This window comes from Pseudomonas sp. AD21 (assembly GCF_002878485.1).
Lineage (GTDB): Bacteria > Pseudomonadota > Gammaproteobacteria > Pseudomonadales > Pseudomonadaceae > Aquipseudomonas.
Map to the genome: position 1 here is coordinate 78776 of NZ_NQYG01000005.1, position 57671 is coordinate 136446.

At 60.1% G+C, this 57671-nt stretch carries 51 protein-coding genes (1 of these 51 cut by a window edge); 25 read left to right on the forward strand and 26 right to left on the reverse strand.

The window, feature by feature from the left end; translation table 11 throughout:
• The first annotated feature begins 327 nt into the window (after positions 1-327).
• The 6 genes from tauA (at position 328) to PseAD21_RS04695 (ending at position 5934) form a co-directional block, all read left to right on the forward strand.
• Complete coding sequence (gene tauA, locus PseAD21_RS04670) at positions 328-1305, forward strand: taurine ABC transporter substrate-binding protein (RefSeq protein WP_102354681.1); 978 nt, start codon at positions 328-330, stop codon at positions 1303-1305.
• Positions 1306-1321: 16 nt separating this feature from the next.
• The gene (gene tauB, locus PseAD21_RS04675; RefSeq protein ID WP_102354682.1) at positions 1322-2116 is read left to right on the forward strand and encodes a taurine ABC transporter ATP-binding subunit; all 795 of its coding nucleotides are present in this window, start codon (positions 1322-1324) and stop codon (positions 2114-2116) included.
• Positions 2113-2952, forward strand: coding sequence for a taurine ABC transporter permease TauC (gene tauC / locus PseAD21_RS04680; RefSeq protein WP_102354683.1), 840 nt, complete (start codon positions 2113-2115; stop codon positions 2950-2952). Before tauB ends, tauC begins: the two co-directional genes overlap by 4 nt.
• A 142-nt stretch (positions 2953-3094) precedes the next feature.
• Positions 3095-3967, forward strand: a complete 873-nt coding sequence (gene tauD, locus PseAD21_RS04685) for a taurine dioxygenase (RefSeq protein ID WP_102354684.1) — start codon at positions 3095-3097, stop codon at positions 3965-3967.
• A gap of 83 nt (positions 3968-4050) precedes the next feature.
• Positions 4051-4728, forward strand: coding sequence for a hypothetical protein (locus PseAD21_RS04690; protein WP_102354685.1), 678 nt, complete (start codon positions 4051-4053; stop codon positions 4726-4728).
• A gap of 3 nt (positions 4729-4731) precedes the next feature.
• Positions 4732-5934 (forward strand): ImmA/IrrE family metallo-endopeptidase, encoded by a 1203-nt coding sequence (locus PseAD21_RS04695; RefSeq protein ID WP_102354686.1) that lies wholly within the window; start codon positions 4732-4734, stop codon positions 5932-5934.
• A 73-nt stretch (positions 5935-6007) separates the two neighbouring features.
• Here the strand turns inward: PseAD21_RS04695 and mgrA are convergent, their stop codons facing one another.
• The 3 genes from mgrA to PseAD21_RS04710 form a co-directional block, all read right to left on the reverse strand.
• Positions 6008-7045, reverse strand: a complete 1038-nt coding sequence (mgrA, locus tag PseAD21_RS04700; RefSeq protein WP_102354687.1) for an L-glyceraldehyde 3-phosphate reductase — start codon at positions 7043-7045, stop codon at positions 6008-6010.
• 195 nt (positions 7046-7240) lie between these two features.
• Positions 7241-8560 (reverse strand): LLM class flavin-dependent oxidoreductase, encoded by a 1320-nt coding sequence (locus PseAD21_RS04705; protein ID WP_102354688.1) that lies wholly within the window; start codon positions 8558-8560, stop codon positions 7241-7243.
• A 1-nt stretch (position 8561) separates the two neighbouring features.
• The gene (locus PseAD21_RS04710) at positions 8562-10787 is read right to left on the reverse strand and encodes a TonB-dependent receptor (protein ID WP_102354689.1); all 2226 of its coding nucleotides are present in this window, start codon (positions 10785-10787) and stop codon (positions 8562-8564) included.
• A gap of 206 nt (positions 10788-10993) precedes the next feature.
• Here PseAD21_RS04710 and PseAD21_RS04715 point away from each other — a divergent pair, with 206 nt between their 5' ends.
• Entirely contained in the window at positions 10994-12034 is a 1041-nt protein-coding gene (locus PseAD21_RS04715) for a LacI family DNA-binding transcriptional regulator (RefSeq protein WP_102354690.1), read from the forward strand.
• Between the two features lie 99 nt (positions 12035-12133).
• Here the strand turns inward: PseAD21_RS04715 and PseAD21_RS04720 are convergent, their stop codons facing one another.
• Positions 12134-12535: a type II toxin-antitoxin system HicB family antitoxin gene (locus PseAD21_RS04720; protein ID WP_102354691.1), complete on the reverse strand. Its 402-nt coding sequence runs from the start codon at positions 12533-12535 to the stop codon at positions 12134-12136.
• Positions 12536-12855: 320 nt separating this feature from the next.
• On the opposite strand from PseAD21_RS04720, the gene PseAD21_RS04725 reads away from it, so the two are divergent.
• Entirely contained in the window at positions 12856-13116 is a 261-nt protein-coding gene (locus PseAD21_RS04725; RefSeq protein ID WP_025110994.1) for a hypothetical protein, read from the forward strand.
• A gap of 24 nt (positions 13117-13140) precedes the next feature.
• On the opposite strand, the gene betT is transcribed toward PseAD21_RS04725, so the two are convergent.
• Both betT and epsC read right to left on the reverse strand, forming a co-directional pair.
• Positions 13141-15102 carry a choline transporter BetT gene (gene betT, locus PseAD21_RS04730; protein WP_178082089.1) on the reverse strand — a complete coding sequence of 654 codons (1962 nt, stop codon included), beginning with the start codon at positions 15100-15102 and terminating at the stop codon, positions 13141-13143.
• 409 nt (positions 15103-15511) lie between these two features.
• Positions 15512-16438 (reverse strand): serine O-acetyltransferase EpsC, encoded by a 927-nt coding sequence (epsC, locus tag PseAD21_RS04735; protein WP_102354693.1) that lies wholly within the window; start codon positions 16436-16438, stop codon positions 15512-15514.
• Between the two features lie 190 nt (positions 16439-16628).
• On the opposite strand from epsC, the gene PseAD21_RS04740 reads away from it, so the two are divergent.
• The 12 genes from PseAD21_RS04740 (at position 16629) to PseAD21_RS04795 (ending at position 28995) form a co-directional block, all read left to right on the forward strand.
• Positions 16629-17627, forward strand: a complete 999-nt coding sequence (locus tag PseAD21_RS04740; RefSeq protein ID WP_102354694.1) for a D-cysteine desulfhydrase — start codon at positions 16629-16631, stop codon at positions 17625-17627.
• 317 nt (positions 17628-17944) lie between these two features.
• Entirely contained in the window at positions 17945-18745 is an 801-nt protein-coding gene (tcyJ, locus tag PseAD21_RS04745) for a cystine ABC transporter substrate-binding protein (RefSeq protein ID WP_102354695.1), read from the forward strand.
• 56 nt (positions 18746-18801) lie between these two features.
• Positions 18802-19467, forward strand: coding sequence for a cystine ABC transporter permease (gene tcyL, locus PseAD21_RS04750; protein WP_102354768.1), 666 nt, complete (start codon positions 18802-18804; stop codon positions 19465-19467).
• A 4-nt stretch (positions 19468-19471) separates the two neighbouring features.
• Complete coding sequence (tcyN, locus tag PseAD21_RS04755; RefSeq protein WP_102354696.1) at positions 19472-20221, forward strand: L-cystine ABC transporter ATP-binding protein TcyN; 750 nt, start codon at positions 19472-19474, stop codon at positions 20219-20221.
• A gap of 470 nt (positions 20222-20691) precedes the next feature.
• Positions 20692-21471, forward strand: coding sequence for a hypothetical protein (locus tag PseAD21_RS04760; protein ID WP_102354697.1), 780 nt, complete (start codon positions 20692-20694; stop codon positions 21469-21471).
• Between the two features lie 218 nt (positions 21472-21689).
• Positions 21690-22931, forward strand: a complete 1242-nt coding sequence (locus PseAD21_RS04765; protein ID WP_102354698.1) for an SfnB family sulfur acquisition oxidoreductase — start codon at positions 21690-21692, stop codon at positions 22929-22931.
• A 36-nt stretch (positions 22932-22967) separates the two neighbouring features.
• On the forward strand, positions 22968-24161 hold the full coding sequence (locus PseAD21_RS04770) for an SfnB family sulfur acquisition oxidoreductase (RefSeq protein ID WP_102354699.1): 1194 nt from the start codon (positions 22968-22970) through the stop codon (positions 24159-24161).
• The gene (locus tag PseAD21_RS04775) at positions 24161-25513 is read left to right on the forward strand and encodes an LLM class flavin-dependent oxidoreductase (RefSeq protein ID WP_102354700.1); all 1353 of its coding nucleotides are present in this window, start codon (positions 24161-24163) and stop codon (positions 25511-25513) included. Before PseAD21_RS04770 ends, PseAD21_RS04775 begins: the two co-directional genes overlap by 1 nt.
• A 119-nt stretch (positions 25514-25632) precedes the next feature.
• Positions 25633-26442, forward strand: a complete 810-nt coding sequence (locus PseAD21_RS04780; protein WP_102354701.1) for a MetQ/NlpA family ABC transporter substrate-binding protein — start codon at positions 25633-25635, stop codon at positions 26440-26442.
• A 2-nt stretch (positions 26443-26444) separates the two neighbouring features.
• Positions 26445-27566, forward strand: coding sequence for a methionine ABC transporter ATP-binding protein (locus PseAD21_RS04785; protein ID WP_102354702.1), 1122 nt, complete (start codon positions 26445-26447; stop codon positions 27564-27566).
• Positions 27556-28200, forward strand: a complete 645-nt coding sequence (locus PseAD21_RS04790; protein ID WP_102354703.1) for a methionine ABC transporter permease — start codon at positions 27556-27558, stop codon at positions 28198-28200. The genes PseAD21_RS04785 and PseAD21_RS04790 overlap by 11 nt, the downstream gene beginning before the upstream one ends.
• Before the next feature lie 165 nt (positions 28201-28365).
• Positions 28366-28995, forward strand: coding sequence for a bifunctional 2-polyprenyl-6-hydroxyphenol methylase/3-demethylubiquinol 3-O-methyltransferase UbiG (locus PseAD21_RS04795; protein WP_102354769.1), 630 nt, complete (start codon positions 28366-28368; stop codon positions 28993-28995).
• A 100-nt stretch (positions 28996-29095) separates the two neighbouring features.
• On the opposite strand, the gene PseAD21_RS04800 is transcribed toward PseAD21_RS04795, so the two are convergent.
• Genes PseAD21_RS04800 through PseAD21_RS04810 form a run of 3 tightly spaced genes read right to left on the reverse strand, consistent with a single transcriptional unit; the run spans position 29096 to position 34310 of the window.
• The gene (locus PseAD21_RS04800; RefSeq protein WP_102354704.1) at positions 29096-32149 is read right to left on the reverse strand and encodes an efflux RND transporter permease subunit; all 3054 of its coding nucleotides are present in this window, start codon (positions 32147-32149) and stop codon (positions 29096-29098) included.
• Positions 32146-33210 (reverse strand): efflux RND transporter periplasmic adaptor subunit, encoded by a 1065-nt coding sequence (locus PseAD21_RS04805; protein WP_102354705.1) that lies wholly within the window; start codon positions 33208-33210, stop codon positions 32146-32148. The genes PseAD21_RS04800 and PseAD21_RS04805 overlap by 4 nt, the downstream gene beginning before the upstream one ends.
• A complete protein-coding gene (locus PseAD21_RS04810) occupies positions 33207-34310 on the reverse strand; it encodes an efflux RND transporter periplasmic adaptor subunit (RefSeq protein ID WP_102354706.1) in 1104 nt (367 codons plus the stop codon). Before PseAD21_RS04810 ends, PseAD21_RS04805 begins: the two co-directional genes overlap by 4 nt.
• A gap of 157 nt (positions 34311-34467) precedes the next feature.
• Here PseAD21_RS04810 and PseAD21_RS04815 point away from each other — a divergent pair, with 157 nt between their 5' ends.
• The gene (locus tag PseAD21_RS04815) at positions 34468-35664 is read left to right on the forward strand and encodes an AAA family ATPase (RefSeq protein ID WP_102354707.1); all 1197 of its coding nucleotides are present in this window, start codon (positions 34468-34470) and stop codon (positions 35662-35664) included.
• Positions 35665-35796: 132 nt separating this feature from the next.
• Here the strand turns inward: PseAD21_RS04815 and PseAD21_RS04820 are convergent, their stop codons facing one another.
• The 15 genes from PseAD21_RS04820 to PseAD21_RS04890 all read right to left on the reverse strand — a co-directional run bounded on the left by PseAD21_RS04820 (position 35797) and on the right by PseAD21_RS04890 (position 49658).
• Positions 35797-36678 (reverse strand): transporter substrate-binding domain-containing protein, encoded by an 882-nt coding sequence (locus PseAD21_RS04820; protein ID WP_102354708.1) that lies wholly within the window; start codon positions 36676-36678, stop codon positions 35797-35799.
• Positions 36675-37457, reverse strand: coding sequence for an amino acid ABC transporter ATP-binding protein (locus PseAD21_RS04825; protein ID WP_102354709.1), 783 nt, complete (start codon positions 37455-37457; stop codon positions 36675-36677). The genes PseAD21_RS04820 and PseAD21_RS04825 overlap by 4 nt, the downstream gene beginning before the upstream one ends.
• Positions 37454-38113: an amino acid ABC transporter permease gene (locus tag PseAD21_RS04830; RefSeq protein WP_047290785.1), complete on the reverse strand. Its 660-nt coding sequence runs from the start codon at positions 38111-38113 to the stop codon at positions 37454-37456. Before PseAD21_RS04830 ends, PseAD21_RS04825 begins: the two co-directional genes overlap by 4 nt.
• On the reverse strand, positions 38094-38759 hold the full coding sequence (locus PseAD21_RS04835; protein ID WP_102354710.1) for an amino acid ABC transporter permease: 666 nt from the start codon (positions 38757-38759) through the stop codon (positions 38094-38096). Before PseAD21_RS04835 ends, PseAD21_RS04830 begins: the two co-directional genes overlap by 20 nt.
• 685 nt (positions 38760-39444) lie before the next feature.
• Positions 39445-40242 (reverse strand): MetQ/NlpA family ABC transporter substrate-binding protein, encoded by a 798-nt coding sequence (locus PseAD21_RS04840; protein WP_102354711.1) that lies wholly within the window; start codon positions 40240-40242, stop codon positions 39445-39447.
• 167 nt (positions 40243-40409) lie between these two features.
• Positions 40410-41342: a sigma 54-interacting transcriptional regulator gene (locus tag PseAD21_RS04845; protein ID WP_102354712.1), complete on the reverse strand. Its 933-nt coding sequence runs from the start codon at positions 41340-41342 to the stop codon at positions 40410-40412.
• Positions 41343-41401: 59 nt separating this feature from the next.
• Positions 41402-41983 (reverse strand): alpha/beta hydrolase, encoded by a 582-nt coding sequence (locus PseAD21_RS04850; RefSeq protein WP_102354713.1) that lies wholly within the window; start codon positions 41981-41983, stop codon positions 41402-41404.
• A gap of 291 nt (positions 41984-42274) precedes the next feature.
• Positions 42275-42676 carry a biopolymer transporter ExbD gene (locus PseAD21_RS04855; RefSeq protein ID WP_085631869.1) on the reverse strand — a complete coding sequence of 134 codons (402 nt, stop codon included), beginning with the start codon at positions 42674-42676 and terminating at the stop codon, positions 42275-42277.
• Position 42677: 1 nt separating this feature from the next.
• Complete coding sequence (locus PseAD21_RS04860; protein WP_102354714.1) at positions 42678-43403, reverse strand: MotA/TolQ/ExbB proton channel family protein; 726 nt, start codon at positions 43401-43403, stop codon at positions 42678-42680.
• A 45-nt stretch (positions 43404-43448) separates the two neighbouring features.
• On the reverse strand, positions 43449-44264 hold the full coding sequence (locus PseAD21_RS04865; RefSeq protein WP_102354715.1) for an energy transducer TonB: 816 nt from the start codon (positions 44262-44264) through the stop codon (positions 43449-43451).
• Between the two features lie 275 nt (positions 44265-44539).
• Positions 44540-44875 carry a hypothetical protein gene (locus PseAD21_RS04870; RefSeq protein WP_102354716.1) on the reverse strand — a complete coding sequence of 112 codons (336 nt, stop codon included), beginning with the start codon at positions 44873-44875 and terminating at the stop codon, positions 44540-44542.
• Positions 44876-44928: 53 nt separating this feature from the next.
• The gene (locus tag PseAD21_RS04875; protein WP_102354717.1) at positions 44929-45252 is read right to left on the reverse strand and encodes a hypothetical protein; all 324 of its coding nucleotides are present in this window, start codon (positions 45250-45252) and stop codon (positions 44929-44931) included.
• A 161-nt stretch (positions 45253-45413) separates the two neighbouring features.
• On the reverse strand, positions 45414-45740 hold the full coding sequence (locus PseAD21_RS04880; protein ID WP_025111024.1) for a hypothetical protein: 327 nt from the start codon (positions 45738-45740) through the stop codon (positions 45414-45416).
• A 189-nt stretch (positions 45741-45929) separates the two neighbouring features.
• Entirely contained in the window at positions 45930-47273 is a 1344-nt protein-coding gene (locus tag PseAD21_RS04885) for an aryl-sulfate sulfotransferase (RefSeq protein ID WP_102354718.1), read from the reverse strand.
• 24 nt (positions 47274-47297) lie between these two features.
• Complete coding sequence (locus PseAD21_RS04890) at positions 47298-49658, reverse strand: TonB-dependent receptor (protein ID WP_102354719.1); 2361 nt, start codon at positions 49656-49658, stop codon at positions 47298-47300.
• Positions 49659-49823: 165 nt separating this feature from the next.
• Here PseAD21_RS04890 and PseAD21_RS04895 point away from each other — a divergent pair, with 165 nt between their 5' ends.
• A complete protein-coding gene (locus PseAD21_RS04895; protein ID WP_102354720.1) occupies positions 49824-50768 on the forward strand; it encodes a LysR family transcriptional regulator in 945 nt (314 codons plus the stop codon).
• A gap of 190 nt (positions 50769-50958) precedes the next feature.
• Positions 50959-52575 carry an alkaline phosphatase family protein gene (locus PseAD21_RS04900; RefSeq protein ID WP_102354721.1) on the forward strand — a complete coding sequence of 539 codons (1617 nt, stop codon included), beginning with the start codon at positions 50959-50961 and terminating at the stop codon, positions 52573-52575.
• Between the two features lie 108 nt (positions 52576-52683).
• Here PseAD21_RS04900 and PseAD21_RS04905 read toward each other — a convergent pair whose 3' ends face one another.
• Complete coding sequence (locus PseAD21_RS04905; RefSeq protein WP_102354722.1) at positions 52684-53604, reverse strand: TauD/TfdA family dioxygenase; 921 nt, start codon at positions 53602-53604, stop codon at positions 52684-52686.
• A gap of 181 nt (positions 53605-53785) precedes the next feature.
• On the opposite strand from PseAD21_RS04905, the gene PseAD21_RS04910 reads away from it, so the two are divergent.
• Positions 53786-54706 (forward strand): LysR family transcriptional regulator, encoded by a 921-nt coding sequence (locus PseAD21_RS04910; protein ID WP_102354723.1) that lies wholly within the window; start codon positions 53786-53788, stop codon positions 54704-54706.
• Positions 54707-54829: 123 nt separating this feature from the next.
• Here the strand turns inward: PseAD21_RS04910 and PseAD21_RS04915 are convergent, their stop codons facing one another.
• Positions 54830-55843 (reverse strand): ABC transporter substrate-binding protein, encoded by a 1014-nt coding sequence (locus PseAD21_RS04915; protein WP_102354724.1) that lies wholly within the window; start codon positions 55841-55843, stop codon positions 54830-54832.
• Positions 55844-56251: 408 nt separating this feature from the next.
• On the opposite strand from PseAD21_RS04915, the gene PseAD21_RS04920 reads away from it, so the two are divergent.
• A protein-coding gene (locus PseAD21_RS04920; protein WP_102354725.1) for an ABC transporter permease crosses the window boundary here: on the forward strand, positions 56252-57671 show its 5' portion. 179 nt of this gene lie beyond the right edge of the window; 1420 of the gene's 1599 nt are visible here — the first part of the coding sequence; the start codon lies at positions 56252-56254; its stop codon lies beyond the right edge, outside the window.

Consider the following 57671-nt stretch of genomic DNA (forward strand, 5'->3'; position numbering starts at 1 on the left):
CCCTCACCCTAACCCTCTCCCAGAGGGAGAGGGGACTGAACGCGGTGTTGATGCGAAGTACGCCGACCTGAAATACCGCGTCGAACTCAGGCCTTGAAAAGCACAAAGATTGGCTCCCTTTCCCCTCGCCCCCCTGGGGGAGAGGGCTGGGGTGAGGGGGCAAAGATCTAATGACGAACGATTAAGTCCGAAACGCCCACCATCTCCCCCCCGCTCTTAGATTTTTCCGCTCATAAGCTAAGTCTAAAAAGTTATTTATTTTTAGTTTCTTAGATCATTTAGTCTCCTATCACGCCGATCGTCGGTCGCCTGATATGGAGCTGTTCAATGAAACTGAATTTCCCGCTTCGCCTGCTGGCCGTGGCCTCTCTGGCTGCTGCGAGCTTTCTGGCGCAGGCCGCCGACCTCACCGTTGCTTACCAGACCACCGTTGACCCGGCGAAAGTCGCCCAGGCCGACGGCGCTTACGAAAAAGCCACCAAAGCCAATATCGCCTGGCGCAAGTTCGACAACGGCGCCGACATCATCGCCGCCATCGCCTCCGGTGACGTGCAGATCGGTTACCTCGGTTCCAGCCCGCTGACCGCTGCGATCACCCGCAAGGTGCCGGTGGAAACCTTCCTCATCGCCACCCAGATCGGCGCCGCCGAAGCGCTGGTCGCTCGCGACGGTTCCGGGATCAACACTCCGCAGGATCTGGTCGGCAAGAAAATCGCCGTGCCGTTCGTGTCCACCGGTCACTACAGCCTGCTCGCGGCGTTGAAGCACTGGAACATCGACCCGTCGAAAGTCACCGTTCTCAACCTCGCCCCGCCAGCAATCATTGCCGCTTGGAAACGCGGTGACATCGACGCCACTTACGTGTGGGATCCGGCGCTGGGCGTGGCCAAGGAGAACGGCAAGGTGCTGATCACCTCCGGCGAGCTGGCCAAGTTCGGTGCACCGACTTTCGATGCGTGGATCGTGCGCAAGGACTTCGCCGAGAAGCACCCGGACATCGTCACCGCGTTCGCCAAGGTCACCCTCGACGCCTACGCCGACTACCGCAAGGATCCGAAAACCTGGCTCGCCGATCAGTCCCACGTCGACAAACTGGTGAAACTCTCCGGCGCCAAGGCCAGCGACATTCCGCTGCTGCTGCAAGGCAACGTCTACCCGCTGGCGGCTGATCAGGTGATCACCCTCGGTGCGCCGACCACCAAGGCCATTACCGACACCGCCGCGTTCCTCAAGGAGCAAGGCAAAGTCGAAGCCGTGCTGCCGGATTACGCGCCGTACGTCAGCGCCAAATACATCACCAACTGATCGGGAGTTAACTGCGATGGCCTTGCTACAGCTGGAGCGCATCAGCGCACAGTATCCCGGCAGCCCTGCACCGGTGCTGGCGGACATTTCCCTGACCCTCGGGCCTCAGCAATTGCTGGTCGCCCTCGGCCCGTCCGGCAGTGGCAAGACTTCGCTGTTGAACCTGATTGCCGGTTTCGTAGAACCCAGCGTCGGGCGCATCACCCTCGACGGCGTGCCAGTCAAAGGCCCGAGCGCCGAACGTGGCGTGGTGTTCCAGGACGATGCTTTGTTGCCATGGCAGGACGTGTTGGCCAACGTGGCGTTTGGTCTGGAGCTGGCCGGTGTCGCCAAGGAGAAACGCGAAAGGATCGCCCGCGAAATGCTTGCGCTGGTCGATCTTTCCGGTTTCGAAAGCCGCCGCATCTGGCAGCTTTCCGGTGGCCAGAAACAACGCGTCGGCCTCGCCCGCGCCCTCGCTGCCGACCCGCGCGTGCTGCTGATGGACGAACCCTTCGGGGCCCTCGACGCATTCACCCGCGAACAGATGCAGGAGCTGTTGCTGCAAGTCTGGCAGCGCACCGCCAAGCCGGTTTTCCTGATTACCCATGACATTGAAGAAGCGGTGTTCCTCGCCACTGACCTGATTCTGCTCGCGCCGAATCCTGGGCAGATCGTTGAGCGTCTGCACCTGGATTTCGGTCAGCGTTACGCCGCCGGCGAGTCCGCCCGCGCGATCAAATCCGATCCGCGTTTTATCGAAACCCGCGAGCACGTGCTGAGCAAAGTGTTCTCGCAACGCAGCGCCGTTCAGCGGCAGGAGCGCGCATGAGCAGTTACGACGTTTCCTCGGCTGCGGTAAAACCCGTCAGCGCTTCGGCGGTGATTCCCGTACGCCGCAGCCTCAGCACGCGCTGGATCAGCCTGCTGACGCTGTTCGCTTTGTTGGCCATCTGGTGGGCGGTGACGGCCACTGGATTGATCGAACCGCTGTTCCTGCCACCACCGTCCGCCGTGCTGCAAAAAGGCTGGTTGCTGGCGACTACCGGTTACATGGATTCAACGTTGTGGCAGCACCTCGGCGCAAGCCTGAGCCGCATCGGTCTGGGCCTCGGTTTTGCGATCCTGACCGCCGTGCCGGTGGGCATCGCCATCGGCGCCAACCGCGTCGCCCGTGGCGTGCTTGATCCGCTGATCGAGTTCTACCGCCCGATCCCGCCACTGGCTTATCTGCCGTTGATCGTGATCTGGTGCGGCATCGGCGAGTTGTCGAAAGTGCTGCTGATCTACCTGGCGATTTTCGCGCCGATTGCCATCGCCACCGCAACCGGCGTGCGCACCGTAGACCCGGCCAAACTGCGCGCCGCGCAGTCGCTGGGCGCCACCCGCGCGCAACTGATCCGCCATGTGATCTTGCCCAGCGCCCTGCCGGACATTCTCACTGGGGTGCGCATTGGTCTGGGTGTCGGCTGGTCGACACTGGTTGCCGCCGAACTGATTGCCGCCACCAGCGGTTTGGGCTTCATGGTGCAGTCGGCCGCGCAGTTCCTGGTCACCGATGTGGTGGTGCTGGGGATTCTGGTGATCGCCCTGATCGCCTTCGCCATGGAAATGGGCCTGCGCGCCCTGCAGCGCAAGCTAGTGCCGTGGCACGGCCAGGCCCACTGACAACGTTCATGTGAATCCCCTGCAGGAGTGAGCCTGCTCGCGATTGCGGTGTGTCATTCACCACAGCATTGACTGCCAGTCTGCAATCGCGAGCAGGCTCACTCCTACGAAAGCTTGAACCCCGAATTCGAAGAGAAAGACCATGAGCAGCCTGACCATCACCCCCTTAAGTTCGGCCCTCGGCGCACAGATCAGCGGCGTCGATGTCAGTCAGCCGTTGAACCTGGAACAGCGCGACGCCATCGAGCAGGCGCTGCTCAAACATCAAGTGCTGTTCTTCCGCAACCAGCCGATTGAGCCGCCGCAACAGGCGCGTTTCGCTGCATATTTTGGCGACCTGCACATTCACCCGATCTACCCGAATGTGCCGGAGCAGCCCGAAGTGCTGATCCTCGACACCGCCGTCACCGATGTGCGCGACAACGCGATCTGGCACACCGACGTGACCTTCCTGCCGACCCCGGCGATGGGCGCGGTACTCAGCGCCAAGCTGCTGCCGGAGTTTGGTGGCGACACCTTGTGGGCCAGCGGGATTGCCGCGTATGAGGCACTGTCGGCGCCGATGAAAACCTTGCTCGAAGGGCTGACCGCGACTCACGATTTCACCCGCTCATTCCCACTGGAGCGCTATGGCAATACGCCCGAAGCCCTGGCGCAGTGGGAAGAAGCACGGCGCAAGAATCCGCCGCTGTCGCACCCGGTGATCCGCACCCATCCGGTGAGCGGGCGCCGTTCTTTGTTCGTCAACGAAGGCTTCACCTCGAAGATCAACGGGCTGTCGGAAACCGAGAGCGAGGCGATTCTGAAACATCTGTTCGCCCACGCAACACGGCCGGAATTCACCATTCGCTGGCGCTGGCAGAAGGACGACATTGCATTCTGGGACAACCGCGTGACCCAGCATTACGCGGTGGATGACTACCGCCCGGCGCGGCGGGTGATGCAGCGGGCGACAGTGTTGGGGGATGTGCCGTTTTTCGCTGACATTAACCTACACGACCGCCCATCAGCTTAGCTGTATAAAAAAACAGTCTTCACTTCCATAACGAATAAAAATGCCGTAAAAATCCGCTTACCGATTAGTGAGTGGTGAATAGCATGGTCACAAAAGAAGAAATTCAAGACTTCATTCGTGCGCAGGTTGACCGGGAATTCTTCGACGAGCTTGGAGTGTTGATTCCGCAAACATTTCAAAAAGCCGCAAAGGAAGTCGAAGACCTCTTGATTCACACGCCTCCGGAAGACTTACGTGGCCATTTGCGCCACTCACTTGTTCAAGAAGCTTTGGCAGGGATGAAACGTTGGAATCCAATCATCAAGGCTACAGATCCTAAAGGACATAACTATGTCCTCTTGGAATTGGGAAAAATGCGCGTCACAGCGGTCGTATTGCCTTGGCAGAAAGAAATTCGGATCGCCAAACACCGCAACGAACTCAAGACGTTGAATGAATCGCTATCATCCATCCAAATGGATTGGATTGACGGCCTGAAGCACACCGTGACCGAACAACTGATCCATGCTCTTGTCGTAGTCCATGCGCCACCTCCACGTTTCGCGGATCAATCAGAGCCTGTCGCGATCATGATGGCGGTTCCGTATTTCAACGGGAACGGGTTTCACATGGATTGCACCTTTGAAGAATTGCTCCAGAGCTATTCTGATAATCAGGCAACTGATCCGAAACCGATTGAATTGGTGAAATTGCGAGATAAGATGCGCCGCGCCGAAATAGTCGAAGATCAAATTGATGATGAGCAGAAAACCAAGGGGTGAACCATGAGAACTGGAGTCGCGGGCTTTCAGTCCGAACGCCTCAAACAGTTACGGCTCACGTTTGGCATTACCCAGACAGCACTCGCCGAGATGGTGGGGCGCGCCTCTGGAAACATCTCTAAATGGGAGAACGGGGTTCAGGTTCCTGAGGCCGATGCTTTTCAACGACTATGTGAGGTTTTCGGCGTCAGTGAAAACTGGCTGCTCGAAGAGCAAATCGTAACGAATGAAGATACCCCATTCTTCTTTCGTTCTCAGGTCAGCGCTACGGCTAATGCTAGGGAAATAGCGGAAGTACGTTTGGAATGGCTTCAAGACATCTCATACAAGCTTCAGGAGAGTCTTGAGTTCGTCGCGGTCAACGTTCCTCATTTGGAGGAAAGCAACTGCTTGGTGATTTCGGATGAGGACATCGAACGGATGGCCTCCGAATGTCGGCAGGCCTGGGGGCTTGGGACGGCACCCATTCCCAATGTTGTTCAAACACTCGAAAACGCAGGTATCGTCTGCACACGAACCACTCTGGGCCATCTGAAAATGGATGGTGTTTCAAACTGGCATGAACTGGATCAGCGTCCTTACGTGCTCCTTGTAGCAGATAAGGCAAACGGCATACGAAACCGATTCGATGCGGCTCATGAACTGGGACATATCGTTCTTCATCGACATATTTCCAAAGAGCAATACGAATCGAACTACGATCTGCTTGAGTCGCAAGCACATCGATTCGCCAGCGCATTTCTGATGCCAGCAGAAAGTTTCCTGAGGGAAATTCGATGGCCGACTCTGGATACTTTGCTCGCGCTGAAACCGCGCTGGAAAGTCTCAGTAGCTGCGATGGTTCGTAGATGCAAGGATCTGGAAATAATCAACGAAACCACAACAACAAGATTGTGGAAGGCTAGGTCTGCAAGAGGTTGGGTCAAAGGTGAGCCGATGGACGCCGACTTTGATTTTGAAAGGCCACAGCTCATTGCGCGAGGCGTGAAAATGCTTGTGGAACATAAAGTTCTTTCTCGATCTCAACTCAGGCAGTTACTGGGACTGCCACTGCCGACGCTTGAAAGCCTGTGCAGCTTGGATAAAGGTTACTTTGCCCTGCCAGATCAGTCACAGGTGATCGACATGCAACTGCGAAAAAGGACTGCAAGGGATACTTCTTTCAGCGAGGCCGCAGAGGTGCTCGGTTTCCCCAGCAAAAAATAAACTACAAATGAATCACGGTGAAACCTCACTCCCAGAGGTTTCGCCGTAATGAAGTTGTGTGTCTCCGAGAGGCTCACTCCGCCGTCGAAGGTTTCTCCCAAAGATTGATCCCGCCCTCCTGGGCAAACCGGTCGATTTCCGCCAATTCCTCGGCACTGAAACTCAGATTCTTCAACGCCCCGACGTTCTCGATAATCTGCTCCGGTCGGCTCGCGCCGATCAGCGCCGAGGTCACCCGTGGATCACGCAAGGTCCAGGCCAATGCCAGTTGCGCCAGGCTCTGGCCGCGACGCTTGGCAATTTCATTCAACGCGCGCACGTGCGCAATGTTGGCCTCCGACAAGTGCGAAGCCTGCAGCGAACCACCGCCCGGACGATTGATCCGCGCATCCGCCGGCACACCGTTGAGGTATTTGTCGGTCAGCAGACCTTGGGCCAGCGGAGTGAAGGCGATCACGCCAGTGCCGAGCTCTTCGGTGGTGTCGAGCAGGTCTTTTTCCACCCAGCGATTGAGCAGGTTGTACGCCGGCTGATGAATCAGCAGCGGTACTTTCCACTCTTTGAGCAGCGCAGCGATCTCGCGGGTTTTCACCCCGGAGTACGACGAAATGCCGATGTACAACGCCTTGCCCTGTTGCACGGCGGTGGCGAGGGCGCTGGCGGTTTCTTCCAGCGGGGTGTCCGGGTCGAAGCGGTGCGAATAGAAGACATCCACATAGTCCAGACCCAGGCGTTGCAGGCTCTGGTCGAGGCTGGCCAGCACGTATTTACGCGAACCGCCACCCTGGCCATAGGGGCCGGGCCACATGTCCCAACCGGCCTTGCTCGAGATGATCAGCTCATCGCGGTACTGCTTGAAGTCTTCACGCAGCAGGCGACCGAAATTGATCTCGGCGCTGCCGTACGGAGGGCCGTAGTTGTTGGCCAGATCGAAGTGGTTGATGCCCAGGTCGAACGCCGTGCGCAGCAGGGCGCGCTGGGTGTCGATCGGCGTGGTGTCGCCAAAGTTGTGCCACAGGCCCAGCGACAGCGCGGGTAACACCAGACCACTGCGGCCGACGCGGCGGTAAGGGATGGAGTCGTAGCGGTTTTCGGCAGCGGTGTAAGTCATCAAATCCTCTCTTGTCTGTCTTTTCGTCATCTGAAGTCGAACACTCTTCTGTGGCGAGGGGATTTATCCCCGAGGAGTGGCGAAGCCGCCCCAAAACCTGAAACTTCGGTGAATCAGGTGTACCGAGTTCGCTGGTTTTACGACTGCTTCGCAGCCGGTCGGGGATAAATCCCCTCACCACAAAAGCTCTACCAATCATGCGAAGCGATTTACAGGCCGGGCGAGGCCCAGGTTCTCGCGCAAAGTCCGGCCTTCATACTCGGTTCTGAACAGCCCACGCCGCTGCAGCTCCGGGACAACGCCATTGGCGAAGTCTTCGAGCCCGCCCGGCAGGTGCGGCACCAACACGTTGAAGCCATCCGCCGCGCCCTGCTCGAACCACTCCTGCAAGCGGTCGGCAATCTGCGCAGGCGTGCCCACTACGCTGTAATGACCGCGGCCGCCGGCGATCTTGCGGCCCAACCCTGCAAGCGTCAGGTTCTCCTGCCCCGCCAGTTCGGTCAGCAATTTCTGCCGACTTTGCTGGCCACTGTCGGTCAACGGCAACTCCGGTAGCGGCCCGTCCAATGGGTACTTCGACAAATCGAAGTTGCCCAGCATACGCCCAAGCAACGCGACGCCAACCTCGGGTTCGACTAATTGCTGAAACGTTTCATATTTGTCCTGTGCTTCTTCCTCTGTCCGCCCGACGACGACAAAAACACCGGGCATGATTTTCAGCGACTCAGCGCTGCGTCCGTATTTGGGCAAGCGTTCCTTGAGGTCAGCGTAAAACGCCTGCGCACCTGCCAATGAGGTCTGCGCAGTGAACACCACTTCCGCGGTCTGCGCTGCCAGTTCACGACCGGTCTCGGACGAGCCGGCCTGCACGACCACCGGCTGACCTTGCGGCGACCTCGCAATGTTCAACGGCCCCTTTACCCGAAAATGTTCACCGACATGATCCAGAACGTGAAGCTTCGAAGGGTCGTAATACGCACCGCTGGCCTTGTCGCGCAGGAAAGCATCGTCGCCCCAACTGTCCCAGAGCCCGGTCACTACCTGATGAAACTCGCGAGCTCGGCTGTAACGTTCGGCGTGGCCGATGTGTTCATCACGACCGAAATTCAGCGCTTCGGCGGCGTTATCCGAAGTCACCAGATTCCAACCGGCACGGCCGCCGGACAGGTGATCGAGAGAGGCGAATTTTCGGGCGACGTGATAGGGCTCGTTGTAACTGGTGGTTGCCGTGGCGATCAGGCCGATGTGCTCGGTGACCGCGCTTAGCGCCGAGAGCAACGTCAGCGGTTCAAAGTGATCGGAGCGCGCCATACGACTGGCGATGTCCTGGGTCGGCGCGGCCACGCTGTCGGCGACGAACAGCGCATCGAACTTCGCCGCTTCGGCAATCTGCGCCAGCCGTTTGTAGTGGGCGAAATCCAGCCCGGCATTGGCCGGCACATCAGGATGACGCCACGCCGCAACATGGTGCCCGGTGGCCATTAGGAACGCGCCGAGTTTCAACTGTCTGCTCATCTCAGAAATCCTTGCGCAGTTGCACGCCGAAGTAACGCTCGTCATCCCGTGGCACGGCGCGATAGATGTAGTTGCCGCCGCTCGCGAGCAGGGGTGAGTAAGACTTGTCGGCGAGATTCTTGCCGAGCAATGCGACGCGCCAGCCGTTGCTGTAATCGGCGAGCGCCACGCTGGCATTCCAGATCCCGTAGGCGCCCTGCTTGGTGTCGGCGTTCTGGCTGATGTCGTACTGCACTTCGCTTTGCCAGCTGTAGTCGGTGCCAAGTTCGATATCCAGGCCGTTATCCAGCGGGATCGTATAGTCGGCACGCACGTAGCTTTTCCAGTCCGGACTGAACGGCAGCGGTTTGCCGTTGACGTTGCACGACGCCGCCGCGCCCGCCGGGCAAGCGAACTCATCGATGCGTGCGCGGGTGTAGGCCAGCGCTCCGGAGAACTTCAATTGCTGGGTGGCCTGCAAGGCATAGTCGAGTTCGACGCCTTCAGTGCTGACGCTGCCGGCGTTGATCAGACGCGTCACCACCTGCCCGGCGACAGTGTCGAAGAAGTTGGCCTGATAGTTGTCGTAGTCGCTGTGGAAAATCGCCAGGTTGGTGGTCAGGCGATTATTCCAGCTCGTCGCTTTGATACCGGCCTCCCAAGTGTTTGACGTCTCGGGTTTCAGCGCCTCGGTGTCGCGCGGCTGCATATTGAAAAACACGTTGTAGGCCGGACCTTTGTAGCCGCGTGAGTAGGTCAGATAAGTGGTGACCGCATCGCTCAGGTCGTATTGCACACCGAGGCGGCCGGACCAGCCATCCTCGTCCACTGAACCGGAACTGCTGGTAGCCGGCTGAATGCCGCTGACCGTGGTCGCCGAAGTGGAGACGCGGCGGTGATCGTATTCCAGATCATCGTGGGTGTAGCGCAGGCCGGCGATGCCGCGAAAGTTCGAAGTGAAGTTCAGCGTGCTCTCGCCAAACGCTGCGTAGCTGTCGCTGGTGGTGCTGTAATCGGCGATACCGCGGTCGGTGCGCGCGGTGGTCGTCAGCGTGCGCTGATAAGTCTCGTCGTCCTTGCCATGCATGTAGAACAGGCCGCCGACGTATTCGAGGAACTCGCCTTTCGGTGAGGCCAGACGCAGCTCTTGCGAGTATTGATCGAAGGCCAGATCGCCCTTGTCCGCCGTGCCGGGAAACGCCGCTGTTACTGTGCCGAGACGGTCGCCGTCCTGGTATTGGGTGTTGTCCCAGCCGCGCCATGCGGTAATCGAAGTCAGGGTGTAATCGCCGAGTTGCCAGTCGAGCTGGCCGGACAAGCCCTTGTTGGTGTCTTCGACGTGGGTACGAGTATCGGTGTTGATATCGCGATTGTGGCTGGTCGCATTGACCGGGCTCAGCGCGTTGGCGAAGGCCGGGGTCAGGGATTTACTGACCACGCCGTTGGGGGCGTCGTCGTGGGACTGCATGTAGTCGGCGATCAGGGTGAAGGTGACGTCGTCGTTCGGCGTGAATTCCAGTTTGCCGCGCACGCCGCGATGGTTGTAACCGTTGACCTCTTGGCCATTGTGTTGGTTATCGACGTTACCGTCGTAGCTGCCGAACAGCGTGCTGATCGAGCCCTTCAAGGTGTCCGGAATCAGACTGCCGCCAATGCCGAAACGGGTGCGGCTTTCGTTGCCGCTGTAGTACGACTGATCGATGTAGCCGTGGGTCTCGGCAGTCGGCGCCTTGCTGGTGATATTTAGCACGCCGGCCGAGGCGTTCTTGCCGAACAACGTGCCCTGCGGGCCGCGCAAGACTTCGACGCGCTCCAGATCGAGCAGATCAAGCGTGGACTGGCCGGGCCGCGCATACACCACGCCGTCGATCACCGTGGCCACGGTCGGTTCGACGCCGGGCGAGGTGGAAATAGTACCGACGCCACGCACGAATAACGAGGTGTCCTTGTTCGATGCCCCGGTACGAAAGTTCAGCGACGGTACCTGCTGGACGATGCTCGCCACGCCGTTGCGATTATCTCTTTCCAGCTGTTCGCCATCGATCACCGAGACCGCCACCGGGACCTTTTGCAGCGACTCTTCGCGGCGGGGGGCGGTCACCGTGACGGATTTGAGGGTCGGCTCTTGATCCGTGCTGTCAGCCGCAAAAGCATCGGCCAGCGGCAACGCTGCCAGCCCGGTAAACAGCCAGCCCACAGCGCGAATCGATTGCGCCAGTTTGTGTGTCGCCCCAGGAATGTTGTGCATGGTGTGCCCGCTCGAAAATGCCCCTGAACCGCTGCCGTTCTGCGACGACAGCGCCTGTATCGATGTCTTGGGCATTCGCTCGAGCGAGTAGCAGACAGCGCGCTTTGTTAGCGCTACCATCGACAGTATTGGCAAGCTCTGCATAGAGCGTCCAATACTGAAAAATTACTTTTATATGCGATTTGGTTTTTACAAAGGATTGAGCCTTGAACGATCAAAAGCCGCGCAAACGCCGTGGAGCCGGACGCGTGACGCTGAATGCGGTGGCGCGCCAAGCCGGTGTGTCAGCGATCACTGTCTCGCGTTATTTCAATCAGCCGGAACAGGTTTCACCTGAACGGCGCGAGCGAATTGCTGCCGTGGTGGCCGAGTTGGGTTACGTGCCGAATCTGGTGGCCGGCGGCCTGGCTTCGGCGCGTGGGAAAATCGTCGGCATGGTGATCCCGAACATCTCCGGGCCGATCTTTGCCAACACCATTCAAGGCTTCAGTGACACCCTCAGCCGTCACGGTTATCAGCTGTTGCTGGCATCGAGTTACTTCAGCACCGAACAGGAAGAAAACGCCGTGCGGGCGTTTCTCGGCTGGTCGCCGGCAGCGCTGGTGCTGACCAGTCACTTCCACAGCGCGGGAACCGAAAAGATGATCGCCGAGGCGGACATTCCGGTGATCGAGACCTGGGATTACCAGCCGGAACGCGAGCCGATGCAGATCGGTTTTTCCCACGTCGAAGTCGGCGTCAGCGCTGCGCGGTATCTGCACGGCAAAGGTTATCGACACATCGCGTTCGTGCAGAACAGCGCGCCGGGCGACTTCAGTGCGCTGGAGCGGCGCGATGGTTATGCCGCGGCGATGCTTGAGTCGGGATTGACGCCTTGGGTGTTTGCCCCGGATGCCGACCGTGCGCCGTTCGAGGCGGGTAAACAGGCCATGGAGGCGTTGATGAATACCTCACCACGCCCCGACGCGATCATCTTCGCCAACGACAACCTCGCCGCCGGGGGCCTGCTCGCGGGGCAGCGTGCCGGCCTGAAAATCCCCGAAGACTGCGCCGTCCTCGGCTTCGGCGATTACCCTTTCGCCGAGATGCTTCTGCCGAGCCTGAGCACGATCAAACCACCGGCGCTGGAGATTGGCGTACTGGCGGCAACGCGAGTGCTGGAAAGCCTCGGGGTGTTGCCCGTCGAAGATGATGTGCAACGCCTGAGTCTGTTGCAATGCACAGTCATCGAACGTGAAAGCACCTGATCCACAAATCTCTGTAGGAGCTGTCGCAGGCTGCGAGCTTTTGATCTGGTTTCTGAAAAACAAAGCCAAAATTCGCAGCCTGCTTCTACACAAGCTTCTTTATGCTGACAATTCACGCAACGCAGCAGCCGCCAGAAACCCGGAGCGGGAACGGTAGCGCTGATCACGTCGGACAGTCTGATCAATACGCTCCAGCAGTTGCTCTGGCAGTGTGGCATTGAAGCGCACCGACTTGCCGAAATAGGGAGTGATATCAAAGTCCACCACACCCCAGATTCCGCCCGCGTAATCCGGGTTGTCGAGATGGGCATCGATGTCCTGAACTCGAGGCAACGGTGCGCCATCTGCAACCAGCCCTTCATAGTGCAAGGCCAGCGCTTCCTGAGTGTTTTCAAAAGCTTCGGCTACCGTTGCGCCTGCGGAGAAGCAGCCCGGTACATCCGGGACGATCACTCCGTAGTCTGAGTCGGCATCCTTGTGCAGAACGACCGGGAATTTCATGTAAGTGAATCCTTCCTCTGACATGTCCATTAAAGGACTTTCGTTTCCAATATCGGGCTTAAGCATGCATCGTGATACACACCATACACACTTGGATAAATATTAGTCGATCAAAGAAAACACGCCTGCGCTGAGGACCAACGGCGGGATGAATTGACTATGCTCAAGGAGACACCGAGGTGGCCCCATCGCGGGCAAGCCCGCTCCCACAGGGATTGGCGTCGTTCACAGTTCTTGTATTCACACAAAAACCTGTGGGAGCGGGCTTGCCCGCGAAGGCGTCAGACCCGTCGACAGATATCCAGCAGGCAGAATCCTCCATGCACACCGCAATCATCATCTTCTTCGGCCTGGTCCTGCTCGCCCTGATGCTCTACATCGGCGAGCGAATCGGCTTCAGTCGGCAGACTTTGGCCTACAGCTTCGCCGCGCTGTGGCTGGCGTTGACGGTGATCAATGGCGCGGTGGGCGTGGTGCATGCCGGGCAGCCGCTGGGGTCGGAAATTGCGGTGGGCAGTGCGGTGTTCGGGGTGCCGATGGCGGCGATGGTGTTGTTCATGGTACTGAGCGCCGAGTCGTAGAACGTCCCGACGCTCAGTTCACGATCAACGCACCAGATGCAGAAACTGCATGTGGCGTTCGTACTGGTCGAGGATGTCGTTGATGATCTGTTCCTTGGTGTAACCCACCAGATCGTAGTCCTGACTGCCCTCGCTCAAGTGCACTTCGGCACGGTAGTAGCGGCGGTTGTTGAGTTGCTTGGAACCCATGCCACCGCGCGCAAACGACGGCGTGAAGTAGCCGCGCATCTGCACCTGATAGATGAACGGATGCAACTCGCCATGGCCGATTTCCAGACTGACGCTGTCATGCGCCGGGTCTGGCTGGGTGACCACGTTCAGGCCCTTTTCGACGAATACCGCCGTCACTTCTTCGATCGCCGGACGCACCGTGGTGTCCATGAAGCGGTACACCTCGTCGCGTGACGGGAAGTGCACGGCCTGGCTCAGGCGCTGACGCCAGCCACCCTTGCCACGACGTGAACCGGACACCGGGGCCAGCGAATGCAGTTGCGCGATCTGTTTCTGCGACTCCAGATAGAACGCCTTGTGCAGGCCCCACATCATCAGCAACAGGATCATCGAGAACGGCAACGAGGTCAGCACCACCGCCGACTTCAGCGCATCGATACTGCCGGAGAACAGCAACGCGCTGGTCACCAGCGCAGTCATCGCACCCCAGAACACCCGCAGCCATTTCGGCCCGTCTTCGTCCGGATTGCCGCCCTTGGCTGAGAGGGTCGAGAGCACCACGGTGCCGGAGTCGGCCGAGGTGACGAAGAACACGAAGCTGATGAACACCGTCACGGCGATGACGGTCTTGCTCCATGGGTAGGTTTCCAGCAGCAGGTAAAGGCTCATCGACGGATTGTCGAGGGCCGACATGCCCAGCGCCGACATGCCGTGGTTGAGCACCTGATCGATGGCGCTGTTACCGAAGATCGACATCCACGCCAGGGTGAAACCGAGCGGAATCAGCAACACGCCGAAGACGAATTCACGGATGGTGCGGCCACGGGAAATCCGCGCGATGAACAGACCCACGAACGGCGACCATGCGATCCACCAGGCCCAGTAGAACACCGTCCAACCGCCGAGCCAGTCGCTTGGCTTATCATAGGCGTAGAGGTCGAAACTCTTCATCGGCAAGGCGCCGAGGTAGTCGCCGAGGTTCTGGATCAAGGTGTTGAGCAGGTGCTGGGTGGGGCCGGCGAACAACACGAACAGCAGCAGCGCACAGGCCAGCAGCATGTTGATGTCGGACATCACCCGCACGCCTTTGTCGACGCCGGAGACGGCGACAATAATCGCCGCGCCCATCATCAGCGTGATCAGACCGACCTGAATCCACTGGGTGTGGGCGATGCCGAACAGGTAATCCAGGCCGGAGTTGAGGTGCAGCACACCGAAGCCCATGTCGGCGCCCAGACCGAACACCGTGGCGATGATGCCGAAGCCATCCACCGCATAGCCGATGGGGCCGTTGATGCGTTTGCCGATCAGCGGATACAGCGCCGAACGCAGGGCCAGCGGCAGGTTATGCCGGTAGGCGAAGTACGCCAGGGCCATGCCGACGAAGGCGAACACGCCCCAGCCGTGCAGGCCCCAGTGCAGAAACAGGATCTGCATCGCCTGGCGCGCCGCATCGGCGGTGCCGGCTTCGCCCTGTGGCGGTTGGGCCAGATGCGTCAGCGGCTCGGACACGCAGAAGAAAAACAGGGTGATGCTGATCCCGGCGGCGAACAGCATGCCGGCCCAGGACAGGTAACTGAATTCGGGTTCGTCGTGGTCGGCACCGAGTTTTATCTTGCCGTAGCCCGATAACGCGGTGACCACCACGAAGACCAGATACAGCGTCATCGCGAGCATGTAGTACCAGCCGACCGTGTTGGCCGCCCAGTTTTGCGCAGCCAGCAACCAGGCTCCAGCCTGCTCCGGCATGGCGATGACAACGAGACCAAACAGCAGAATGACCGTCGCGGCGAAATAGAACACCGGCGGATTCATGCGTACCAGACCGCTGGCGGGGGTGGACGATGCACTCATGAACGGTGCACCTCGAGGGGTTGAAACGTGGCTGAAATGATCGGACTCAGCAAAGGCAAGCCTCCTGTTGTGAGCGGGCAGCGAACCACCGGTTTAACTTGAATGAACGTTCAAGTTAAACATGGATAGGGTGGTAAGGACTAATCGCAGGGCTAGGCGGTAGTTTTCCTACAGTAGCCCAAGGAGGGGTATGACGCGGATCAGAGGCGATTCGTTCACTGGAGAATTGGCTGAATGCCATTATCTCGATTCGACCTGAAACCATTCGCGAGCAGGCTCGCTCCCACAGGGGGTTGGTGTCGATCACACATCCCGTGTGGGAGCGAGCCTGCTCGCGAAGAGGCCAGAAAGAGTTGCGCAAATGCAGAGTTTACTTCTGCGTCCCGTCATCATGCTGCAGATTGGCCTGGGTCAGGTTGCTCCCCGCCGGCACGCTGCGCGTCAGCCACACGTTGCCGCCGATGGTCGAACCCTGGCCAATGGTGATCCGCCCGAGAATCGTCGCTCCGGCATAGATCACCACGTCGTCCTCGACGATCGGATGGCGTGGATGGCCCTTCTGCAACTGCCCGTCCTCGTCTGCCGGGAAGCGCTTGGCGCCCAGGGTCACGGTCTGATAGATCCGCACGCGCTCGCCGATGATCGTGGTCTCGCCGATCACCACACCAGTGCCGTGGTCGATGAAGAAACTGCGGCCGATCTGCGCGCCCGGGTGAATATCGATACCCGTCGCCGAATGCGCGATTTCCGCGCTGATCCGCGCCAGCAACGGCAGCCCGGCGCGATACAGATGGTGCGCCAGACGATGGTGAATCACCGCCAGAATCCCCGGATAGCACAGCAGCACTTCATCGACGCTGCGTGCCGCCGGGTCGCCGTGATAGGCGGCCAGCACGTCGGTGTCGAGCAGGCTGCGCAGGCCGGGCAATGCCAGCGCGAAGTCCTGGATGATGCGGATCGCTTGCTTCTCGACGTCGCTATCGTCCTGGGCGCTATGGCGGGCGACGTAGCGCAGTTCAAGTCGGGCCTGGGCCAGCAAGGCATTCAGCGCCGTATCAAGGGTGTGACCGACATAGAAGTCTTCACTCTCCTCACGCAGATCCACCGGCCCCAGACGCATCGGGAACAACGCGCCACACAAGGCCTCGAGAATCTCCGCCATCGCCGCGCGGGACGGCAACTCGCGGCCACCCTGCTCGCCGGTGGCCCGGCCATTCTGGGCACGCCACTGATCCCGCGCACTGCGCAGTTGGCTGACGATGGTCTGCAGTTGCCAATGGCTGGAACGCTCGCTCACGGTAAAGACTCCTCACGGGCGGCCGGACGGTCTGGCCGCGTTAACGGCGACTACTTTACGGCATGCCCACGAAGGCGAATTAAGAACCGATAGTGCTGGCCTAAGCACATTTGGCTATAAGCGATTGACGGTTGCTCCGGTAAAACCGCGTGCCTATAGTCCTTTCATCTTTCTCCGCCAGTACGGACTCATGATCAAACAACAGCTGGAACGCTTTAACCGTCTCGACCTGCTCGGACAACCCACGCCTCTGGAAAAACTCGAACGCCTGTCCGCCTGGCTCGGTCGTGAGGTGTACATCAAGCGTGATGACCTGACGCCGCTGGCCATGGGCGGCAACAAGCTGCGCAAACTCGAATACCTCGCCGCCGATGCCCTCGCTCAAGGCGCCGACACCCTGATCACCGCTGGCGCCTTGCAATCGAACCACGTACGCCAGACCGCCGCGCTGGCAGCCAAACTGGGTCTGGGTTGTGTCGCCCTGCTGGAAAATCCGCTCGGTACCGACGACAACAATTACACCGGCAACGGTAATCGCCTGCTGCTGGATCTGTTCGACACCAAGGTCGAACTGGTCGACAACCTCGATAACGCCGACGAACAACTCGCCGCTCTCGCCGTGCGCCTGCGCAGCAACGGCAAGAAACCGTATCTGGTGCCGATCGGTGGCTCCAATGCCCTCGGGGCGTTGGGCTACGTGCGTGCCGGCCTGGAATTGGCCGAGCAGATCAAGGACACCGGTCTCGATTTCGCCGCCGTTGTATTGGCTTCCGGTAGCGCCGGGACCCACAGCGGGCTGGCGCTGGCATTGAGCGAAGCCTTGCCGCAACTGTCGGTGATCGGCGTGACCGTTTCGCGCAGCGAAGAAGATCAGCGACCGAAAGTACAGGGTCTCGCCGAGCGTACGGCAGACTTGCTGGGCGTGAAATTGCCGGAGCACTTCAAGGTCGAGTTGTGGGACGAATATTTCGGTCCACGTTATGGCGAGCCGAATGCCGGGACCCTGGCGGCGGTGAAGCTGTTGGCGAGTCAGGATGCGGTGCTGCTTGATCCGGTGTACACCGGCAAGGCCATGGCCGGATTGCTCGACGGCATCGGCCGCCAGCGCTTCAACGATGGCCCGATCATTTTCCTGCACACCGGTGGGGCGCCGGCGTTGTTTGCCTATAAAGACTCACTGTCGCGCTGAGTTCGAGGCGATGAAGCTCTGTGATGAGGGGATTTATCCCCGATGGGCCACGAAGCGCCCCCCAGAAGAGGGACTGCTGCGCAGTCCATCGGAGATAAATCCCCTCACCACAAAGGATCACCCTCATATTCTATTTTAGAATATAAAATTTTATATTAAGTATTTTCAAGTCTAACGCAGACATCTTATAGTCTCGCCGCAGGCGAATTTCGCGCAAGACGCATAAGCTGCTTTAGGGCACGATAACGCAGTCGTTCAAATCCCGAATTCGCCAACTTTCCTTAAGCGTCTTCCATAAGAAAACACAGGGGCTTGTCATGAATTTTTCCGCACTACGTCGCAATCTGCTGGTAGGTTCGCTGGGCCTGGCACTGAGCGCCGGCCTGATCAGCCAGGCGACTGCCGGTGAGCAGTTGCAGCAGATCAAGGACAAAGGCGTTATCAACGTCGGCCTGGAAGGCACTTACCCACCGTTCAGCTTCGTCGACGAGAACGGCAAACTGTCCGGTTTCGAAGTAGAACTCTCCGAAGCATTGGCGCAGAAGCTGGGCGTCAAAGCCAAGATTCAGCCAACCAAGTGGGACGGCATTCTTGCCGCGCTGGAATCCAAGCGCCTGGACGTCGTGGTCAACCAGGTGACAATCTCCGACGAGCGCAAGAAGAAGTACGACTTCTCCGAGCCGTACACCGTTTCCGGGATTCAGGCGCTGGTGCTGAAGAGCAAAGAAGCCGCGTTGAACATCAAGACTGCCGCTGACCTGTCCGGCAAGAAAGTCGGTGTGGGTCTGGGCACCAACTACGAACAATGGGTCCGCGCCAACGTGCCGGGCGCTGACGTGCGCACCTACGACGATGATCCGACCAAGTTCGCCGACCTGAACAATGGCCGCACCGACGCCATCCTGATCGACCGTCTGGCCGCGCTGGAATACGCCAAGAAAGCCCCGAAAACCGTGGCTGCCGGTCAAGCCTTCTCCCGTCAGGAATCCGGTATTGCCCTGCGCAAAGGCGAGCCTGAGTTGCTGGCTGCTTTGAACAAGGCCCTCAACGAACTGCGTGCCGATGGCACCCTGGCGAAGATCTCGGAAAAATACTTCCAAGCTGACGTCACCAAATAATGGAGGCTGGATTTCAATTCGGATTCGGACTGGACTTCCCACAGCTGAGCCAGCAAATCGCCGAAACTACGCAGTTGCTGGTGGACTCCGCGCCCTTTCTGCTCAAGGGCGCGTACTACACGGTAGTCCTCAGCCTCGGCGGAATGTTCTTCGGTTTGCTGCTGGGCTTTGGCTTGGCGCTGATGCGCCTGTCGCGCTTCAAATCCGTGAGCTGGCTGGCGCGCGTCTACGTGTCGTTCTTTCGCGGTACGCCGTTACTGGTTCAGCTGTTCGTGATCTATTACGGCTTCCCGCAACTGGGAATCGAGCTTGATCCGCTGCCGGCGGCCCTGATCGGCTTCTCGCTGAACATGGCCGCCTATGCCTGTGAAATCCTGCGCGCCGCGATCGGTTCGATCGAGCGTGGCCAGTGGGAAGCAGCTGCGAGCATCGGCATGACCCGCGCGCAGACCTTGCGCCGGGCGATCCTGCCGCAAGCCATGCGCACGGCGTTGCCGCCGCTGGGCAACAGCTTCATTTCACTGGTCAAGGACACGGCACTGGCCGCCACCATTCAGGTGCCGGAACTGTTCCGTCAGGCGCAGCTGATTACCGCCCGGACTTTCGAAGTCTTCACCATGTATCTTGCCGCCGCGCTGATCTACTGGATTCTGGCCACAGTGCTTTCGCACTTCCAGAACAAGTTGGAAGAGCGGGTCAATCGGCACGACCAGGAGTCCTGACCCCATGATTGTCGTGGAAAAACTGACAAAGCAGTTCAAGGGGCAAGAGGTGCTCAAGGGCATCGATCTTGAGGTGAAAGAAGGTGAGGTCGTGGCCATCATCGGCCCCAGCGGCTCGGGCAAGACCACGTTCCTGCGCTGTCTGAATTTCCTTGAACAACCCACCAGCGGCCGGATCAAGGTTGGCGATATCGAAATCGATACCAGTCGCCCGCTGAGCCAGCAGCAAGGCCTGGTGCGCAACCTGCGCCAGCACGTGGGTTTCGTGTTCCAGAACTTCAACCTGTTCCCCCACCGCACCGCACTGGAAAACGTCATCGAAGGGCCGATCGTGGTCAAGAAGATGCCGCGCGAGCAAGCCACTGCCTTGGGCATGAAGCTGTTGGCCAAGGTCGGGCTGGCGGGCAAGGAGGACGCCTATCCGCGTCGTCTGTCCGGCGGTCAGCAGCAGCGTGTGGCGATTGCCCGGGCGCTGGCGATGGAGCCGGAAGTGATCCTGTTCGACGAGCCGACCTCGGCCCTCGACCCGGAACTGGTCGGCGAAGTACTGGCGACCATTCGCGGCCTTGCTGAAGAGAAACGCACCATGGTCATCGTTACCCACGAAATGGGCTTTGCCCGCGACGTGGCCAACCGTGTGGTGTTTTTCGACAAGGGCGTGATCGTCGAGCAAGGCGAAGCCAAGGCGTTGTTTGCCAACCCCAAAGAAGAACGCACCAAACAGTTCCTCAGCAAGTTCCTGAATCACGCCTGAGCAACTTGATGAAAAACCAGTAACTTCCATGGATGGAAGTTATATCCCTCTTCTGCAAAAAAACATCAAACCCCGTCCAAGCCCAACCCTGCAAAAAACAATATATATACGTTCTGCAACAGATAAGAACTATCTGAAGTGCACCTGTTTCCGTGCGAAGCCGCCTAAACGGGTTTATCCAAAAACAGCTAAAAGTCCGGAAAAACCGTAGTTCCATTCGTCAATTCAGTGAGGCAGCCTGCCTCGCCAGCGTAGGAAACTTCTGATTAATTCGTAATTCACGGATTAACTAAGCCCGACCATTGACACTCTTTACCGCACGCTCTTATCTAGTCGCCAACCGGCACTACTTAGTTGAATCAACCCGTACTCAGCCCGAACAAAAGTTCGCGGTTGTATTACCGATTCATCACGCCTTTTGTTTTTTCAAGAAACGGAATTCGCCGCAAGACTTCAAGGAGAGAACCCCGATGCCCCGTACTTCGCCTACCCCCGAACTGACAGCGCCGAGCCTTGCCTGCGCGCAAAAAAACGCCGTTAACCTGGCCGCCGCCGCGCATCTGCTGATCGATATCCTGCCCTACCCCGGCATGGACGCCGGTGATCTGATCGAACTGTTCTGGAACAACTGCTACGTCGCCTCACGGGTATTGACCAGCGAAGATCTTGGCGCCTCGGTCAGACTGCGGGTCCCGGAGAGCTTCATCGCCAGTGGCACCGCACGCATCCACTATCGGGTCATGCAGGTCGGTCAGGGGCCGGCGCTGTCGGCGGCAACCCGGGTGCAGGTCAAACTCGACTGCCCCGGCGGCCAGCCTTCGACGATGTGCGGTGACGAAAATCAGCAACTGGCGCCAGTCACGCTGCCCGACACCATCCGCCGCCAGGGGGTGAACCCGAATCAGATCAAACGCGGCGTTCCACTGACCATCGAGCCCTACCTGAACATGGCCGAAGACGACGAAATCACCTTGCGCTGGGGCGACGTGCGCATGGACCTGCCAAGAATCACCGCTGCGGATGTTGGACGACCGGTCCAGGTCTGGGTGCCACCAGCGATCATCGTCGAGGGCGGTGAAGACCTGCGTCTGGACGTGACGTACTGCGTCCTCGACTGGGTCGGCAACAACTCTCGCTGGGCACCGCCACGGACGTTGAAGATTGGCTGTGTGAATCCTTATCTGAAAGTGCCACTGCGGCCAGACTTGAAGGTGGCTGAATCAACAAAGGAATCACCAGAGGACTGTTAACCAAACGGGCCACATACCCTTCTATGCATATTCCTAAAAGTTAGTTTATTTAATATTTATACACGCTTAGGGTATATGAACCGGACCACCGGACATTCTTTCGTTCGCCGCGCTTTTGCGGCGTTTTTCATGAGATGTGAGGTAGGTAGTATGGTCCGGAACACAATCACCCCAGTGCAGATCGCCAGGGCATTGCGTGCAGCCAAGGAGCGGCACTGATGTCCAGTCTGGCAGACGCAAACGTCCAGTCGGATCTGGACATCGCCCCGTTGTTGTTGCCCGCGCAGGTCTTGCGCAACGACGCCCAAGCCATCAAGGCCGCCCATGAGCTGGCGCAAGTCGCCCGCGTGCAGGCCGCCAGGCGTGACCGCCAGCGCAAACTGCCGTGGTCGGAAATTGAACAGTTCACGCGCAGCGGCCTGGGCAGCATTGCCATCCCGCGTGAGTACGGTGGCCCACAGGTTTCGTTCGTCACCCTGGCCGAGGTGTTCGCGATCATTTCCGCGGCCGACCCGGCGCTGGGGCAGATCCCGCAGAACCAGTTCGGCATCATCAATCTGGTGCTCGGCAGCGCCACTGAGGCGCAGAAACAGCAGCTGTTCCAGAGCGTTCTGGAAGGCTGGCGCATCGGCAATGCCGGCCCTGAGCGCGGCACCAAAAACACCCTGGAATTGAAAGCGCGAATCACCGCCGACGGTGATGACTACGTGATCAACGGCCAGAAGTTCTACTCCACCGGCGCGCTGTTTGCGCACTGGGTCGCCGTCAAAGCACTCAACGACGACGGCAAGCAAGTGTTGGCCTTCGTTCGCCGTGGCACGCCGGGATTGCGCATCGTTGATGACTGGTCGGGCTTCGGTCAGCGCACCACCGCCAGCGGCACGATTTTGCTGAACAACGTGCGGGTCGAGTCGACCCTGGTGGTCGATAACTGGAAGATCAACGAAACCCCGAATACCCAAGGTGCGGTGTCGCAGCTGATTCAGGCCGCCATCGACGCCGGCATCGCCCGTGGTGCCATCGACGATGCCATCGAGTTCGTCAAAACCCGCGCCCGGCCATGGATCGACGCCAAGGTCGAACGCGCCAGCGATGACCTCTACGTGATCGCCGACATCGGCAAACTGAAAATCGAACTGCACGCTGCCGAAGCGCTGCTGCGCAAGGCCGGGCAAGTGCTGGATCAGGTGCACGCCGCGCCGCTCACCGCCGAGTCCGCGGCCCGTGCTTCGATTGCCGTCGCCGAAGCCAAAGTGCTGACCACCGAGATTTCCTTACTCGCCAGCGAGAAGCTTTTCGAACTGGCCGGCAGCCGCGCCACCCTTGCCGAATTCAACCTCGACCGTCACTGGCGCAACGCCCGGGTGCACACCCTGCACGACCCGGTGCGCTGGAAATATCACGCGGTTGGCGCTTATCGCCTTAACGGCACGTTGCCGGCCCGCCACTCCTGGATCTGACGACCGCACACTTTCTCAAGAGCCTGGAGAAAACCTATGACCTTTTCCCATCCCGTCGCAGTCATCACCAGCGATGAGCAAGCCCTGATCGTCGCCAGCGACCTGGCCGAAGATTTCAAACGCGATAGCGCGGTGCGCGACCGTGAGCGACGCCTGCCGCTGCCCGAGCTCGACGTGTTTTCCCGCTCCGGCCTGTGGGGCATCAGCGTGCCCAGGGAATATGGTGGCGCCGGTGTGTCCAACGTGACCCTGGCCAAAGTCATCGCTCTGATCGCTCAGGCAGACGGCTCCCTCGGGCAGATTCCGCAGAACCATTTCTACGCCCTCGAAGTGCTGCGAGTGAACGGCAGTCACGAGCAGAAACAACGCCTGTACGCCGAGGTGCTGGCCGGCCAGCGCTTCGGCAACGCCCTGGCGGAACTGGGTACCAAAACCGCCCACGACCGCGTCACCAGCCTCAAGCGTGACGGCGACGGCTTTCGCATCAACGGTCGCAAGTTTTATGCAACCGGGGCGATCTACGCCCAGCGCATCCCGACCTCGGTGGTCGATGAAAACGGCGTGCAGCAACTGGCATTCGTCTCGCGTGACAGCCAAGGCCTGACGGTGATCGACGACTGGAGCGGCTTCGGCCAGCGCACCACCGGCAGCGGTTCGGTGGTGTTCGAAGACGTGTACGTCGCCGCCGCAGACGTGATCCCGTTCCAGAGCGCGTTCGAGCGCCCGACCACGGTCGGCCCGCTGGCGCAGATCCTTCACGCCGCCATCGACACCGGCATCGCCCGCGCCGCGTATGAGGACGCGCTGCATTTCGTGCGCAGCAAGACCCGCCCGTGGATCGACTCCGGCAACGACAAAGCCACCGAAGACCCGCTGACATTGAAGAGCTTCGGCCACCTGAGCATTCGCCTGCACGCCACCGAAGCCCTGCTCGAACGCGCCGGTGAATTCGTCGACGCCGCGCAAGCCGAGCTGAATGCCGAGACCGTCGCCGCCGCCTCGATTGCCGTTGCCGAAGCACGCGCCATCAGTACCGAAATCTCTCTGGCCGCCGGCAGCACGCTGTTCGAACTGGCCGGCAGCCAGGCGACGCTGATCGAACACGGCCTCGACCGCCACTGGCGCAACGCCCGGGTGCACACCCTGCACGACCCGGTGCGCTGGAAGTATCACGCGGTGGGCAACTACTACCTCAACGATGAAAAACCGCCACTGCGGGGCACCCTCTGATGAGCAAGAAAAAAATCCTGCTCAACGCGTTCAACATGAACTGCATCGGCCACATCAACCACGGTTTGTGGACACACCCGCGCGATACCTCTACGCGCTACAACACCATTGAATACTGGACTGAACTGGCGCAGTTGCTGGAGCGCGGGCTGTTCGACGGTTTGTTCATCGCTGACATCGTCGGTGTGTACGACGTCTACCAGAACTCGGTGGACGTCACGCTGAAAGAGTCAATCCAGCTACCGGTCAACGATCCGCTGCTGCTGGTCTCGGCGATGGCAGCAGTGACGAAAAACCTCGGTTTCGGCCTGACCGCCAACCTCACCTACGAACCGCCGTATCTGTTCGCCCGGCGCATGTCGACGCTCGACCATTTGAGCCGTGGCCGCGTGGGCTGGAACATCGTCACCGGTTACCTCGACAGCGCCGCCAAAGCCATGGGCCTCAGCGAGCAGGTCGAACATGACCGTCGCTACGATCAGGCCGACGAGTACCTGGAGGTGCTCTACAAACTCTGGGAAGGCAGTTGGGAAAACGGCGCGGTGCTCAACGACCGTGAGCAGCGGATCTATGCGCAACCGGAGAAAGTGCACAAGGTCGAGCACAAGGGTGAGTTCTATCAGGTCGAGGGTTATCACCTCTGTGAGCCGTCACCGCAGCGCACGCCGGTGCTGTTTCAGGCCGGCAGTTCTGATCGCGGTTTGCTGTTCGCCGGGCGTCACGCCGAGTGCGTGTTTATCAGCGGCCAGAATAAATCGTCGACCAGGGTTCAGGTGGACAAAGTGCGCGCCAGCGCCGTCGAGGCCGGGCGCAACCCAGAAGACATCAAGGTGTTCATGGGCCTCAACGTGATCGTTGGTGCCACCGAAGAAGCGGCATGGGCCAAGCACGCCGAGTACCTGAGCTATGCCAGCGCCGAGGCCGGCGTGGCGCACTTTTCGGCGTCCACCGGCATCGACTTTTCCCAGTACGACATCGACGAGCCGATCCAGTACGTCAAGAGCAACGCCATCCAGTCCGCCACCAAGAACCTGCAGAACAACGACTGGACCCGGCGCAAATTGCTCGACCAGCACGCCCTCGGTGGTCGCTACATCACCGTGGTCGGCTCACCCGAGCAAGTGGCGGATGAACTGGAATCGTGGATCGCCGAAACCGGACTCGATGGTTTCAACCTCACGCGCCTCGTCACCCCGCAAAGCTATGTCGATTTCATCGAGCTGGTGATTCCGGAGCTGCAGCGGCGCGGGTCGTACAAGACCGCGTATGACAGCGGCAGCCTGCGCGAGAAGCTGTTTCACGCTGAGGCGCAGTTGCCCGAGCAACATACGGGCGCCATGTTTCGCCGTTAAAAGCATCGCGAGCAGGCTCACTCCTACAGGGGAAACGCATTCCAGATGTAGGAGTGAGCCTGCTCGCGATGAGGCCCGACCAGACACCACAAAATTCAAGCACTGACTGGAAAACCATCATGACGCAGAAATTCCTGACCCACCCAGTCAAAGCACTGGCCCTGGCCTTCGGCCTGTTCAGCTCGGCGGTGTTCGCCGCCGACGCTCCATTGAAAATCGGTACCACCGCTGCCTTCGCCATTCCGCTGGAAGCCGCCGTCGAAGAGGCTTCCAAACAAGGCCTGAAAGTCGAGTTGGTGGAGTTCACCGACTGGATCGCACCGAACGTCAGCCTCGCTGCCGGTGACATCGACGTGAACTACTTCCAGCACATCCCGTTCCTCGAAAACGCCAAGGCCGCCGCCGGTTTTGATCTGGTGCCGTTCGCCCCGGGGATCATCAACAACGTTGGCCTCTACTCGAAAAAATACAAAAGCTTCGACGAGTTGCCCGAGGGCGCCAGCGTCGCCATCGCCAACGACCCGATCAACAGTGGTCGCGGCCTGCAACTGCTGGCCAAGGCCGGGCTGATCACACTGAAACCGGGCGTCGGCTACAAGGCCACCGAAGACGACATCGTCGCCAACCCGAAGAAAATCAAAATCCTCCAGGTCGAAGCCGTACAGCTGGTGCGCGCCTATGACGACGCCGATCTGGTGCAGGGTTACCCGGCCTACATCCGTCTGGCGAAGACCTTCGATGCCGGTTCCGCGCTGCTGTTCGATGGCCTCGACCACAAGGAATACGTGATCCAGTTCGTCATCCAGCCGAAGAGCAAAAATGATCCGCGCCTGATCAAGTTCGTCGACATTTACCAGCACTCACCGGCCGTGCGCGCCGCGCTGGACAAGGCCCACGGCAAGCTGTACCAGGCCGGTTGGGAAAGCTGAGCATGACGGCCGCGATCCAACGGCGACTGGAGATTCCAGAGCCAGAAAATGCTGAAAAAACCGAACTTCACCCCGAGCTGAATCGCGCCCACGTACGCTTCATCGGTCTGGGTAAAACCTACGACGGCCGGCAAGGTCCGGTCGCAGCCCTGCAGCGCATCGATCTGGCGATCCAGCGCGGCGAGGTATTCGGCATCATCGGCCGCAGCGGCGCGGGCAAGTCGTCGCTGATCCGCACGATCAATCGCCTGGAGCAACCGACGTCGGGGCGGGTGTTGATCGATCAGGTCGACATCGGCGAGTTCGATGAAGACCGCCTGGTGGCCCTGCGCCGACGGATCGGCATGATCTTCCAGCACTTCAACCTGATGTCGGCCAAGACCGTTTGGCAGAACGTCGAGCTGCCGCTGAAGGTCGCTGGCGTGCCGAAGGAACAACGCGAACGCAAAGTCCGCGAACTGCTGGAACTGGTCGGCCTGCAAGCCAAGCACAAGGCTTATCCGGCGCAACTCTCCGGCGGGCAGAAACAGCGCGTCGGCATCGCCCGCGCGCTGGTGCATGACCCGGACATTCTGCTGTGTGACGAGGCGACCTCGGCGCTGGATCCGGAGACCACCCAGTCGATCCTTGGCCTGCTGCGCGAGATCAACCAGCGTCTGGGCCTGACCATCGTGCTGATCACCCACGAGATGGCAGTGATCCGCGAAATCTGCGACCGCGTGGTGGTGCTGGAACACGGGCGGATCGTCGAGCAAGGTCCGGTCTGGGAAGTGTTTGGCAATCCACAGCACGAGGTCAGCCAGACCTTGCTCGCGCCGCTGCAACACGCCTTGCCAGAGGAACTTCAAAGCCGTCTGCATGCCTCACCGCCCTCCTCCGAAGCAACGGTGGTGCTGCGCTTGCAGTTCACCGGCAGTGCCAGTGACGAGCCGGATCTGGCGGCGTTGTTCGCCGCTCTCGGTGGGCGGGTGAAACTGCTGCAGGGCGGTGTGGAGCGGATTCAGGGCCATGCGCTCGGGCAACTGCTGCTGGCCGTAAGCGGCTCGGCGGCAAGTGCCGAACAATTGCGCGAGCGCGCCGGGCAATGGGCGCAACGGGCGGAGGTGTTGGGTTATGTGGTTTGATCGTTTGCTGCAGGGTTTCATCGATACCTTTCTGATGGTCGGCGTGTCGTCGCTGATCGCCTTGCTGGCGGGGATCCCGATGGCGGTGATTCTGGTCACCAGCGACAAGGGCGGGATCTACGAAGCGCCAGTGCTCAACAAAGCGTTGGGCGCGTTCGTGAACCTGTTTCGCTCGATCCCGTTTCTGATTCTGATGGTCGCGCTGATTCCGTTCACCCGACTGATTGTCGGCACCACGTACGGTGTGTGGGCGGCCGTGGTGCCGCTGACGATTGCCGCGACGCCGTTCTTTGCGCGGATTGCCGAGGTGAGCCTGCGTGAGGTTGACCACGGTTTGATCGAAGCGGCGCAAGCCATGGGTTGCCGGCGCTGGCACATCGTCTGGCATGTGCTGCTGCCTGAAGCGTTGCCGGGGATTGTCGGCGGGTTCACGATTACGCTGGTGACGATGATCAACTCGTCGGCCATGGCCGGGGCTATTGGTGCCGGTGGCTTGGGCGACATTGCTTACCGCTATGGTTATCAGCGTTTTGACAGCGAGATCATGCTGACGGTGATTGTGTTGCTGGTGGCGTTGGTGGCGGTGATTCAGCTCGGCGGGGATCGCTTGGCGCGGGGATTGAACAAGCGTTGAGCCTGGCCGGGATTATCCGGCGCCTTTGAAATCGCTATCGCGAGCAGGCTCACTCAGGGGGGCGCATTTCAAATGTAGGAATGAGCCTGCTCGCGATGGGCAGCGCAGCGACCCCGCATGTTGGCGTATATTCGGCACACACCAACTGCCGCGCAGCCCTCAACCATGAAGCAAACCCCCACCGATCTGGAGCAGATCACCGCCACCACCCTAGGTCACTACAACTCGGTGGCTGAAGACTTTCGCGAAGGCACCCGCGATCACGATGTCAGCCAGAACATCGACGCGCTGCTGCGGCACATCCACGGCACGGCGCCGTTCACGGTTCTCGATTTCGGCTGCGGCCCCGGCCGCGACCTGCAAACGTTCACGCGCATGGGCCACGTCGCGATCGGCCTCGATGGCGCAGAAAAATTTGCGCAGATGGCACGGGCAGACAGTGGCTGCGAAGTGTGGTGCCAGGACTTTCTGAAGCTCGATCTGCCGGCCGGGCGCTTCGACGGAATCTTCGCTAACGCGGTGCTGTTTCATGTGCCGTTGCAGGAGTTGCCGCGAGTGCTCAAGCAACTGCACGGCACGCTGAAACCGGGTGGGGTGTTGTTCAGTTCCAATCCGCGCGGGGATAACCGTGAGGGCTGGAACGGGCCACGGTATGGCTCCTATCACGATCTTGAGGCATGGCGCGGGCTGCTGACGGCGGCGGGGTTTGAAGAGCTTGAGCATTACTACCGGCCGGCGGGGCTGCCACGTGAGCAGCAGCCTTGGTTGGCCAGTGTCTGGCGTAAAACGGTGTAAACCGTTCTGACGCCATCGCGAGCAGGCTCACTCCTACAGTTGGAATGCGCTCCAATGTAGGAGTGAGCCTGCTCGCGATGAGCGCGAAGCGCTCGCTTTGTTATTGAGCGTCTTTCTTCGGTTCGCGGATCTTGTACCAGGCCACATACAGCGCCGGCAGAAACAGCAGTGTCAGCAGCGTCGCCACCACGATCCCGCCAATCATCGCGTAAGCCATCGGCCCCCAGAACACTTCCCGGGCAATCGGGATCATGCCCATGCTCGCCGCAGCGGCCGTCAGCAGGATCGGCCGGCGCCGGTGCTCGGTCGCCTCCACCACCGCATCCCACGGCGCGTAACCCTTGCGCTCGAATTCATCGATCTGCGTCACCAGAATCACCGAGTTGCGGATGATGATACCGATCAGCGCCAGAATCCCGAGGATCGCCACAAAGCCCATCGGCGTTCCGGTCGGCACCAGCGCCAGCACCACGCCGATCAGCCCCAGCGGCGCAACACTCGCCACCAGGAACATCTTCTGCACGCTGTGCAACTGGATCATCAGGAAGGTCGCCATCAGGAACAACATCAACGGCAGTACCTTGGCAATCGGCCCCTGGGCCTTGCCGCTTTCTTCGACCGTACCGCCGGTGGCGACCTTGTAGCCGACCGGCAGTTTGTCGGCGAAGGCGTCAATCGACGGCTTGAGGATTTTCACCAAGTCAGTCGGCTGGATCTCGTCGCGCACCGAGGCCTTGATGGTAATCGTCGGCAAGCGGTCGCGACGCCACACCAGCGGCTGCTCCAGCTCATAACGCACGGTGGCGAACGCCAGCAGCGGGATCGACGTGCCATTGGGCGTGACGATCTGCAGGTTCTGCAGGGTTTCCGGCGTTCCGCGCTCGGCGTTCACCGCCCGGCCGACCACGTTGATCAGGTAGATATCGTCGTTGACCTGGGTCAGCGGCGCACCACTGACAATGCTGTTCATCAGGTTCGCCACGTCTTCGGACGACAGCCCGAGCTGACGCGCCTTGTCCTGGGCGATGTCGATGCGCAGGACTTTGCCCGGCTCGTTCCAGTCGTAGATGATCTCGCCAATGTGCTCGTTCTTGTCCAGTTCAGTCGCCAGGTCGATGGCGTGCATGCGCACCTGATCGATGTCCTTGCCGCTGACCCGGTACTGGATCGGACGCCCCACCGGCGGCCCCATTTCCAGTGCCTGAACGTAACTGCCGATGCCGACGAATTCCTTGTGCAAGCGTTCGCGCAGGCGCTGACTGAGCGCCTCACGGGATTCGAAACCCTTGCTGACGATCACCAGTTGCGCGTAGTACGGGTTCTGCAGTTGCTGGTCGAGAGGCAGGTAAAAACGGATCGCGCCCTGCCCGATGTAGGTGCTCCAGCGCACGATGTCCGGATCGCCCTTGAGCGTTTCTTCGAGCTTGTCGACGGCCTTGCGGGTTTCGTCGATGGAGGCGTTTTGCGGCAGGGTCAGGGCGACCAGGATTTCCGGGCGATCCGACGACGGGAAAAACTGGTTCTGCACAAAACGCATGCAAAACACCGCCAGCACAAAGCACAGCACCGTGATGCCGATGGCCCACCAGCGGTTGCGCATGGCCCACAACAGACCGCCGTTGAATGCGCGGCCGATGCGCCCCGGTTCCGCTTCATGCGGTTTCACGTTGGCGCTGAGAATGTGCACGCCGATCACCGGCGCAAAGAACACTGCCACCACCCACGACACCAGCATCGCCACGGCAATCACCGCAAACAGCGTGTAGGTGTACTCGCCGGCCGAACTGGCGTTGAGGCCGATGGGCACGAAACCGGCGACGGTCACCAGCGTACCGGTGAGCATCGGGAACGCCGTGGAGGTGTAGGCGAACGTCGCCGCCTGCTCTTTGCTTTCGCCCATTTCCAGGCGTGTGACCATCATCTCCACGGTGATCATCGCGTCGTCCACCAGCAGGCCGAGAGCAATGATCAGCGCGCCGAGGGAAATCCGCTGCATGGTGATTCCGCTGTACTCCATGTACACAAACACCATGGCCAGCACCAACGGGATCGAGCACGCCACCACCAGACCGGCGCGCACGCCGAGACTGATGAAACTCACCACCAACACGATTACCACCGCTTCGAACAGCGCGCTGGTGAAGCCGCCAACGGCCTCCTCAACCACCACAGCCTGATCGGAAACGGTGTGCACACCGACCCCGACCGGCAAGTCTGCCGTCAGCTGGTCGATACGCGCGTGCAGGGCCTTGCCGAAAGCCTGCACGTTGCCGCCCTTCTGCATGGCGATCGCCAGACCGATCGCCGGTTTGCCGTCGAAACGGAACTCCGGCGTGGCCGGGTCGACGTAACCCCGGCTGATGTCGGCGATGTCGGCCAGACGGTAGAAACGGTCATTGAGCTTGAGATTGACCTCGGCCAGATCCTTTTCCGAAGCGAACTGCCCCGAGGTGCGCACCGAAATACGCTCCGGACCGGCCTCGATCACCCCCGCCGGGGTCACGGCGTTCTGCGATTGCAGGCTCTGCACCACCTGACGCTGATCGATACCCAGGGCGGCAAGTTTGCGGGTGGAGAAGTTCAGGTAGATCACTTCGTCCTGCTGGCCGATCATCTCGATCTTGCCCAGCCCCGGCACGTTACGGATCTCGGCGCGGGCCTGTTCCACGTAGTCGCGCAACTGGCGCATGGTCAGGCCGTCGGCGGTAAACGCGTAGACAGAACCGTACACGTCGCCGAACTCGTCGTTGAACCCCGGGCCTTGAATGCCCTGGGGAAACTGGCCGCGAATGTCGTTGATCTTCTTGCGCACCTGGTACCAGATTTCCGGGATGTCCTTGGCGCTGGTGGTGTCGCGCAGGTATACGTACACCGTCGACTCACCGGGGCGCGTGTAACTTTTCACGTAATCGAGGGAATCGAGTTCTTCGAGTTTTTTCTCGATGCGGTCGGTGACCTGCTTGAGGGTTTCCTCCTGCGTCGCGCCCGGCCATTTGGTCTGGATCACCATGGTCTTGATGGTGAACGAGGGGTCTTCTTCGCGCCCCAGATTGAAGTATGAAAACACCCCCATCAACAACGCGACGAACATCAGATACCAGACGAACGACTGATGCTTGAGGGCCCATTCGGAGAGGTTGAAAGAGCCTTTCATTGACTGTCCTCGTCGAGTTTCACGGCTTGTCCGGGTTTGAGACTGTTGACGCCTGCACTGACCACCCGCTCACCGGACTTGACCCCGCCGGCCAGCACCACGGTGCCGTTGGTGCGGCTGATCACGCTGACGTCGCGGGGCGCGACGGTTTTGCTTTGAGTATCGATCACCCAGATGCGAGTCTTGCCGTCGGCTTCCTGCAGGGCCGTGGAGGGTAATTCGATCCGCGGTTTGATCGCCGAGCTGAGGGTCACACTGATTGCCGTGCCGAGGCGGAAGCCATCGGGGGTATTGGCCAGCGTCAGCCGTGCGCGGCGGGTGCGCGTGGCGCTTTGGGCCTGCGGTTCGATTTCGCGAATGGTCGCCGTGGTATTGATGCTCGGGTCGAGTTGCCCGGCCACCAGAAACACCACATCGGAAGGGATCTGATCGACCAGCGTGTCCGGCAGATCGATCACCGCTTCCTTGATGTCCGGTTGCGCCAGGGTCACCACCTGCTGACCGGCCGTCACCACTTGCCCGGCCTCGGCATTCCACGCGGTGACCACCGCTTTGTGGTCGGAGCGCAACTCGGTGTAGCCCAGTTGATCCTGGCTCTGGTTGACCGCCGCCCGTGCCTGGTCCAGTGACGCCTGGGTGGTTTTCAGGTCCGTGTTGGCGATGTCCAGTTGCGCCTGCGCACCCACCCCGCGATCGAACAGTGCCTGCTGCCGCCGGGCGTTGGCCTGGGCGTTGATCAGCTGCGCCTGGACCTTGGCCAGATCGCCCTGGGCCGAGCGCAACTGGTTCTGCTGGTCGGACGGGTCGAGGGTGGCGAGCAGCGTGCCCTTCTGCACCTCGGCGCCGACATCGACGTTACGGCTGGCGATGCGCCCGCCGACGCGGAACCCGGTGTTGCTCTCGTAACGCGCCTGAATGCTGCCGGCAAAACGCCCGAGGGTTTCCTCGTTCAGCGCCTCTACCTTGATCGACAGCACCGGCCGCACGGGCTCCGGTGGCGGCTCGCTTTTCGAGCAGGCGGCCAGCAACACACCGACGGATAACAGCCCCAGACGCTTCATGGCTGTGCTCCTGATTGCAGACCTTTATAGGTGTTTTCAGCAATTTCGACTTTCATGCCCGGATGCAGCAGCTGCCCACCCGCGATTATGACTTTTTCCCCACCCTTGAGGCCGTCGCTGATGATGACCTTGCCGATCAGGTAGCGGCTGACCGTGACGTTGTGCAGCTGCGCTTCACCTTTATCGTCAACCATCCACACCGCCGGATCGCTGATGTTTTTAGTCAGCGCCGACCATGGCAACTCCACCGCCGACTTGCCGCTGCCCTTGGCCGTGGCACTCACCACCGAGCCCAGCTGCATGCCCTGCGGCAGGCTGTCGAGACTGACTTTGACTTGCACTGTGCCGGACTGCGCCGACACCGCCGGGGTGATTTCACGCACCGTGCCGGTGGTTTTGATGGCCGGGTTGTCGAGCAGGCTGACGACAATCGAGCGATCCGAAGGGCGCTCGGCCAGCAGCGATTCGTAAACGTTGAACACGGCGTCACGGTCGCCATCGCGGGCCAGCGAGAAGATCGGCGCGGTGGCCTGCACCACCTGGCCGACTTCGGCCTGACGCTCGGTGATCACCCCGGGAGCATCGGCGATCAGCGAGGTGTAGCTCAACTGGTCTTTGGCGTTGGCCAATTGCGCCTGCGCCGCACTCAGGGCGCTCTGGCTGCTGCGCAAAGCCGCTTGCGCGGAATCGTATTCGCTCTGGCTGGTGTAGCTCTTGGGCAGCAGTTTCTGCTGGCGCACGAACGCCGCCGCACTCTGCTTGACCCGTGCTTGCTCGGCGATAACCTGGGCTTGAGCAGAATCGACGTTGGTCTGCAGATCCTTGGGGTCGAGTTTGGCCAGCACTTGCTTGGCGCTGACCCGGTCACTGACATCGACCATGCGCTGGATGATCTTGCCACCGACCCGGAACGAAAGTTCGGTCTGCACCCGCGCCTGCACGTCACCGGTGAGGGTCACCGCAGCGGCGTAATTGGCCGGTTTGACCTCTTGCACAAAGACCCGTGGCAAGTATTCCTGAGGGGGCTTCTTGTCGCCGCAAGCGGTCAGCAAGGCAATGGCACTCAGCGCCGCCAGCACTTTCAATCCGGGACCCGCCATGCAGACTCCTTGGCATTATTTTTAGACGATCAGGACGATACGACTTCAGAGCTTAGAACAGGGTTCCCAGCTTGCACGTCCGGCTTATGAAGAAAAATCCGATGCGTCGTTAAGGGGTATCCTGTTGCTCATCAGCCACACCCGAAAAAGGCCTTGCATGCTCAACACCCTGGCGGTGGCCAATTACCGCTCGATCAACAAACTCGTGATCCCGCTGGGCCGGCTGAACCTGATCACCGGCCCCAACGGCAGCGGCAAGTCCAATCTCTACCGGGCCTTGCGGCTGCTGGCGGAAACCGCTCAGGGCGGCGTGGTCAACGCGCTTGCACGTGAGGGCGGGCTGGATTCGACGTTCTGGGCCGGGCCGGAAACCCTCAGTCGGCGCATGCGCAACGGCGAAGTAGCCATCGAGCCGACAGTGCGCCAGGGCGTGAAGCGCTTGCGCCTGGGGTTTGCCGGGGAGGATTTCAGCTATTCGATCAGCCTCGGGCTGCCCGATTCCAACGGGCACTTCATGCTGCCCGAACACTCGCGCCCGATTCCCTCGCGCTTCAGCCTCGATCCGCAGATCAAACGTGAATGCATTTGGGCAGGGCCGCATTACCGCCCCGCCAGCCTGCTGGTGGATCGCGACGGCCCGATGATCCGTGCCCGCGCCGAGCGTAAATGGGATGTGCTGGCGCAGCACACACCGAATTTCGACAGTCTGTTCGATCAGGTTGGCAGCCTGCGCAACTCGCCGGAAGTGTTTCAGATGCGCGAGTTCATTCGCCGCTGGCGCTTCTACGACCACTTTCGCAGTGACGCCGACGCGCCGGTGCGCCAACCGCAGCTGGGTACGCGCACACCGGTCCTGCATCACGATGGCCGCGATCTGGCGGCCGCGTTGCAGACCATCATCGAGATCGGTGACGGCGACGCCATGCGTGACGCAATCAGCGATGCCTTCCCCGGTGCGCGGCTACACATCGAAGCCCAGGCTGGCGGACGCTTTGCCATCGAGTTCTATCAGGAAGGATTGTTGCGGCCGTTGTCAGCAGCGGAGCTGTCGGACGGGACGTTGCGTTATCTGCTGCTGGTCGCGGCGTTGCTGACGCCGAGGCCGCCGACATTGATGGTGCTGAACGAACCGGAAACCAGTCTGCATCCGGATCTGTTACCGGCGCTGGCGCGGTTGATCATTCGTGCGTCGGAGCAGTGTCAGGTGTGGGTGGTGTCGCACGCGCGCCGATTGATTTCAGCGTTGCAGGAGGATCCCGAATGTAATTGCATCGTGCTGGAGAAGACGCTCGGGCAGACCGGGATTGTCGGACAGCGGGTGCTGGATGAGCCGGCCTGGAACTGGCCGGATTGAGCGGTGCCTGAACCACCGCTTTCGCGAGCAAGCCCGCTCCCACAGTTGACCGAGTTTTCCCCACGGACGCGGTCCAATGTGGGAGCGAGCTTGCTCGCGAAGCGATTCAAGCGTCACCGCTGAATCAATGAATCACCCCTGCCACTTGCCACCTTCGACAATCACGCTCTCAGGCTTGGTGTCATCGCTCAGCTCTTTACGCACATATTGGTCGTACAGTTTGAGCAGATATTTCTCCTCACCCAACTTGGTCAGCTCGGTATTCACCCAGTCACGCAGCTCGATATTGCCCTTCTTCACCGCCGGCGCAATCGGTGCTTCAGCGCCGAGCTTTTCGTCCAGCACACGGTAGCCCGGGTTCTGCTTGGCCCAGCTGAACAGCACCAGATTGTCCTGCGCGTAGGCATCGCCACGGCCATTGGCCAAGGCTTGCAGCGACTCGGAGTTTTTCTCGAACTTCAGCAGTTTCCAGTCCGGGTGATTCTTGGTCAGCCAGATGTCGGCGGTCGTACCGGTGGTGACGATGGTGGTGCGGGTTGCCAGGTCATCGAGGTTTTTCACCGAGCTGCTCTGTGGCACCAGCGCCTGCACCGCGACCTTGAGGTTCGGGTTGGTGAACTCCACCGCTTCCTTGCGCTCCGGGGTCACGGTCATGTTGGCAAGGATCAGGTCGACCTTGTCGCTTTGCAGGAACGGAATGCGGCTCGCCGGTTCCACGGCAACGAACTCGACTTTGTTTTCATCGCCCAGCAGGTCCTTGGCGAAACGTCGACCGATGTCGGTGTCGAAGCCGACGTAGCGCCCGGCCTCATCGACGAAACCGAATGGCGGTTTGTCGGTGAACACGCCGACGATCAGTTTGTCACGAGCCTTGATCTTGTCCAGGTAACCGGCCGGTGCGGCGCTTTCGCTGACGACTTTCGGCTTGGCCGGTTCTGCGGATTTGTTGCAGCCTGCAAGCAGCGCAAGGCCGAGCAGTGGCAGTAAAAACAGGGATGACTTGGCAGTTTTCATAGCGGTTCCAGTTCCTTTTTCGGATTCGTTTTGGGCAGTGTTGCAACGAAGGAGAACTTCTCCAGGAACTGCTGCGCGCGTGCGGTTTGCGGGTTCGTAAAGAAAATCTCGGGCGGGTTCTGTTCAAGGATGCGCCCGGCATCCATAAACACGATGCGATCGGCCACCGCGCGAGCGAAGGCCATTTCGTGGGTGACGATCAGCAGGGTCATGCCCTCGCGGGCCAGGCCCTGAATCACTTGCAGCACTTCCTTGACCATCTCCGGGTCGAGGGCGGCGGTGACTTCATCGAAGAGCATCACTCGCGGGTTCATGCACAGCGAACGGACGATGGCGATGCGTTGCTGCTGGCCGCCGGAGAGCTGGCGTGGATAGGCGTCGCGCTTGTCCGCCAGACCCACGCGTTCAAGCAAGGCTTCGGCTTGTTGCTGCGCTTCGCGGCGCTGACGCTTCTGCACTTTGAGCGGACCGAGCAGCAGGTTGTCGAGCACGCTCATGTGCGGGAACAGGTGATAACTCTGGAACACCATGCCGATCTGCTGGCGCACTTCACGCCAGTCAGTGGCCCTGTCCAACAGTTCACGACCGACAAATTTCAGGCTGCCGCTGTGCGCCTCTTCCAGGCCGTTGAGACAGCGCAGCAAGGTGCTTTTGCCGCAGCCGCTGGGGCCGAGAATGACGATCACTTCGCCGCTGTGCACGTGCAGGTCGATGCCCTTGAGCACCTGCTGCTCGCCGTAGAATTTGTTGAACCCCTGAAACTCGATCAATGCGCTCATGCTTGCGTCCAGCGCCGTTCCAGCACGCGCGAGGCGGCCGACAACGGGTAGCAGATAAAGAAGAAAAACAGGAACAGTGCGCCGTAGATCAGCACTGATTCGTAGGTGCGCTCGATGATCTGCTGGCCGACCTTGATCACGTCGACCACGCCGATCAGCACCGCGAGTGAACTGGTCTTGATGATCCGTGTGTAGACGTTGATGGTCGGCGGCGTCATGCGCTTCAGTGCTTGCGGCAACAGTACGTAGCCGTAGAGCTGCGCAGCGTTCAGGCCAATCGACAGCCCCGCTTCACGCTGCCCGCGCGGCAACGAATGCAGCGCACCGCGCGCCACCTCGCCAACCTCACTGGCGCCCCACAGCGACAGCACCAACACTGCGCACCAGAAGCTCGGCAGGCTCAGGCCGAAGAAAATCGGCAGGCCGAAAAACAACAGGTACAGCCAGACCAGCACCGGAATCGCCCGGAACAGCTCCAGATAGACCCGCAGGATCGCGTTCAGCCACGTCACGTTGAGCGTACGCAGCACGCCATAGAGCACGCCGCCAACGGTGCTGATGGCGATGCTCAGAAACGAGATCGACAGCGTTTGCCCGGCGCCTTTGGCCAGTTGCGGCAACGACACCCAGAGCAGTTCAAGACCCGAACTGGCCATGCTGGAGCCTCCTTTCCAGACGGCTGAGCAGCAGCGACAGCGGCAAGAACAACAGCACGCAGATCAGCGTCAGCACGGCGAGCATTTCGTAGGTTTTGTAGTAGAGCGCGATGTAGCTCTTGGTGGTGTAGAGGATTTCCGGCACCGCCACCGCCGAGACCACAGTGGTTTCCTTGAGCAGGAAAATGAAATTGGCGAACAGCGACGGCAAGCTGAGAATCCCTGCTTGCGGCAGGATCACGTAGCGCAGCAACTGGCCGCGCGACAGGCCGATGGAACGCCCCGATTCCAGTTGCGCCTGCGGCAGGGCATCGACGCCGGCACGCAGCACCTCGGTGAGGTAGGCGCCACCGAGAAACGTCATGGTGATGATCGCGGCGGTGAAACCGGAAACCTTGATGCCGATAGCCGGCAAGGCGAAGTAGACGAAGAACAGCTGGATCAGCAGCGGTGTGTTACGCGCCAGTTCCACATACAGGCCGACGGCGCGCTGCAGGTAAGGCGTGCGAAACACCAGGATCGTCGCGTTGAGCAGCGCCACCAGCAGCGACGTGCCGATGGCAATGAATCCGACCTGCAGCGTTACGCCTACGGCTTTGAGAAACGCCGGCAGCGTGCTGAGGATAAATGCGTAGTCGAAAGTCATGAAGCATCCTGGACGCCGCTCGGTAAGCGACGGTCATGCAGTCCATGGACAGCGGGTAACTGTCCGGCAGGTGCTGACTTTATAGGTATAAAAACAAGAATTTAAATACCGATAAAGCATATTGATATCACCCAAAAAACTATCTTGCGGGTTTGCCGGGAAGGAATAAGAAGGCTATTTTCCCCTGCGCTGTAGGAAGGATCTTTTTTGCATGAAAGCCCTCCAAGGACGAACAGCTTTTGGCCAGACTCCCCCGGCCAAACCATTACAAGGAAGACAACATGGACGCAAAAGTGCCGCAGCGACTGGATCCGCAGGAGATTGTGAAATTGTTGGTGGCGTTGCGCCGGGCGTTGAAAACCCAAGCGGCCTGAATAAAAGATCAAAAGATCGCAGCCTTCGGCAGCTCCTGCATGGACCTGCTGAAGGCTGCGATCTTTGCTTCTGGCTGCTGACTTTGTGGCGAGGGGATTTATCCCCGATGGGCTGCGAAGCGGCCCCAGATATCGGGTTATAGATGCACCGTGTTGACTGATTTCACGACTGCTATGCAGCCGATCGGGGATAAATCCCCTCGCCACAGGAACAATCACCGGCCGAAAACTGCGTTCACACAAAAACGCCGATGACCATTACGGGCCATCGGCGTTTTCGCACCTTGAAGAGGGTTCACTCAAGCGTCGGATCAGAACGCTGGCAGTACCGCGCCGTTGTACTTCTTCTCGATGAACGCTTTGACTTCCGGGCTGGTCAGGGCTTTGGCCAGTTTCTGGATCGCGTCGCTGTTCTTGTTGTCCTCACGGGCCACCAGGAAGTTCACGTAAGGCGAATCAGCGCCTTCGATCACCAGCGCATCCTTGGTCGGGTTCAGCTTGGCTTCCAGCGCGTAGTTGGTGTTGATCATGTCCAGGTCAACTTCGTTCAGCACGCGTGGCAGCAGCGCCGATTCCAGTTCCTTGAACTTGAAGTTGTGCGGGTTCTTGGCGATGTCTTTCGGGGTGGCCAGCGCGTTTTTCGGGTCTTTCAGCTCGATCAGACCAGCCTTCTGCAGCAGGATCAGGGCTCGGCCGCTGTTGCTGCCTTCGTTCGGGATGGCGATGGTGGCGCCGTCCGGCAGTTCAGCCAGGGTTTTGTACTTTTTCGAGTAGCCACCAAACGGTTCAACGTGCACGCCTTGCACGGTCACCAGGTACTTGGATTTGTCATCCTTGTATTTGCCCTGGTTGAAGCTGTTCAGGTACGGCAGGGTCTGGAAGTAGTTGGCATCCAGACGCTTCTCGCCCACTTGTACGTTTGGCTGTACGTAGTCGGTGAAGACTTTGATTTCCAGATCCACGCCTTCTTTGGCGAGGGTCGGTTTGATCAGTTCAAGAATTTCAGCGTGTGGCACCGGAGTCGCCGCGACCACCAGTTTCTCGCCGGCCTGAGCCAGCGAAGCAGTCAGAGCAGCCGCCAATGCGGTAAACAACAGAACCTTTTTCATGCAGTGTCCTTATCGAGAATCACGATCGCGGATGGCGACGGCTATTAATACGAGTGCCAGTGAAGTGCTATCTCTGGCGTGAAGCGGACAATACCGGGATTTTTTATTCCCGGACAATAACGTTTATTCACTTTGTTATTCCATTTTGCTCATACAGAACAAAACGGTCACAAGCGTTGACTCAAACCAATCAGCAAATCTTTCAAGGCCTTACGCTCATCAACGCTGCCGCCGATGTTGATCTGCGCCACCAGTCGTTCGATCTGCAGGTGCGGCCCAGACGCTTCGGGCAGGTTAAGGTGTTCCGGCAAAATTTCATCACCAGTGCTGACCAACAACGCAAAGTGAATGACGTTTTCCAGCTCACGGGTGTTGCCTGGCCAACTGTGGCGCTCCAGCAGGTGTTGCGCCGCTTCGCTGATCAACGGCACCGGCAGGTCGAGGCGCTGGCTGTAGATGCCGAGAAAATACTCGGCCAGCGACAGGATGTCGCCGATCCGTTCGCGCAGCGCCGGCAGCTCCAGTTGCCCTTCGCTGAGGTAGTGATAGAGCCGTTCGTGAAATTTCCCCGCGTCTACCGCTTGTGCCAGATCGATGCTGGTCGCTGCGACCAGGCGCACGTCCACCGGGCTCGGCTGATGAGCGCCGACGCGGGTCACTTCGTGGTTTTCCAGGGCAGCGAGCAATTTGATCTGGATCGGCAGCGGCAGGTCGCCAATCTCGTCCAGATACAGGGTGCCGCCGTTGGCCGAACCGAACCAGCCGGCGCGGCTGCTGGCCGAACCGGTGTAACTGCCGGCGGCATAGCCGAACAGTTCGGCATCAGCGTAGGTCGGGCTGATCGCGCCGCAATTGACCGAGACGAACAGGCCGCTGCGATCACTGGCACGGTGGATGTGGCGGGCGAGCAACTCTTTACCGGTGCCGGTCTCGCCACGGATCAATACCGAGATTGCCCGTGGTGCCAGGTGCTCCAGCTCTTCGCGCAATTGGCGCGAACGTGGATCGACGAAGACCAGCGCCTTGGCGCGGATGCTCAGGGGGCTTTTTTCCGCATCGGGAAAGGTCAGCAACGGCTGACCGAACGTTTCAAAACTCATGGCAGACTCCCGCCCACAACCGCCGGGAGACGGGGGCGATCAAAAAGAAAAAATACAACTCAAGCGCGGCGCCGGGCGTGGTGTTCCAGGCGGTTTTGCAGGCGATAGAGGTAGGCGAACCCTTGCTCCCAGCGCTGATGCCCGGACTTGACGTTGATGTGCCCGGCCCCGGCGAGAATCCCCGCCTCGGCGCCCCAGTGACGCGCCAACTCAAGAGCACGCGGGGCGCTGACGGCGGCGTCGTTGTCGGAGGCGACGACCTGGCAGGGGAACGGCAGCAGATCACTCGGAATCGGCGCGAAATTGCGCAGCGCCGGCGCGCAGGTCGGGCGCTCGACATCCGCGGGCGCGACCAGCAGCGCCCCCCGCACCTGCCGCAGATATTGCAGCGGCGCGGTAGCGGCCCAATGCGCAACGGTGACACAGCCGAGGCTGTGGGCGATCAGGATCACGGGCGTGCTGTCGGCGGCAATCGCTTCGGCCAGCGCGGCGACCCAGTCTTCACGGCGCGGCGTCAGCCAGTCGGCCTGCTCCACCCGGGCGCTGTTGGGCAGGCTGTTTTGCCAGTGGGTTTGCCAATGATCTTCTGGCGATCCTTGCCAGCCCGGCACAATCAGATAGCGGATTGATTCGTTGCGCATGGGGGAGCTCTCCTGCGTCGTGTCTGTTCCTGATCGAGTATAGGGACGGGATTTATATTCGTTAAGGAATAAGAAGCTATTTATTAAGACCTGAAAAGAATATTAGATACAGCACCTGCGGGAGCGGCTTGCTCGCGAATGCAATGGATCAGTCTATTCATCTTCGACTGACAGAATGCCTTCGCGAGCAGGCTCACTCCTACAGGAGGTCGTTGGTGTAGCGAGAATCGCGGGATAAAAAAAGGGCCGCACCCTGCCAAGGAGACGGCCCCGGAAAAACGTAAATCCTTGTCACCGCGCAGTGATCACCGACAACTTGGTAATCCCTGCCCGCTCGATCGAAGCCATGGCCCGCGCCACTTCGCCGTAGTTCACCCCGTCGTCGGCCTGCAATTGCACGCGCACTTCCGGGTCTTTCGCCTTGGCCGCCTTGAGGTTGAACTCCAGCAGGTCCGGCTGAATTTCATCCTTGTTGATAAACAGTTTGCCGGCACCGTCGATGCTCACCACCAGCGGGTCTTTCTGCTCGACCGGCGCCACCGCCTCGGTCTTGGGCAGGTTGATCGGAATCGCGTTGGTCAGCAGCGGCGCGGTGACGATGAACACCACCAGCAGCACCAGCATCACGTCTACCAGCGGCGTCACGTTGATCTCGCTCAGTACCTCGTCGCTGTCTTGCGTGGAAAAGGCCATCTCAGGACGCCTCCTTCACTTTTGCTGCGTTGCCCGGCGCCACCACCTTGTTCGCGGTCGGGTGGATCAGCACGCGGAACGAACTCTTCTGCGCCAGGCTGTAGAAGTCGTGGGCGAAGTCATCCAGGTCCGCGGCGGTCAGTTTCAGGCGCCGCAAAAAGTAGTTGTAAACCAGCACCGCCGGCACCGCGACCGCGATCCCCACACCAGTGGCGACCAGTGCCGCGCCGATCGGGCCGGCCACGGTTTCCAGGCTCGCCGAACCGGCTGCGCTGATGCCTTTCAACGCTTCCATGATTCCCCACACCGTGCCGAACAGGCCAATGAACGGCGAGGTACTGCCAATACTCGCGACCACCGCCAGACCGGTTTCCAGCGAACGACGTTCGCGCACGATCTGCTGACGCAAGGCACGCTCCAGTCGATCCTGATGGTTGATCGCCTGGCTCAGGTCATTGGCCTGCGGCGCCTCGCCCACCTGAATCGCCGCGTAACCGGCCTGCGCCACCCGGGCGGCAGCGCCGGGCTGGGTTTCGCTCAACTCGGCGGCGGAATCCAGACTCGACGCCGCCCAGAAGCGTTTATGAAACCTGCGATCCTGCGCCTTCAGACGACCGAACTGCACAGCCTTGAGCAGGGCCAGCCCCCAGGTGGCGACGGAAAAAACCACCAGCAGCCAGATCACCGCGCTTTCGATGGATTCCAGTGGAGATGCCAGTAACGTCATGATGTGTTCCCTCGTGTAAACGTTTAGCGCGAAATAGGTTTCGGTTTAATGAATCTTGAAGTCGATGGGCACGCTGACCCAGCCGTCCTGGGCGACATCACCCTGCTTGGCCGGGACGAAGCTCCACTGCTTGACCGCGCTCAGCGCTGCGTCATCGAGCTGTTGCCGGCCACTGCTTTTCTGGATCTGGATCTCGCCCGGTTTGCCGTTGGCCAACACGTGGACCCTTAACATCACCGTGCCTTCCCAACCGCGACGCTGGGCCAGCGACGGGTATTCCGGGGCCGGGTTCTTCAAATATGCGGCGTTGGCCGAGGCCGGTGTCACGGGCGCTGGGGCCGGTGGTGCAGGTGGCGCTGGCGCAGCGACCGGGGCTGCCGGTTGCGGCGGCGCGGGTGGCTGCTCAACGGTTTTCGGTACTGGCTTCGGAACCGGTTTGGCCACCGGTTTCAGCTTGGGTTTTGGAATCGGTTTGGGTGGCGGCGGCTTCACGGCCAACTCGTCTTCAACCGGCGGCGGTGGCTCAACGACCGGCGCCGGTGGCGGCGGTTCGACCACTGGCGGCGCGGGTGGCGCCGGACGCGAAAACTCGATGGTCATCGGCGGAATTTCCGGCGGCACGATCGGCAGCACCGGCGTTGGCTGCTGGTTGATCCAGTAGATCACCGCAGCGTGCACCACCAGCGCCAGCACACCGAGCAGGATCGCTTCGCGTCGGCTCAGAATGCCCTTGGGCGCACGCTGCAAACGCAACTGCCCCAACGGCACACGATGAGGCCGGCCAAGATCGACCAATTCGCCACTCGGTGCCTGGCGCCACAGCAATTCCTGTGCGCTGGCGGCGGTCTGGACATTGCCCATTGATTCACTCCCTGCGGTCTCTTTTGCGAAGTACCCGACCGGCCGCCACCTGTATCCCCCGTGCGACCGGTCGTTGGGTGAATCATTGGAGCAATCACTTATCTCCGAAAGTAACTTTTATTGATGTGTTTAGATGTTTTTTGAATATAAATTCTCAGCGATCCCCGCGAGGCCACGGCCTGCAAGGGCTTGCGCCGCAGCGCAAATTTACAATGCTTTTCAAGCATGAAAAATATTCGGCCAAAGCATGCGAAAACCGTTTAATCCGCGCTTTTTCAGGGTGCTTGTCGGACAAACTCAAGGCCGGTCAACGCGATCTCTCCGGCCAGGTCGGCAGCGCTGCCCATTGCCCGCAGGCGTGCATAGGACTGATCAGGCGAAAACATCACCCATGCTTGCCCCGTACCATCGGCCATCAACATGCTGAACGTGATGGCAACTGTGCCCGTTGAAAAACCATGCCTGAAATGAAAATTGCCGAATGCGAGTGGGTAATCGGTCCCGGACACAGACAGAGTGCCCGTGAAACTGCCGGTGCGGTCATCGCCATCGGCCAGGGTCAAGGTTGTATCTGAAGGTTCATGACGATAAACGCCGTTGATCGTGGACATGTGCAGCATCCTTGCTTGATGTTTTGAAGGAGAAACCTGGCGCTGGCTGCGCCTCATGCATGGCGAACGAAATCGCCCGGCAGACTGCTGACCGCGCCGTCATAGGTGACACGCACGCAGTGCCCGCGCAATTCGTGCGTGCCGCGACTTGGCGAGAACAGGGTCAGGGCGAAGTAACCGTGATCCTGGTGATTGGCAATGAGCGTGACCACCGTCGGTGGCTGATAGCCGTTGAGGCTGGCATAACGTCCATTGACGATGTCGTAGTCGATGCCTTGGTGATGCAATGTGCCAGCGAAGACACCGGTGCGATCATCGGAATCGACAATAGTCAGTGAGGGTCCATCGAGGGTGTTGGAATAAAGCGCGTTTTGCATGTAAGCGTCCTGATCAATGATTAAGTTCACAGCGAGCTTAGAATCAGGCGCAAGCAAACTCTGTCATCCACAGGAAGCACGACCGGCATGAAAATGACTTATTTCATGTAAGAAAAAGCCGCCAGACTTAAACAGCATGGCGGCTTTTTTGTGAAACTTAATTACTGTTTAATAAATTCTCCCGCCAAACCAACAACATCACCGTCAAAGTTGTTGCGCGAACCCACCGCGCGAACTTTCGAGTAATTGTGATCGGGTGAGAACAATGTCCATGACTGATAGCCAGTACCATCATTCAGCGCCGTAAACGTAATGATCGTAGGCTGCCCGGTGCTGTTCTGGAAATGGTAATGCCCGTAAGCGATGTCGTAGTTCACGCCGTTCTGGCTGAACTTGCCGCTGAAGGTGCCGTTGGAGTCGTTGCCATCGGTAATCGTCAGTTTGGCGCCAGCGTTAGCGTTTACATAATTGCCATTAATGCTCGACATAACGAGATTTCCTTTATCGTTGGATAAGTGTCTTCCGATGAGAGCAAGTTTCCTCCTGGAAACTCACGACACTCAGGATGGTTCGGCATTCACTTATTGTCCACGCGACTTTTCAACGAAATTGCAATAAGCGCTGTTCAAATCGCACATAACTTATCGCCATTCATTCGAGCATTAATTCCTTTTCAACTAACGACTGGCGCTTGTCTGTTGCACGGCCGATGTCGGAGCAATCACGGCGCTCTCGGAGCGGGGTGTGCCCGCCGGCACCCAGTCATAACTCACAGGCAACGCCCGATAGACCCAGTTGCTGATCGCATCGCTGCCCGGCGCCTTGCCCAGATACGGGCTGACGTACTCCCAGACGTTTTCGCCGCTGGCCGTCACCTGGAAAAATCGCCCGTTCATGCCTTCATCGATCAGCGTATTGCCGTTGGGCAAACGTCGCGCGCTGCTGATGAACGAGCTGTAGAACGCCCACCCCGGCTGCTTCGAATTGGCCGCGCTGTACTGCCAGACGATCTGGTTTTTCAGCGGATCGATTTCCAGCACCCGCGAACCGGAAATCAGCCCGTGGGTGACGTTCGGATAACCCGCCGAACCCTGATTGTCGAACACCAACAGGTTACCGGCGCCAGGCAGTCCGGCCGGGATGATGTGCGCGTCATGCTGGCCGACGAACTGGTCCACCGGGCGCGGCAGCTTTTGTGCGGTTTTCGGGTTGATCAGCGGCAAGTTCGGGCCGAGGCGCCAGACCACTTTGCCGCTGCGTTTGTCGATGATCGCGATGAAGTTGGCGTTACGCGAATCGAGTAACAGGTTGTCCGGATTGAAGCGTTTGTCACCGGCATCGAACCACTTGTTCGGCCCGACCACGCTGAGGTTGTTGATGTGCAGGTAATCCGGATTGTCGCTGGCGCGCACCAGTTTCAGTTGCTCCGGGGTGAAGCCGAATTCGTTCAGGTGTTCCGAGGCCAGCCACTGCCATTTCACTGCGCCGTCAGGACTGACTTCATAGATCGCATCGTCGATCACCTCGGGCACTTTGAAGCCTTTGACCTGGTGCACTTTGTTCGCCAGCACCACGGTGTTGCCGTTGCTTAACCTGCGTTGATCATGATGCTGTTGCGCCGCGCCGCCGGGCGCCTTGTCACCCCACTGCCAGAGTACTTTGCCGTTCCAGTCCAGTTCGCCGACGCTCTGGTTGCCCAGACCGTTGCCGGCCGAACCGAGCTTGCCCGGATCCTTGTCGCTCAGTTGCAGCAGCACGTGTCCGCGCTCACCGCCGACCAGTTGTGGGTCGATGATCGCCGACGGAAAACCCGCTTGTGGCCAGGTCTTCACCTCATTGCCATTCATGTCGATCAGGTGCGTCTGCTTGTCAGCGCCACTGAAGATCACGTACTGGTTGAACGCCTTGTCCGGGTCGTAACGGGTAACGCCGGTCGGGTACACGCTGGGCGCGGCGAACGCCCCGCTACTGAGCACCGCGCCGGACAACAACAGCGCTGAAGCGGTTTTACCTGGCAACATGATGCAGCTCCTTGAACGATCAAATCAGAAGTCGTAGCGACCGGTTACACCGAGGGTGCGCGGCGTGCCGAGCAGGCCTTCGTAGCCGCCGTTGCCGCCGGTCCAGAGGGTCGTGTAGTAGGTTTTGTCGAAGGCGTTTTTCAGCCACAGCGAGACGTCCCACTGCCCCTGGTTGAAGTCGCCGCGCAGACCGGTCGAGAGGTTGACCACGGCGTAACTCGGGATCTGCCCGTAGTCGGAGTCCTCCACCGTGCCCACCGCTTTGGAGCGGAACGCATAGCTGGCGGTGACGTAGGGTTCGAAGCCATTGGCCAGATTCCATTTGTATTCGCCGTTGGCGTTGCCGATCCATTTCGAGGCGCCGACCACCTGGTGCCCGCTGAGGTCGCAAGAGGCCGGCGCACCCGGTGCCTGGCTGACTTCCGGCGGGCACGGTGCATCTTTGTACGAGAGGTAACTGACGTCGTTGTACGAGCCGTTGAAGTTCAGGGTCAGGCCGCGCAGCGGGATCACCGTGCTTTCAAACTCGACGCCGCGCGAGCGCACCGAGCCGGCGTTGGTCAGGTATTGCACGCGATTGACGTCGTCGTAGGCGTTGGTCTGGTAGGCGTTGACCTGGGTCCAGAACACGTTGGCGTTGAGTTGCAGACGGCGATCCCACAGGGTGCTTTTGAAGCCGAGTTCGGCGTTGTTCGCGCGCTCGGTGCCGATCAGCAGCGAATCGGCGCCGGCGGTTGGCGCAGACCCCACCGCGAGGTTCACTCCACCGGATTTTTCACCGTGGGACAGAGTGGCGTAACCGAGCAGATCATCGGTGATGCGATAACTGAGGTTGAGCAACCCGGACGGGCTGGAGCTGTACTGATTGAGATTGCCGGAATCGTAGGCGCCGGCACGGCCGCGTCGTGCGGTGGCCGCTGCGCCGGTCACCACAGCACCACCGACTGGCGCATCGCGGGTGACCCAGGCATTTTTTTCTTCATAGGTGCCGCGCACCCCGGCGGTGAAATCCAGGCGTTCGGTGAGGTGCCAGGTGCCTTGGGCGAACAGCGCGAAACTGTCGGTCTTGATGTGGCCGTTGCCGACGCTGCCGACATTGGCCAGGGCACCGCGCGGCGTGCCATTCCAGATGTCGGCCTGCGGGCCGTAATAGGCGAAGGATTTGTTGTCCAGATCCGAACCGAAGTAGTACGCGCCCACCACGTAATCGAAGAACTCGTCTTTGGGCGACGCGAGGCGAAATTCCTGCGAGTACTGTTTGTCTTCCACCGAGACACCGGCGTTGTAGGTGGCCGCCACGTTGAGGCCATCGTCGTTGGCCGGAGTGAAATTCCAGAAGCGGTAGGAGCTGATCGAGGTCAGGGTGAAATCACTCGGCAACGTCCAGTTGGCTTCTACCGACGTGCCGCCCTGATGCACGGTAACGTGCTGGTCGCTGTCCAGATTGACCTTGCGGTGCGAACCGTTGACCAGTGTCGCGCCGGCGGCATTGGCCCGCGATTGGTAGAGGTTGACGCCATTGATGGTCGGCCCGGTGCTGTACAGCACGCGGGTACCGGCGCTGGAATCCTCTTCGTTGTAGTCGCCGATCCAGCGCAGGTTGAAATCTTCGTTGGGCTTGAACAGCAACTGCGCACGGAAACCGTCGCGCGATCCGCCATTCAGGTCATGGCCGTTGTACTCGTTCTTGATGTCGCCATCGCTGCGGGTGCGATAGGCCGAAAAGCGCCCGGCCAGTTGATCGTTGAGCGGCCCGGAAATCGTGCCCTTGGTCTGGAAATAGCCGTCCTCGCCGACCGAGGTTTCAATGCTGCGTTCCGGCGTGAAGGTCGGCGCGCGCGTGCTGATGTTGATCACCCCGGCGGTGGTGTTCTTGCCGAACAGCGTGCCCTGTGGCCCGCGCAGGACTTCGAGTTGTTCGATGTCCATCAGGTCAAACACCGCCATCCCCGGACGGCCCAGATACACGTTGTCGATGTACAGACCGACGCTGCCTTCCAGGCCGTCGCTGGCCGGGTTGTTGCCCAGGCCACGAATCGACACGCTGGACTGGCGCGCGTGCATGTAGGCGACGTTGACGCTGGGCACCAGTTGCTGCAAATCCTGAATCCGGTAGACCCGTTGCGTCTCCAGGGTCTGGCCGCTGACCACGCTCATTGGCGTCGGCACGTCTTGCGAACTTTCTTCGCGACGACGGGTGGTGACCGTCACCGTTTCCAGTTGTGAACTGTTGGCCGCAGGCTTGCCGGCCGGGGTCGATGGTGGGGTTTCAGCGTCGGCGGCGTAGCCGTGTGTCCAGCTGGCGCTCCCCGCCAGCAACAAGGCCAGAGGCAGGCGTTTGAGCCGTCGTGGCGTTAAGGGTGACGCAAGGTTCAACGGACTCATGGCGCGGCTCCTGGTCAAAAAACACACAGACATCTTCAGCGCTGCATATTCTTTTAAGTTATTTATTTATAGATTTACAAATATTTACTGCATAAGAGATTGCCTTTATAAGGAGTCGACCTAATGCATATCCAATGCATTTCCCGGATATTTTTTATGTGAAAAATGCATATCGACTTGCGCCAGTTACGTCACTTCATCGCCCTCGCCGAACAACGCAGCTTCGTCGCCGGCGCGCAGGCGGTGAACCTGTCGCAGTCGGCGTTCAGCCGCAGCATTCAGGCGCTGGAACACAGCGTCGGCTGTCAGTTGATCGATCGTGGGCGCAAGGATTTGCCGCCAACCAAACAGGGCCAGGTGCTGCTCGAACATGCTCGGCGGCTGGTCAGCGGCGCGCAGCAGATGGCCAACGAGATCAGCCAGTTCAATGGCCTGGAGGCCGGTGAGCTGCGCTTCGGTTGCGGCCCGGCACCGGCAGCCGGATTGATCCCGCGAGCGATCGGCGCGTTCATCGGGCGTTATCCAAAGGCGCGGGTGCAGTTTCAGGTCGATGACTGGCAGAGCCTGAGCAAACGCCTGCTCAGTGAAGAGTTCGAATTTTTCGTCGCCGACACCCGACACTTCGAGGCCGATCCGGATTACCTCACCTATCGATTGCGCCCGCGTAAATGGCATTTCTGTTGCCGCGCCGGGCATCCGCTGGCTGCTTTTGAACGGGTCACCGCCGAGCAGTTGATGAGTTATCCACTGGCGGTGAGCATCCGTCCGCCGAACCTGCGCAAGGTCATCGTCGACCTCAGCGGCCGCCCGGATTTCACGCCCAATGTGGAATGCGAAAACAGCTCCAGCCTGCTCAGCGTGGTGCTGCGTTCGGACGCGATCGGGATTGTTGGCGCGTATTCCGATGCGCTGCATCAGGCCAAGGGTGAGCTGGTGTGTTTGAAGATTGAGGGCCTGGCGGAAGATCTGGAGGAGCTGTACACCCGTTATGGAATTGTCAGCCGCGCGGGGTATCGGCTGTCACCGTTGGCGGAGGCGATGATTGAGCAGATCAAGGCGATTGATGCGGTGGATGAGGAGGTCTGTTCGCTGGAGAATTTTGCGGTCTGATAAACCGCTATCGCGAGCAGGCTCACTCCTACAAAGGATCGCATTCCTATTGTAGGAGTGAGCCTGCTCGCGATGGCGTCAGCGAAGGCGCTGATGCAATCCCTGCATCAAACCCATTCCCCAAATGCACTTGCCGAACACCCCCACCGAAAGCGAAAACCCTCGCCTGTCTCTCTGACCGGTGAACCCCATGTCCAACCCGCCAAACCCCGTGCGTAACGTGCTGTACATCATGTGCGATCAACTGCGCCGCGATTACCTGTCCTGCTACGGCCATCCGCATCTGCACACGCCAAACATCGATCGCCTGGCCGCCGCCGGCGTGCGCTTCAGCCGTGCCTACACCCAAGGCACGATCTGCGGGCCATCGCGAATGTCCGCCTACACCGGGCGTTACGTCAGCAGCCATCAAGTGGCGTGGAACGCCGTGCCGTTGCCGCTGGAAGAACTGACGATCGGCGACTACCTGCGCCCCCACGGCATCCGCACCGCGCTGGTCGGCAAGACCCACGCCACGGCCAATGTCGATGCGCTGCAGCGCTTGGCAATCAGCCCGGACAGCGCGCAGGCCGAGGTGCTCAACGAGGTCGGTTTCGAACCGTACTTTCGCCACGACGGGATCTTCCCCGACGACCCGTTGTTCGACGACAAACGCGAGTCCGCGCCCTACACCCATTACCTGCGCGAGCAGGGGTTCGACGGGCGCAATCCCTGGCACGACTGGGCCAACGCCGCCGAAGGCGAGAACGGCGAAATCCTCAGCGGCTGGCAGATGCGTCATGCGCATTTGCCAGCGCGAATTCCCGAGCAATTTTCAGAGACTGTCTACACTACAAATCGAGCCATCGACTTCATCGGTGAGCAAGGTGACAAATCCTGGTGTTTGCACCTGTCCTACATCAAACCGCACTGGCCCTACATCGTACCGGCGCCATACCACACATTGTACAGTACGAAATCGATTCTCGAAGCGGTCCGCGCGACGCCCTCCGAAGCCAGCAAACACCCCGTATACACGGCGTTTCGCCAGCATGAGGAGAGTCTCAACTTCTCCCGCGATTCAGTACGATTGAATGTAATTCCCACTTACATGGGCCTGATCAAGCAGGTGGATGATCAGCTTGGGCGGCTGTTCGATTTTCTGCAGAGCAACGGTCGTTGGGATGACACGCTGATCGTGTTCACCAGCGACCACGGCGACTTTCTTGGCGATCACTGGCTGGGCGAGAAGGAGTTTTTGCTGGAGCCGGCGGTGGGCGTGCCACTGATCGTGCGCGACCCGCGGGCGGCGGCGGACATCACTCGAGGCACGGTAGATGAGCGTCTTGCAGAAACCATCGACGCATTGCCGACGTTTCTGCAGGCGCTGGGCTTGGCGGGGGCCGAACATCGGCTGGAAGGACGCTCGCTGATCCCGCTGTTGCACGGTGAAAGCCCCGACTGGCGCCGCTATGCAATCAGCGAATACGACTACGCCTTCCAGGCCCCGGCGCGCGAGCGACTCGGCCAGCCGATCGACCGTTGCCGCATGACCATGGTGCGCAGCGAACGCTGGAAATACCTGGCGTACGACGGCTTCCGGCCACAGTTGTTTGACCTGCTGAATGATCCACAGGAACTGCGCGATCTGGGTGAGGATCCGGCCTACGCGGCGGTGCGCGAGGAACATGCGGGGTATCTGTTCGAATGGGTGCGCGGGTTGAAGCGGCGCACCACGATCAGTCATCAGGAGATTGATTTGCGCGGGCAGCGGTTTCGATATGGGGAGCCGGAGAGCGAGAAAGTCGTACAGATCGGTGTTTGGTGATTAAAAGCTTCGCGAGCAGGCTCGCTCCCACAGGTTTTGTGTCGTTCACATCCATTGTGTTCAACACATTTGCACTGTGGGAGCGGGCTTGCTCGCGAATAGGCCCGATCAGACGCCGACGAGCTCGGCACCTTTAATCGTCTGGCTGCGCTGCCCCGAAGCCCCCACCGGCACTTCACCCTTGAGCGTCACCCGCCGCACGATGCGATCCTGGGTGCCGTAATCATCAATCGCGTAATGCTGGGTCGAACGGTTATCCCAGATCGCCACGTCACCGGCCTTCCAGCGCCAGCGCACGGTGTTTTCCTGACGAATCACGTGGCTCTGCAACAGCCCGAACAGGTGCGCCGAATCAGCCTGCGAGTAACCCTTGATGCGCTTGACGAAATGCCCCAGCAGCAAGCTCTTCTCGCCACTGATCGGGTGCACGCGCACCACCGGGTGCTCGGTCTCGTAGACGGTAGAAGTGAAGATTTTGCGATAGCGCTCGAGCTTCTCCGCCGACACGTCCGGCTTGGCCCCGGCGTAGTCATATTCGTTGCTGTGCACGGCGACCAGTTTGTCCGCCAGTTCACGCAGCTCGCTTGGCAGTTCGTTGTACGCGGTCGCGGTGTTGGCCCACAGGGTGTCGCCACCGAAGGCCGGCGCCACTACCGAGCGCAGAATCGAGGCTTTCGGGTAGGCGTCGACGAAGGTCACGTCGGTGTGCCAGGAGTTGGCGCGCTGGCCCTCGGCACCGTCCAGTTCCAGCAGATAACGCGTGCCCTCACGCACCGGCACGGTCGGATGCGCCACAGGTTCGCCGAGCAGATGGGCGAAGGCTTCCTGGCGCTGATCGTCGAGCTGGGTCTGCTCGCGGAAGAACACGACCTTGTACTGGATCAGCGCCTGCTGAATGGCTTCGACGGTAGCGGCGTCCAGCTCACCGGACAGATGCACGCCACGAATCTCGGCGCCGATACGACCGGCCACTGGATGAACTTCCAGCGCGTGGACAGCGGGTTTTACAGCGAGTGCGGCATTGCTCATGGGTAGACCCTCATCGACTGCTTGCGGTTGGGTGGCAGCGAAACATCGCTCTATCTATATTCCATTTATATCTAATAGATATTCACATGCTTCGTTGACGGAATAAGAGCTTGCATTTAAAACCTCAAGCAACCCTCGTCGCAAATGCCTTCGAGCTATTTTTAGGATGCAGGAAAAGCATATGGATCTTCGCCAGTTGCGTTACTTCATCGCCCTCAACGAACACCGCAGTTTTGTCCGTGCGGCGGACGCAATGGGTATCACCCAACCGGCGTTCAGCCGCAGCATTCAAGGGCTGGAGCAGGAGTTCGGCTGCGTACTGGTGGATCGCGGCAACAAGGATCTGCGCCCCACGCCAGAAGGCCAGGTGGTGCTGCAACACGCCCTGACTCTGGTGCAGGGCGCAGCGTTGCTCAGTGCCGAGGTGACGCAGATGACCAAGCTCGATGCCGGAGAACTGCACTTCGGTTGCGGCCCGGCGCCAGCAGTGAAACTGGTGCCCGATGCAGTCGCGCAATTCATCAACGCGCACCCGAAAGTGCGCACCTGTTTTCAGGTGGATAACTGGGAAAAACTCAGCCGTGCGCTGAGCCGCGAAGAGATCGAATTCTTCATCGCCGACATCCGCCATTTCGAGGCCGATCCGAACTTTCAGACCCAGGCCCTGACGCCCAAGCGCGGGGTGTTTTTCTGCCGTCCGGGGCACCCGCTACTGGCCAAGGAAAGCCTGTCGACCAACGACATGTTCGACTACCCGCTGGCGACCACACTGATCCCGCCGGGGATCCGCAAATTGCTGGCAAACCTCAGCGGCCGGATCGATTTTTCGCCGACCATCGAGACCGAGCATTTCCCGGCGCTGGTGAAAGTAGTGCTGCAATCCAACGCGATTGGCGTGGGCACGGAAGAGGCGTTCGTCGAGGACATTGCCCAGGGCACGCTCGCGCTGCTGCACTGGCGCAATCTGCCGCAGAATCTGGAGACCATGAATGCGCGCTGCGGGATTGTCAGTCGCACCGGATTCAGGCTGTCGCCGGCGGCGCGGGCGATGATCGAGACGTTGGTGGCAGTGGATAAACAGGAGATCAGCGTCGCGGTTTAGGGCCCTTTCGCGAGAAAGCCCGCTCCCACAGGTAATCTTCAGTGAACACAGATTTTGTATTCAACAGCGATCCCCTGTGGGAGCGGGCTTGCTCGCGAAGAGGCCCGTCCAGACACTAAAGATTCAGAGCTTGGCCGCCGCCAGTTCAGGCGCCACCCAATCGCTGACCTTGAACGGCTTGCGAATCAGTTTCTGCTGCGCCGCCAAGTCCACCGAGTCCTGCAATTTGCCGAGGAACACCGGGTCCAGGGTCGACGGGAATACTTCGCTGAGTTTCTGATCCTGCAGATCCTGCGACAGGATCACCGGTGGATAACTTGCCAGCCCCGACACCAGTTGCACATAGGCGTCCTTGTTGCTGTCCTGGGTCAGCCACTCCACCGCCTGCTGCTGCGCCTTGAGCAGTTTCGCCACGGCCTCCGGATGCCCGTCGACAAACTTGCCAGCGCCCACCAGCACCGACTGCACGCTGCCGGCGCCGCCCAGGTCCCTGGTGTTCAGCGGCAATTCCGCCAGCCCCTTGGCTTGCAGCGCCGTCAGCCCTGAGCTGCCCCACGACGCGTCGATCTGTTTGGCCGCCAGTGCCGCGACCGCGCCGCTGAAGTCGAGGTTGATCACCTTCAAGTCCTTCTCGCTCAAACCCTGGCTGGCCAGCGCCGCGTCAAACGACAACTGCGTGGCGGTGCCACGGAAGATCGCCACGCGCTTGCCCTTGAGATCCTGCAAGGTCTTGATCCCCGAACCCGGCACCACGCCCAGATACTGCTTCACCCCGCGCGCACTGGCGCTGAGCAGACGCGTATCGAGGCCGTTGGACTTGCCGATGATCGCTGCCAGATCGCCCAGATACGCCAGATCGACCTGCCCGTTGGCGAACGCCTCGTTGATCACCGGCCCGGCACCCTTGAAGAAGCTCCACTGGATCTTGATGCCCTGATCGGCAAAGGCCTTTTCGAAGATCTGCCGATCACGCAGCACATCCACCACACCGCCACCGCTGTGCTGGGTACCGGCGCTCAGGTCGGGCACGGCGATCCTGATTTCCTCGAGTTCGTCGGCGTGCGCGGTAAAGGCCAGCAGTCCCGCCAGCGCCGGGATGGTCAACAGACTGAAGACACGTTCGAAGGGAAGGTTCATGGGTGCGGCTCCTTGATCACGACGGGCGTTGAGGAGCCGAAAGTAGGCCGAATCACGACCTTCGCTTAAATACTATAAATGCACATTTTTATAGCTTTTTTAGCTAAGCCAGAAACGACGCGGCTTGCAGCGGCCTATGCATTAACAGCATCGAAAATATTCTTCGAATGCATTGGATGCGCATCGCGCTGGAGGCCTTAAATGGTCTTGCTTATCTCTTAATAGAATTAATTTAAATTTTATTAGACCAAATTTTCATACACCGCTAACCCACTGCGGAAGCGGGCTTGCTCGCGAAGAGACCGTGTCATCCACCATCACTGGCGCCTGACACTCCACCTTCGTGAGCTAGCCCACGCCCACACCAGCACAGCGGTCAGCCATGCAACCCGACAACGGAGGTCACCCATGGCCCGTGATTCCCTGCTCAGCCTGCCGCTGCCCGCGCCGCCGCTCAAACGTCGGCGGGCGTGGCCAAGCCTCAACCAACGCCTGTTGCCCTGGCTGCTGCCGATCAGCCTGTTCGCCCTGTGGTGGCTGGCGGCGCGCAATCAATGGATGAGCGAACAGATCCTGCCGGCGCCATCATTGGTATGGAACAGCGCTATCGAGTTGTCCCAGGGTGAATTGTGGAGTCACCTGTGGATCAGCCTGCAACGCCTGCTCTGGGGTTTGCTCGCAGGGATATCCGCTGGCGCAGTGTTGGGTGCTGCGCTGGGTTTCAGCCGGCGTCTCGAACGCTTGGCCTTTCCGACATTCGCTGGTCTGGCACAGGTGCCGACGCTGGCGTGGATTCCGCTGTTTATGGTGTTTTTCGGTATCGGCGAAGTGTTGAAACTGGTGGTGCTGATCAAAGCCATCGTGGTCCCCGTGACCCTGCACACACTGGTCGGCGTCCGTGATGCACAACCGAAACTGCGCGAAGCCGCCGCTGTGTTGCGTCTGCCTCCCTACTTGCTGATCCGCCGCCTGGTGTTGCCCGCCGCGCTGCCGGCGTTCATGGCCGGCGTTCGCCTGGCCCTGGCTGCGGGCTGGACCTCGTTGCTGGCAGTGGAGTTGCTGGCGTCCAGCGAAGGCATCGGTTACCTGATGGTCTGGGCGCGACAGCTGTTCATGCTCGACATCGTGTTCGTGTGCATCGTGGTCATCAGTGTGCTCGGTGTAGCGATGGATCGCGGCATCGGTTTTCTTGACCGCAAACTGGTGCACTGGCCGCACCCGGCGACTGCGGAAATCCGCCGTGGTCCGCGCTATGAAGGCTGGCAGCGGCTGCAACCGTGGCTGTTGCCGCTGAGTCTGCTCGGCCTCTGGCAAGTGGCGAGCGACCAGCAGTGGATCGACGCCAATATTCTGGTCAGCCCGCTGGCGGTGCTGGACACGACAAAAAACGGCCTGCTCGACGGCACGCTGATCAGCGGCATGGCCTTGAGCCTCGGCCGCACCGTTGGCGGTCTGTTGTTGGGTGGCGGACTCGGCTTCGCCCTTGGCCTGCTGCTGGGCCTGTCGCGCACCAGCGAACGGCTGCTCGGCCCGACCCTCGCTGCTGTCCGCCAGATCGCGATTTTCGCCTGGGTGCCGCTGCTCACCGCGTGGTTCGGCCTGGGTGAACTGTCGAAGTGGGTGTTCGTTGCTCTCGCCGCGTTCTTCCCGCTGTTCATCGCCACTCAACGCAGCGTTGCCAACCTCTCGCCGCAACTCAATGAAGCTGCGCAAGTGCTGCGCCTGAGCCTCGGCCAGCGCCTGCGCCGTCTGGTGTTGCCGGGCGCGGCACCGGGGATTTTCGCCGGGCTCAGACTGAGCCTGATCTACGCCTGGCTCGGCACCATCG

Bases quoted from the DNA above. Each gene is read 5' to 3' on its own strand.
- PseAD21_RS04705 (WP_102354688.1), bottom strand. From the start codon at position 8,560: ATGAGCAGACAGTTGAAACTCGGCGCGTTCCTAATGGCCACCGGGCAC.
- PseAD21_RS04890 (WP_102354719.1), bottom strand. From the start codon at position 49,658: ATGAGTCCGTTGAACCTTGCGTCACCCTTAACGCCACGACGGCTCAAA.
- PseAD21_RS04720 (WP_102354691.1), bottom strand. From the start codon at position 12,535: ATGAAATTCCCGGTCGTTCTGCACAAGGATGCCGACTCAGACTACGGA.
- PseAD21_RS04830 (WP_047290785.1), bottom strand. From the start codon at position 38,113: ATGGCCAGTTCGGGTCTTGAACTGCTCTGGGTGTCGTTGCCGCAACTG.
- PseAD21_RS04780 (WP_102354701.1), top strand. From the start codon at position 25,633: ATGACGCAGAAATTCCTGACCCACCCAGTCAAAGCACTGGCCCTGGCC.
- PseAD21_RS04795 (WP_102354769.1), top strand. From the start codon at position 28,366: ATGAAGCAAACCCCCACCGATCTGGAGCAGATCACCGCCACCACCCTA.
- PseAD21_RS04810 (WP_102354706.1), bottom strand. From the start codon at position 34,310: ATGGCGGGTCCCGGATTGAAAGTGCTGGCGGCGCTGAGTGCCATTGCC.
- betT (WP_178082089.1), bottom strand. From the start codon at position 15,102: ATGAATCCGCCGGTGTTCTATTTCGCCGCGACGGTCATTCTGCTGTTT.
- PseAD21_RS04820 (WP_102354708.1), bottom strand. From the start codon at position 36,678: ATGAAAACTGCCAAGTCATCCCTGTTTTTACTGCCACTGCTCGGCCTT.
- tauA (WP_102354681.1), top strand. From the start codon at position 328: ATGAAACTGAATTTCCCGCTTCGCCTGCTGGCCGTGGCCTCTCTGGCT.
- tauB (WP_102354682.1), top strand. From the start codon at position 1,322: ATGGCCTTGCTACAGCTGGAGCGCATCAGCGCACAGTATCCCGGCAGC.
- PseAD21_RS04710 (WP_102354689.1), bottom strand. From the start codon at position 10,787: ATGCACAACATTCCTGGGGCGACACACAAACTGGCGCAATCGATTCGC.
- PseAD21_RS04775 (WP_102354700.1), top strand. From the start codon at position 24,161: ATGAGCAAGAAAAAAATCCTGCTCAACGCGTTCAACATGAACTGCATC.
- PseAD21_RS04785 (WP_102354702.1), top strand. From the start codon at position 26,445: ATGACGGCCGCGATCCAACGGCGACTGGAGATTCCAGAGCCAGAAAAT.
- PseAD21_RS04840 (WP_102354711.1), bottom strand. From the start codon at position 40,242: ATGAAAAAGGTTCTGTTGTTTACCGCATTGGCGGCTGCTCTGACTGCT.
- tcyN (WP_102354696.1), top strand. From the start codon at position 19,472: ATGATTGTCGTGGAAAAACTGACAAAGCAGTTCAAGGGGCAAGAGGTG.
- PseAD21_RS04860 (WP_102354714.1), bottom strand. From the start codon at position 43,403: ATGACGTTACTGGCATCTCCACTGGAATCCATCGAAAGCGCGGTGATC.
- PseAD21_RS04695 (WP_102354686.1), top strand. From the start codon at position 4,732: ATGAGAACTGGAGTCGCGGGCTTTCAGTCCGAACGCCTCAAACAGTTA.
- mgrA (WP_102354687.1), bottom strand. From the start codon at position 7,045: ATGACTTACACCGCTGCCGAAAACCGCTACGACTCCATCCCTTACCGC.
- PseAD21_RS04805 (WP_102354705.1), bottom strand. From the start codon at position 33,210: ATGAAGCGTCTGGGGCTGTTATCCGTCGGTGTGTTGCTGGCCGCCTGC.
- PseAD21_RS04895 (WP_102354720.1), top strand. From the start codon at position 49,824: ATGCATATCGACTTGCGCCAGTTACGTCACTTCATCGCCCTCGCCGAA.
- PseAD21_RS04765 (WP_102354698.1), top strand. From the start codon at position 21,690: ATGTCCAGTCTGGCAGACGCAAACGTCCAGTCGGATCTGGACATCGCC.
- PseAD21_RS04770 (WP_102354699.1), top strand. From the start codon at position 22,968: ATGACCTTTTCCCATCCCGTCGCAGTCATCACCAGCGATGAGCAAGCC.
- PseAD21_RS04880 (WP_025111024.1), bottom strand. From the start codon at position 45,740: ATGTCGAGCATTAATGGCAATTATGTAAACGCTAACGCTGGCGCCAAA.
- PseAD21_RS04760 (WP_102354697.1), top strand. From the start codon at position 20,692: ATGCCCCGTACTTCGCCTACCCCCGAACTGACAGCGCCGAGCCTTGCC.
- tcyJ (WP_102354695.1), top strand. From the start codon at position 17,945: ATGAATTTTTCCGCACTACGTCGCAATCTGCTGGTAGGTTCGCTGGGC.
- PseAD21_RS04885 (WP_102354718.1), bottom strand. From the start codon at position 47,273: ATGTTGCCAGGTAAAACCGCTTCAGCGCTGTTGTTGTCCGGCGCGGTG.
- PseAD21_RS04800 (WP_102354704.1), bottom strand. From the start codon at position 32,149: ATGAAAGGCTCTTTCAACCTCTCCGAATGGGCCCTCAAGCATCAGTCG.
- PseAD21_RS04915 (WP_102354724.1), bottom strand. From the start codon at position 55,843: ATGAACCTTCCCTTCGAACGTGTCTTCAGTCTGTTGACCATCCCGGCG.
- PseAD21_RS04855 (WP_085631869.1), bottom strand. From the start codon at position 42,676: ATGGCCTTTTCCACGCAAGACAGCGACGAGGTACTGAGCGAGATCAAC.
- tauC (WP_102354683.1), top strand. From the start codon at position 2,113: ATGAGCAGTTACGACGTTTCCTCGGCTGCGGTAAAACCCGTCAGCGCT.
- PseAD21_RS04850 (WP_102354713.1), bottom strand. From the start codon at position 41,983: ATGCGCAACGAATCAATCCGCTATCTGATTGTGCCGGGCTGGCAAGGA.
- PseAD21_RS04790 (WP_102354703.1), top strand. From the start codon at position 27,556: ATGTGGTTTGATCGTTTGCTGCAGGGTTTCATCGATACCTTTCTGATG.
- PseAD21_RS04835 (WP_102354710.1), bottom strand. From the start codon at position 38,759: ATGACTTTCGACTACGCATTTATCCTCAGCACGCTGCCGGCGTTTCTC.
- PseAD21_RS04725 (WP_025110994.1), top strand. From the start codon at position 12,856: ATGCACACCGCAATCATCATCTTCTTCGGCCTGGTCCTGCTCGCCCTG.
- PseAD21_RS04865 (WP_102354715.1), bottom strand. From the start codon at position 44,264: ATGGGCAATGTCCAGACCGCCGCCAGCGCACAGGAATTGCTGTGGCGC.
- PseAD21_RS04690 (WP_102354685.1), top strand. From the start codon at position 4,051: ATGGTCACAAAAGAAGAAATTCAAGACTTCATTCGTGCGCAGGTTGAC.
- PseAD21_RS04825 (WP_102354709.1), bottom strand. From the start codon at position 37,457: ATGAGCGCATTGATCGAGTTTCAGGGGTTCAACAAATTCTACGGCGAG.
- PseAD21_RS04845 (WP_102354712.1), bottom strand. From the start codon at position 41,342: ATGAGTTTTGAAACGTTCGGTCAGCCGTTGCTGACCTTTCCCGATGCG.
- PseAD21_RS04815 (WP_102354707.1), top strand. From the start codon at position 34,468: ATGCTCAACACCCTGGCGGTGGCCAATTACCGCTCGATCAACAAACTC.
- PseAD21_RS04905 (WP_102354722.1), bottom strand. From the start codon at position 53,604: ATGAGCAATGCCGCACTCGCTGTAAAACCCGCTGTCCACGCGCTGGAA.
- PseAD21_RS04910 (WP_102354723.1), top strand. From the start codon at position 53,786: ATGGATCTTCGCCAGTTGCGTTACTTCATCGCCCTCAACGAACACCGC.
- PseAD21_RS04740 (WP_102354694.1), top strand. From the start codon at position 16,629: ATGATCAAACAACAGCTGGAACGCTTTAACCGTCTCGACCTGCTCGGA.
- PseAD21_RS04870 (WP_102354716.1), bottom strand. From the start codon at position 44,875: ATGTCCACGATCAACGGCGTTTATCGTCATGAACCTTCAGATACAACC.
- PseAD21_RS04900 (WP_102354721.1), top strand. From the start codon at position 50,959: ATGTCCAACCCGCCAAACCCCGTGCGTAACGTGCTGTACATCATGTGC.
- tauD (WP_102354684.1), top strand. From the start codon at position 3,095: ATGAGCAGCCTGACCATCACCCCCTTAAGTTCGGCCCTCGGCGCACAG.
- PseAD21_RS04875 (WP_102354717.1), bottom strand. From the start codon at position 45,252: ATGCAAAACGCGCTTTATTCCAACACCCTCGATGGACCCTCACTGACT.